Source organism: Prevotella sp. (assembly GCF_036570325.1).
Taxonomy (GTDB): Bacteria; Bacteroidota; Bacteroidia; order Bacteroidales; family Bacteroidaceae; genus Prevotella.
Genome location: NZ_DATCYK010000004.1, coordinates 1 through 57671, shown reverse-complemented (window position 1 = coordinate 57671; position 57671 = coordinate 1). Strand labels below are relative to the sequence as shown.

The window sequence follows — 57671 nt, the reverse complement described above, 5'->3', positions numbered from 1 at the left end:
CCACTTGAATATTCTTGATGGTAGAGCCATCATTAAGCGCTATGAAGTCAACCGCCTTGCTACTACGATGGGAACGCACCCATCCCTTCACGTTTATTTCTTTACCAAAGTCGGTGCAAGCGAGTGCATCGACGACTTTCGTTCTTTTCATTGCGAATCAAATATTATTCAAACATGCCGCTACGCAATATTTCTACTTCTTTCTCTGTGAGGAATCTCCAATCGCCTCGACGCAGGTTCTTCTTTGTCAAACCGGCAAACTGAACACGGTCAAGACGCACTACACGATAGCCAAGGCTCTCGAAAATACGGCGCACAATGCGGTTCTTTCCACTGTGAATCTCAATGCCTACCTGACCTTTATCGTGCTCATCGGCATACTCTATTGCGTCTGCATGGATTTCTCCATCCTCCAACTCTATGCCTTCCGCAATCTTCTGCAAGTCGGCTTGAGCCACGGGCTTATCGAGATGAACATGATAAACTTTCTTCTTCAAGAACTTGGGATGGGTAAGCTTGCTGGCCAAATCGCCATCGTTAGTCAAAAGGAGCACACCGGTGGTGTTACGGTCCAAACGACCTACGGGGTAGATACGCTCAGGACAAGCGTCCTTTACAAGGTCCATCACGGTTTTGCGCTGCTGGGGATCGTCGCTGGTTGTCACATAATCCTTGGGCTTATTGAGCAACACATAGACTTTCTTCTCAATGCTTACGGGCTGTTCATGGAACTTCACCTCGTCGGTACGCAGCACCTTTGTACCCAATTCGGTAACGACCACGCCGTTAACCGTGACAACTCCTGCTTGTATAAACTCATCGGCCTCGCGACGACTGCAAACACCGGCATTAGCCAAGAACTTATTGAGGCGCAAAGGTTGTGTGGGATCGATATGCTCTTCCTTATACTCAATACGCTTCTTCAGGCTATACTTTGCGTTGGGATCGTAGTCCGAGGTGTGCTGACGATAGCCGCCTTGGTTATAACCGCGCTGCTGGCCATAGCCACCTTGGTTGTTATAATTGTTACGAGGACGGTAACCACCCTGATCATATCCACGCTGCTGGCCATAACCGCCGCGCTGCTGCTGACCATAACCACCACGCTGTTGACCATAACCGCCACGTTGCTGGCCATAGCCACCTTGGTTGTTATAATTGTTACGGGGACGATAACCGCCTTGGTTATTATAATTGTTGCGAGGACGATAGCCACCCTGCTGACCATAACCGCCTTCCTGATTTTGCTCGTTATTGTCGTAACGAGGGCGATAGCCACCTTGCTGGGGCTGATAACCACCTTCTTGGTTCTCATCATTATAACGAGGACGATAAGGACGCTGCTGTTGGCCGTAGCCACCACGCTGTTGTCCATAACCACCTTGGTTGTTATAATTGTTACGAGGACGATAAGGACGCTGCTGGCCATTGTTACCCGACATGAGATTTGCACCAAATCCCTCGGGACGGAAGCCACCTTCCTCCTGATTGTTGTTGTTTACATTTCCACGTTCAGAGCTGTAAGCGCGCTGTGTGTGGATACGGGGACGCTGCGGACGAGCTCCCGAACGATAGTCTCTAGAATAGTTATTTCCGGAAGAAGCTGCATAACCTTCACGGCTGTTCTCATGCTCCTCAGAAAAAGACTGGCTCTTGTTTTCCAATTCCTGATCCATAGTTTTGTTTTTTAAAGCCTCACGGCAAATTGTTGTACTAAAATGATTACTAATAAATTATATAATATAAAAATTAAATTCCTGTATAATTAGCCGGCGTAATGGCCATGAGCTCCGCTTTCACAGAATCACTCACTTCCAATTGACGGATAAATTCGTGGATGGTCTCCTCGGTCATCTGCTGGTTGGTACGGGTGAGAGATTTCAATGCCTCATAAGGATGGGGATAGGCCTCACGGCGCAAAATAGTCTGAATAGCCTCGGCCACGACAGCCCAAGTATTATCTAAATCGGCTTGAATCGACTCTTCGTGCAAAATAAGTTTGCGAAGTCCTTTCAGCGTGCTTTGAATGGCAATGATGCTATGGCCAAGGGGTACACCTACATTGCGCAACACTGTACTGTCCGTAAGGTCGCGCTGCAAACGGCTGACGGGCAGCTTTTGGGCCAAGAACTGCAATATGGCATTGGCTATACCCAAGTTGCCTTCGCTATTTTCATAGTCGATTGGGTTCACCTTATGGGGCATGGCGCTGGACCCTACCTCACCTGCTTTAATCTTCTGCTTGAAGTAGTCCATTGAAATATACATCCAGAAGTCACGGTCCAAATCAATGATAATTGTATTGATGCGCCGTATGCCATCGAAAACTGCGCCCAAATAATCGTAATTACTGATTTGTGTGGTGTATTGCTCACGGCACAATCCCAATTTCTCCGCGACAAAACGATTGCCAAAATCCTTCCAATCAATATGGGGATAAGCTACGTGATGAGCGTTATAATTACCCGTCGCGCCACCAAACTTGGCTGTCATTTTAATGGATTTCAACAGTTCTAATTGCTCACGAAGACGATAAGCGAACACCATTATCTCTTTACCCAAACGCGTGGGAGAAGCCGGCTGGCCATGGGTCTTGGCCAACATTGACACATTTTTCCACTCTTCGGCATATTGCTCCAACTGCGCTATCAGCTCTTCTACCTGCGGATAGAACACGTCATCCAATGCTTCTTTGATAGAAAGAGGCACGCTCGTATTGTTAATATCTTGCGAAGTAAGCCCAAAATGGATGAACTCTTTATACGCTTCCAGTCCTCCTATTTTATCAAATTCTTCCTTGATAAAATATTCCACGGCCTTCACGTCGTGATTTGTTTGACTCTCAATATCCTTTACACGTTGTGCCGAAGCCTCGTCAAAGCGCAGATAAATGTCACGCAGTCTATCAAACAAAGCATGATCGAAAGCGGCCAATTGAGGCAAAGGCAACTCGCACAAGGTTATAAAGTATTCTATTTCAACTCGTACACGATAACGAATAAGTGCAAACTCTGAGAAATAGTTAGCCAAGGGTTCAGCTTTACTCCTATACCGGCCATCTATCGGCGATATGGCAGTCAACAAATCAAGATTCATATTTATTAAACAAGCAATTATTATTTCACAAAAGTAGTGATTAAAAATCAGATAAAGAACATGCTAAATGATAAAAAAATAAAAAACGCTACCCTTCTATGCTATACATTAAATCAACTAACGATATGCGGCTATGCCACAACCCTATTAAAAGAAAAAAGAGACTCAAAATAACATTGAATCTCTTCGTGGGCGTTGACGGATTCGAACCGCCGACCCTCTGCTTGTAAGGCAGATGCTCTAAACCAGCTGAGCTAAACGCCCTTACTTCTGTAAAGCGAGTGCAAAGATATACTATTAATAGTAAACCACCAAAGAATTAGAAGATTATTTACATTTTTTAATTAATAAAATCACATGTTGGAGTCCCACACTCTCTATCTGTCAGCTTATTTTATACCCATTACCGGAATTATTAAATTAGCAAACCAAAGAATTTAAGAAAAGAGAATGTCATCTATAATCATATCTATGGCATGACCAAACCTCTTCTTCTATTTTCCCAAACACAAAAAATCCCTGCAATCCCGAAGGACCACAGGGAAACACCCCTTAGTGGGCGTTGACGGATTCGAACCGCCGACCCTCTGCTTGTAAGGCAGATGCTCTAAACCAGCTGAGCTAAACGCCCTTACTCTTGTAAAGCGAATGCAAAAGTAAAGATTTATTTTGAATACACCAAACAATTCCTTTAAAAATTACCATCTAATTATGTCAAGACATAAAATCACACAAGCACCTTCCTCATTAGCCACATATAAGCCCGTCAAAAGCCCTTTCTTACAGCACAAAAGACGGCAAACAATCTGCCCAAACGCCTCCTTCTGCAAATAAAACATATTTTAAAAACAGCCCAGTAATCATCTATAATCTCTAAAGAGCTATCAAAAAAAACAAGCTACACAGCCCCCGGCACTCTAAAAGATACAAGAAACAATCCATATACCTACCCCATAAAACAAGGAAATATCCTCCCCCGCAAATATCTATTTCCCATTCCTATCCCCCTAAAAATCCTATAACTTTCTTCCCCGGACCGACCATAAATTAAAAAATAACAAAGAAGAAAATTTATAAAACTACGATATAAAGTATAAGGAAATCACGCAGCATGAAAGAAACTTAAATAACTTGGCCTCTTCACACAACTACGATAAATATAATAAAACGGCTTAAGAGACAACCAATATAGACTATTTGTAGAATCAAAGACCATTAACCGGCCTTCAATAATGAACACAAAAAAGCCCCAACCAATTAGGTTGGGGCTACAAGATTTAATATCTTATTCTTTATTACTTTGCGATTTCAACAGTAGCGCGACGGTTGAAAGATACAGGAGAAATCTCCTCTACGCCACCGTTAGCCTTTGTCTGAATCTTATCACGGTCTACACCCATGTTAACGAGGTGATCAGCAACACGGTTTGCACGACGCTCAGAGAGAGCTTGGTTGAATTCTGCAGAACCGGTAGCGCTATCGCAGTAACCTGTTACGAGAACATTGCAGTTATTCTCCTTAGCATACTTAGCAACAGCCTCTACGTTTACGAGATCTCTCTTAGAAGCAACCTTATCCTTACCGATGTTGAAGAATACAGATACAGGAGCTGTAACGAATTCCTTAACAGTCTGTGTTTCTGCTGGCCTTTGGTTAGCGAGCATATTCTTAAGACGATCGTTCTCTGCGTTAGCGTCGTTGAGCTGAGCGTTCAAAGCATCAATCTGAGACTGTGAGAGAGCCTTAATAGCGTCTACATCAGGAGTCTTGCTCCAAGTAGCCTTACCAAGGTTAAATGTCAAACCAACTTCTGCATAGAGGTGGTTATCCTTGCCTTCCCAGCCACGATTATCATCTGATTTTTTAAGAAGATTGCCCTGAACTCCGTCAAGGTCTTCCTCCATACGGTTCCAGCCTCCTTCTACATAGAAGTTAACATGCTTACCAAGACGCCAAGAAGACTGCAAACCAACGCTCATCAACATAGCGTATTTGTTATCGGTCATGTTACGTGCAACACCAGCACCTGCGAAAGGAATAACATTCCATACACGGTTAGGGTTGTAACCGAAAAGAAGGTTGCTCACGTTGAACATAGCCTGCTCATTCAAAGTCCAAAACTTGAACTTAGAAGGATTTGCACTGCTTACGCTCTTAGCATTCCAAGCCTGCAACTTTGTACGGAGACCGAGACCGGGAGTAAACCACTTACCAAGAGCTACTGCACCACCGAAAGATGTACGCTTGCTATTGAGCAGTCCAAAGTGTGAACCGTTATCGAATCCACGACCATGTTCTTCATCAGAAACCCATGAATTGAAATCACCACCTACCTGGATAAACCAGTTACTCCAAAAAGAATTTGTTGCAACGCTGTACTTTTCTACAGGATCAGTATCCTGTGCAAAAGAGCACATTGAAACACCGGCAAAAGCCAGCACCATTAAAAACTTTTTCATAATCTAATTGTATTTAAATAAAAACTTGATCTTTATATACTATACTCTATACTTGATAATACGCCGCAAAGTTAGCAATTATTTTCTAATATAATCCGAATTTAGCTAAAAAATTGTTTCTAAAAGCATTCCTCTTGAGCTAAAACAAGTTAAAACACTATTATTCATAAGGGAATTGCAGGTTTTTATATGCAAACTTTTACTCCATATAAGCCTAATTCAATAACTTTTCTAACTCATTATGCGAGAAGATCGTCAAAATCTTTTTACCGTTAGGAGTATAATTGACATTAGTACAAGAGAGCAATCGACTAACTAAACTTTCCATTTCATCATTTGAAAGAACTTGACCTACAGGTATGGCTGCATTTTGGGCTAAACTGATAGCCAGCGCATGATTAATCTCATCATGCACTTCTCCCACATGACCAACGGCAGTAGTTAACATATCATGAATAACAGCAGTAGGCTGTAATCCATCAAGCCCTACAGGAATCGCATTGATAGCATAGCTGTTTCCTCCCATATCGGTAAGTTCAAAGCCGAATTCGATTAATTCAGGCATAATTTGCTTTAAAGTGACTACCTCTGCTTGGGTAAATTGAATCAACGTAGGAAACAACTCACGCTGTGACTCCATCGCCCGAACAGATAATTTATGTAGATAATCTTCATACAATATACGTACATGTGCCCTATGTTGCTCAACTATCATCAATCCGGACTTTACTGCCGTAAGAATATATTGTCCCTTATATTGATAATGTAAGGAAGATTTTTCCTCTGCCCCTTCTGCAAAACCGGGTAACACTACCGAGTCATTCTCTTCAAAACCATCATACGTGCCCAAACTTGAAAGAATAATCCCTCCGGAATTCTGACTTTCATCCGGCAACACACTTTCATACAATTGTTCCCATTTTTCAGGAGCTTTCGTATGTCCACCTACATTCGTACTCTTAAACGGATTATAATCAGAATTATATTTTACTTGTGGAGCTTTACTATGAGCGGCAGGATCAAATATAGGTATATCCGGACGGCCTTCTGTATCAAAATCAATAGAAGGCACTTCGTTAAACATTCCCACCGCTTCTTTTGCGGCAGCCATCAATATTTGCCAAATAGCCTGTTCATTCTCAAATTTAATTTCGGTTTTAGTAGGATGAATATTTACATCAATATCCTCAGCCTTCACCTCTAAATATATAAAATAAGGTATCTGATCGCCAACGGGAACAAGTCGTTCATAAGCACTCATTATGGCTTTATGAAAATACGGGTGCTTCATATAACGCCCATTGACAAAGAAGAATTGCTTAACACCCTTTTTCCGAGCTGATTCCGGTTTACCAACAAAGCCGGTTATCTTACACATCGTCGTATCAATATCCAAAGGCAATAAATCTTGATTCAAACGTTTACCAAATACATCCACGATACGCTGACGCAAACTTCCCGTCTTAAGCGAGAACATTTCTATATCATTACTAAAGAAACGGAAAGCTATTTGAGGATAAACCAATGCAATTCGTTCAAAAGCTGTGACTACATTATTTAATTCGGTTGTGTTTGATTTCAGGAACTTTCTACGAACTGGAACATTAAAGAAAAGGTTCCCCGCAGAAAAGTCACAGCCTATAGGACAAGCACACGGTTGCTGCTCTATAAACTTTCCTCCAGAAATAGACAGTTGTGTACCTATCTCCTCGCCCGCTTGACGTGTTTTCAATTCCACTTGTGTCACAGCAGCAATAGAAGCTAAAGCCTCTCCTCGAAATCCCATGGTACGCAAGGCGAACAAATCATCAGCCTTACGGATTTTCGATGTTGCATGCCGTTCGAAAGAGAGACGCGCATCCGTTTCGCTCATCCCTTTCCCGTCATCAATCACTCTAATCTGTGTACGGCCTGCATCTGTCACAAGCACATCAATATGAGTAGCGCCAGCGTCGACAGAGTTTTCCATTAACTCTTTCACTACAGACGCAGGACGTTGAATGACTTCTCCCGCAGCTATCTGATTAGCAACCGTATCCGGTAGCAATTGTATGATATCACTCATAATTATTATTTTCTCATCAAATAAAAAAGGACTACCGCCAAAAACAGCAATAGCACACCCAGCAGCATTCCTTGCAACAAGGTTTTTCTCATCTGAAGATGCGAATACGACCGACGAGAATACTTATACATACCTTCTTTAAGAAGTCTGTGCGAATTATTCTCAAGAGCAGATGAATTCATCCTGCCACTAAGTTCTTCCCGAGCTTTCCGCTCTATCGCTTTCAGCCGCTCTTTCCGCTCATCTATATAAATAAATTCATGATGGAACCCACGCGGTTTAGGTTGACCGAACATACTCATGGGCGACCAATCTTCTGAAGGGGAGCCTCATGCCGTTTCACTACTTTCAATGCCTGCTCACCTGTTTTCCCACGCCAATTCATGACATCCGCAGGATCTGTAGGACGTAATTCTTCAAACCAAGCGAACTCCGGCAATTTATATTTATCAGGGGGAATCTGTGTCATCGGATACCATGTCCCATTGTTCTTTGGCGTCCATATTCGTTCCAACTTACGTTGAGGAGAAATATACATCTTCATTGTATCTGTCTCCATGTAAACAAGTGACATCAAGGTAGAATCTTTTTCTTCCTGCGGATAAAAAACAGTCTTAACATTGCCTATTGCTTGTGAAAAACGGATAGCTCCATTAACGAATGAGGCGTCCATTTCCTTTGACGACACTTGGTTATAATGTTCCTTATCAGGTAACAGCTCCACCGATAGCGCTTGATTGGTTACTTTCGCATAACGTACCGTACTGTCATTCATGTAAACATCAATACGCTCTCCCAACAATTGGCGCCCACCATTCCACACGATAGGATCCCGATACATCGTCATGCAGGAATCTTTCGTATTGATGACCATAGAATCACAAACAGCCTGCACATCCACTCGATAAGCTTTTACATGATCAAAGCAATGTACCTTACGATAGACCGAATCCGTATTAATATGAAATGTATAAATCTTTAAGGAATCAGCATGAACATAAAGCGTATCTTTCTGCGAATAGTCCTTTGCCAACGCATTCACGGTTGCCCATCCTCGTCCCGTCTGCTCATTATAGTGCATCCGACCGCAATGTAATTCATTCTTATTTTTCTTATCTACATAAACCACATTACCATATCCTCGTGCCAATCCCGTTTTCTTATCATAATACAAACTATCTCCGGTTATCTTTCGCGTCTTATCCTCAATGGTCGAGCGTCCAAAAAGTTCCGAATTATCCGTAGCCGTATTAAAATATGCGTCGGTTGTATGTATGACACTTTCTTTCTGTGTTATCGTAGAAGGACCAACCACATGCGCCTTTGATTTTTCGCGGTCATAATGCAATTCTTCTGTCACTATCACCCTATCCTCGCTGTGCATCTTCACATTATAGTAAAATATGGCCTCCCGGGTCTTGGTGTTATACTCTCCCCAATCAGCCACAAGCCTATCCTTACCATCAACCAGCCGTCCTCCTTCAAAGAAATAAGCATAATCATAGAGCCGGTCGAAATTCAAACTATCTGTATACAGCGTTTGCTTTCCACGCTTTAATACTACATTCTCACGGGCAAACATCTGCTGCGTCTGCCCGTCATAATGTGCCCGCTGACACACGAGTGACATGCCATCTTGCTGAAAGCGCACACGTCCAAAGGCTTTAACGGCATTGGACTCTTGATAGAAATAAGCGCTGTCACACCAAAGCTGACCACCTTGATGGGAGAAATGTACTTTTCCTTTCACGATTTGTGCGCCCGGGTCAGGCCCATACATATCGTATCTCAGCTCATCGGCATGAATCAAATATACCTTTGGATCTTGCTTTGCGACACGTTTCTTCTGTCCTTTTGCTCCCACAGCGGCAGGCAACATCAAAAGTCCAAAGAGGCATAGAACTACCCTTAAAGTAATTCTATGCCTACAAGATGTTCTTACAATATCTTTAAATCGTGTCATTTAACCCATCCTTGATATTCAAATTTGCAATCCTTATAGCGGTCACCCATCTTCACATAGATATGTTTGATTTTATCTACCACCCAATCATGCAATTTCTTCTCACGTGCCTTGGCAAGCACCACATTCTGCATAACCTGATAATCTTCCGTTATCTTGGCACGATGACCGTCTATCCGGTTACTCAACTTTACGATGGCGACGACCCGCTTTCCTTTAGCATTCACCATTTCAAAGGGAGCAGATATATCTCCTATCTTCATCGTGTCTACAACCAAGGCTATCTCCGATGGCAGATTTTTCATTTCAAATTTTGAAGTCATACTTTGATTCTGCACATCATTATAGGCCATCAAACCATGGTTGCTCTTTGTATCTTTATCATCCGACAAAAATGTTGCGGCTTCTTCAAAAGTAAATTTCTTATTTTGAATATCCACTTTTATGGAATCCAAACGCAACTTCGCCTCCTTTATGGCATCCTCTGAAACTTTCGGCTTCAACAAGATATGGCGAACCTTGATTTTATCACCACGCTTATCTATCAATTGGATGATATGATACCCGAATTCTGTCTCTACAATCTTAGATATTTTCTTCGGATCGGTCAGGTTAAAGGCCACATTGGCAAAAGCCGGGTCCAACATTCCACGACCTATATAGTCCATTTCACCACCGGTACGGGCAGACCCCGGATCTTCTGAATAAAGGCGGGCCAACGTAGAAAAACTTGTTTCGCCTTTCGTTACTCGGTCGGTATATTCACGCAATAAGTTTTTTACCCTATTGGTTTCATCCTGTCCTATCTGTGGTTGACGGGTTATGATCTCCACTTCCACTGTTGTGGGAACAAATGGCAGGCTGTCTTCGGGCAAAGTTTCAAAATGTTTGCGCACATCACTTGGCGTTACGGCTACATCCTCAACCAATTTATGGCGCATTTTCTCCATCTGCAGGTTGTTCTTTACATCATCATGCAACTCTTGCCGCAACTGAGTAATCGTCGTCTTACGATATTCTTCCAACTTCTCACGTGAGCCAATCACATTAATCATATAATTAATTTGCTGCTCCACGCGTGAAGTCACCTCACCTTCCGTCACCTCAATTGAGTCGAGTTCGGCCTGATGGAGATATAACTTCTGTACCGCCAATTGCTCCGGGATAAGACAATCGGGATCACGGTCCCACTTCATGCCTTCCACTTCGGCCTGCAGTCGCATATTTTCTACATCCGATTTTAAGATAGGCTGGTCACCTACCACCCAGATAACTTCATCGACCACACTGCTTTCCGGCACATTATAGTCTTTCGACTGTACAGTAGAGTCATTAGCAGACGCAACTTTCTGAGTTGTCGACTTATTGGCTTTAGCGGTCATCCCTGCCATAAAAAGCAAGAGTATAAAGCCGGCAAAAAGTTTATATCCTTTGTTCATAATTCTTAATTTTCTGTTTTTAAGATGGCTTCACGAAAGATTTCCACCTTATATATATGTCGGAGAGATTCTACCCACTCCTCTTCTAAAGACTCTTGATAGTCGGCTAATGCCAACGACTTCACCTCGTTTACAGACTTCGGGGCTTTCAGTTTCTTCCCATACACGTCCATATAGGGAAGCTCTTGATGTCTCTGTAACTCCCCCCCGGTCTTAAATATCATATTATCGACCACGGCGTCATCGCCTTGCCGATATAAACCATGACGGACAAGAATTCTTTTTTCAGTTTCTTGGGTGAAAGTAGAACGAATCAATTCATCCCATTTTTCATAATCCCAAGCCTTCAAAGCCTTTTTAGCAGCTTTCAAATCCTTTTTACTCCGTGCTTGAAGAACAGCTCCACGAAAATAAGGAATAGACCAACGGTAGCGCTTTTTATTCTTTTTAAAATAGCGTTCCAACCCCACTTCGTCAGTAGTGGCCGGCGTCCAAACCATTCTATTGCATATCTCGTAAGCCAACAATTCCTCACGATAAATCTTTTGGGCCAATCGTTCCAGCGCAATCTCTACGTCAGTTTTATTATTTGCCCCTCTATCGGAATTTGTATATGCCTTTTCTTTGCCTACTGCCGGACTCAACTCCGGCTGAAGAATTTTCTCACGGAGCCTTTTCATATCCACATAGGTCAGAATATCCTCACGCAACGAATCATAAGGCAAAAAGTCGCATCGGTCTTTCAATAAAATGATATGATAACCTTCAGGCGACTCAAACGGACGACTCATTTCTCCTTTCCGCAAAGCGAAAGCCGCATCCTCAAGTTCTTTCAAGACGGTCCCCCGCTCTATCCATGGCAGTTCACCGCCATTCCTTGCCGACGACAAATCATCTGAATAACGTCTAGCCAGCATTGCGAAGTCCGCACCTCCTTTCAAAGCCGTGTATATAGAATCTATCCGGCGACGAACATCGGCTATCTTTCCTTTATTGGCTCTCTGCTCTAACCGCAGTAATATCTGCGCGGGCTTCACGAGTCCACCTTTCGCTTCTACACGTTGGCGTAGTTGTTGGTAGTAGCGATGTGCTTCTGCCTCCAAATCCTCATCCACTATATGATGTGTTTGCATAGGAGCCACATGTTCTGCCAACCGTCCAATCGTATCTAATCGTGCCTGCAAAGCAGCCTCAACTTTCAACTGAAACTTCACAAACGGACCGATATACTGCTCTACGCTTTTTTCCGCGGCCGATGATTGGGCATACTGATTGTAGGAATATAAGAACTCTGAACGATGAATATCACGCCCATTAATACGGAAAGCCACGGGGTCATTGCTTTGACCAAAAACCATGTTCCCGCAAAGGAACATGGCTGCTATCAATAAAAAGTTCTTCCTACAAGTCATCTTTGACTACTCGGGGCGAGAATAGTTAGGAGCTTCACTCGTAATGGCGATGTCGTGCGGATGACTCTCCAGCACACCGGCATTTGTAATGCGGGTAAACTTAGCGTCATGCAGTCTCTCTATAGAGGGCGCACCACAATAACCCATACCCGAACGCAAGCCACCGGTCAACTGGTAGATAACCTCTTGTACCGTTCCCTTGTAAGGCACACGGCCCGCGATTCCCTCCGGCACGAGCTTCTTAACATCCTTCGTATCGCCTTGGAAATAACGGTCTTTCGATCCGTTCTTCTGTTCCATGGCCTCCAAAGAGCCCATGCCTCGGTAACTCTTGAACTTACGACCGTTGAAGATGATGGTATCGCCGGGGCTTTCTTCGGTTCCGGCTACCAATGAACCTATCATCACGCAACTACCACCGGCAGCCAACGCCTTCACGATGTCACCCGAATAGCGCAGTCCGCCATCGGCAATCAATGGAACGCCCGTACCCTGCAACGCAGAGTAAACATCATATACGGCGCTCAACTGTGGTACACCTACACCGGCAACCACACGTGTCGTACAGATAGAACCGGGACCGATACCCACCTTTATGCCGTCAGCACCATTGTCAACCAACATTTTTGCGGCAGCACCCGTAGCCACATTTCCCACAACTACATCAACATTGGGGAAAGCAGCCTTCACCTCGCGCAACTTTTCTATCACGCCTTTGGAATGGCCATGAGCCGTGTCTATAACGATAGCGTCGGCACCTGCGGCCACCAAAGCCTTGGCACGCTCCAGCGTATCGGCTGTTACACCTACACCGGCAGCCACTCTGAGCCGACCTTTCTCGTCTTTGCAAGCCATGGGCTTATCCTTGGCCTTCGTAATATCTTTATAAGTAATCAAACCTACCAAATGGTTCTCACTGTCAACCACCGGCAGTTTTTCGATTTTATTTTCCTGCAATATGGCAGCCGCTGCTTGCAAGTCGGTCTGCTGATGCGTTGTCACAAGATTCTCATGCGTCATCACTTCATCTATCGTCTTGTCCAAACGACGCTCGAAACGCAGGTCACGATTGGTGACGATTCCTACCAAATGATTGTCATCATCCACCACCGGAATACCACCAATATGATAGTCGTGCATCATTTCAAGCGCATCTTTCACTGTTTTGCCACGGCGAATCGTAACGGGATCATAAATCATACCGTTCTCGGCACGCTTCACGATAGCCACCTGACGGGCCTGCTCCTCTATTGTCATATTCTTATGGATAACGCCAATACCACCCTCACGTGCTATCGCGATGGCCATAGACGATTCGGTAACGGTATCCATAGCGGCCGTTACGAACGGGACATTAAGCGTAATATTACGTGAAAACTTGGTTTTTAACTCTACCGTTTTAGGTAGCACCTCCGAATAAGCGGGAATCAAAAGGACGTCGTCAAAGGTAAGACCGTCCATTACAATTTTATCTGCAACAAATGATGACATATTGTAACTTTAGAAATTTATTGCGTGCAAATATAGCAATAATTTCCCACTTAGGTCGTGGCCTTTTCTGAATTTCTTTACCATTTAATTGTATTTAACGAAGGTCCCTTAACATCGAATTAGTCATGTAGACGGTCCTACCTTCACCTACGCATGTTTTGTTCTCACGCCTACGAATTTTAAAACTCCTAACAGTTCACAACATATCCGCGTTTTCCACACCAAAACTAACAGCCCCAATGGCACTCAAAACACAGATATTAACCCAACAAGTCATTTAAACAACGTCGTTTCCTTGCCTTATTAATATACTTTCAACAGCGCATTATTAATGGAATTATCAATATTGGTTTCTCCCTTTGCTGTTTTCTTGCCATATCCTATATTATAGGTTACCGTCAGATTCACACTTCACCCATTACTCTCACTATAATCCCATCTATTCATATTATAGAAACCATAATCCATTGTGACATGCGAGACATTATAATGTCTGAAAGGATTACTTCAGGCAAGGTTTCCACTTTTATCGTATCTTGACTTTGCGCAAACAAATCAGAGCTACATTAGCAAATAAATATAACAAACAGCAAGTATTTCATGTATTCTTACATTTAATAATATATAATCATCACCTATAAAGGTTGTTATATTACAATTCGTAACACAACAAAGAGACGTCTTTTCTTCCCAAAGAAAGAATTTTATTCTAATATTTCCAAATATTTTCTCGGCTTCCCTTACATTTTTAACCTTATTATACAACTAACATATCTATTTACTTTGACCACCATCCTTGCCATCTCCCAAACACAGAAATCATACCCATGTAAATAGCATGATTCATCTTTTCAACTTATTAACACTCATAGAGGCAAGCTCATGCGCTATCTTGTATTTAATAAGCGTAAGTTGATGAGGCAAAACAATTATTTTAACAACAACTAAAAAAACAAGACAATGGAACTCAAAAATGTTTTCAAGACAATGGTATTGGCAGCTTGCTGCCTCAGTAGTATGACGTTGGCTTCATGCCACAAGGACGATGATAACGACAAGCCCATGCGCTTCAGCGCCACCACGGTCAACGTGGCGACCGGCGGCACGGCCACGGTAACCGTGAGCCATGCCACCCTCCCCTTGTCAGTTAAGCTGACTGACGATAAAATTGCCACCGCCAAAGCCGATAAAAACATGATAACCGTCACGGGCGTTAAGGAGGGAAAAACCACTATCATGGTAACCGATAAGAACAAACAAACCGGTAACATCACCGTCAACGTCATGGCTCCGCTCACTTTCGACAAGCCTGCCGTCAATGTAACAGCCGGCAAAGAGGAAGTCGTTACCATCAAATCGGGTAAGGCTCCCTACACGGTGATGAGCAAAGACATGAAGATTGCCACCGCCACCGTGAAGGACAGCAAAGTAACCATCAAAGGTGTTAAGGCCGGAACGACCATGGTGACCGTGACCGACAAGGACAAGACAATGGGCACCATCGCCGTCACAGTGAAATAAATTTCATCAGAAAGGCGGTCCGCAAGCACCGCCTATGTTGCCTCTATCGCCTCTGTCAGGTTCCCATACGATTGTGGGGACCTGACTTTTCGTATATTTTTCAAACATTTTTCTTATTTTTCACGATTTCGAGGCAAGGTTTTTGGCGGCATTGGATTTTATAAAATAAAAGCCCAATCATCATAAACTGGGCAATCACTCACAATCAAGTAAAAAATCATTCACCATTAAATACAAAACGATATGAGACAAACGAAATTATTACTTGCACTGATAGTCGTTCTTTCGTCAGCGTTATTACTGCATTCCTGTCAGACGGATGAATACGACCATTCCACCATTTTTCCCAACGCTTTGGTGACTTTAAAGACCCGACCGGCCGATGGCACTTTCTTCTTACAGCTCGACGACGCCACCGTTATCATTCCCACGAATATCAAGACTTCACCCTACGGCAAGAAGGAAGTAAGGGCCTTGACCAACATCAAGCTAACCGAGGACCAAAAAGACCTCCACACCAAGTCGGCTTTCATTAATTGGATAGACACCATCCGCACCAAAGAAATGGCACCGAACATGGGCGACAAGAACATCACCACTTACGGCAATGCCCCATTGGAGATTGTCAACGACTGGGCCACCGTAGTGGAAGACGGCTATCTGACATTGCGCTTCAGAACCTACTACGGCAACGGCAAACTTCACAAAGTGAACTTAGTGAAGACCGCCGACCCTTATGAGGTAACGCTGTTCCACGACGCCGTAGGCGATACCCGAGGCGTTATTCGCGACGGTTTTATCGCTTTCAGGCTCAATGACCTGCCCGACACCCAAGGCAAAACCGTGGATCTGACCCTCAAATGGAAGTCATTCAGCGGCGAAAAGAGCGTGAAGTTTAAATACCGCACTCGTAAATAACTCTTCCAACGATAAAGGGCGAAGGCGTCGGTCAGCACCATGAATCTGTTTAGCGGCAATAAAGAACAGCAAATTATCCGTATGTTCGGCAAGGGACATCCCCGTGCCATGGATGTGCTGTATGCCGACTATGCGGGTTATCTGTCCGGCGTCTGCGCCCGCTATGTACCCAATGAGGAAGACCTGCGTGACGTGTTGCAGGAAAGCCTGATTAAGGTTTTCACCCGAATTGCCGATTTTGAATATCGGGGCAAAGGCTCCCTGAAAGCGTGGCTCACCCGGATTGTCGTCAACGAGGCCCTGCATTTCCTCCGCAAACAGAATCCCTCCATGTTTGTTGACACCAATATGGAGCAAATAGACATCGCCGACGAGACACCCGATGTCAGCACCTTATCCGATGAGCGGATAGCCATGCTTATCGGCATGCTGCCCCCGGGCTACCGCACCGTATTCAATTTATACGTGATGGAGGGTAAAAGCCATAAGGAAATAGCCCAAATACTCAATATCAAACCCGACACCTCGGCTTCGCAATACCACAAAGCCAAGAACATGTTGGCCAAACTTATCAACAGCGAAAAGAGAAAGGAAGACGTTCGATGAAAGAAGAACAGTGGATAAAAGACATCCGACAACGATTGCACCGGCATGAGCGTCAGGCGCCCCAAGGGCTGCTCGACGACGTGAAAGCCGAACTTGCCAAGCGCCAAACGCCCGTGACACGTCCCTTGGCAGCCAATCATGGCAACATGAGACTGTGGAGCTACCGCCTTGCGGGAGTGGCCGCCGCTTTGCTATTGGGCTTCTTCCTTTGGACCAACTTCTCACAAGAAGAAAAACAAATCAGCCGCGTAAGCCATCAACAGCGACCTTTCCCCCTTTCGGAAACACCCGCCTCGGCACCCACCCGGCCGGCCATCGCCCCCGAGAACCACCCCGGGCGACGTATGACAGCATACGTTCCGGCAGCTCATGCGTCCGCAATGCCTACTCCGAACGCTGACCCCAACATCAGTGAAACCGCCCTCCAACCCGGCGCTTCCATAGCCCCTGCCACCCAACAAGACGCCACCACGCGGGAAACCGCCGAACAACAAGAGGACAATATCGCCACGCAAGACGCTCCGAAGGCCCGGCAACGCCCCACTTATCCGCCCCAAGCCAATCGCCACCGCCCCAAGCGCCCATCCGATTCGCCCGTGAGCATAGCCTCCTACTACGGTGGTTCGGCGGCCAACAGCCACTCCTCATCGGGCATGTTGCTGGCTACGGCCAACCCCATAGGCCCTTACGACAACGAACTTTCGGGCCGCAACACAAGCAAGACGCCCGTAGGCGAAGCTGATTTTGAGCAACATACCAAGCACCGGCAGCCCGTAAAGGTGGGCGTTTCCGTGAGATATAGGCTCAACCAACGGTGGGCCGTCCAGTCAGGAATAACCTACAGCTATCTCTCTTCCGAAACTACGAGCGGCACGGAGCATGCCAAGCAGCGCCTCGACCGGTCGCTCCACTACGTAGGTATTCCCGTGGCAGCCACTTATACGCTTATCGACAGTCGCCATTTTCAAATCTACGCCACGGCAGGTATGGAGGCAGCGAAGCTCGTCAAGGGCACTACCACCACGCAAACAACTGACGCCCCGCAGGCCACCCGTCAGGAAACAAAGCTCAAGGAAGGACGTCCGCAATTCTCCATCGCCGGCGCCATTGGGGCCGAATACAAGATCTCACGTGAAACGGGCTTATATATAGAACCCGGCATAAGCCACCATTTCAATAACGGCAGCGCCATAGAGAATATTTACAAGGACCGGCCTACCAACCTACAAATCAACGTTGGCTTCAGAATACATATCAACCCATAAGAACCATAGGTGAAAGAAAATCCGTCAGGGCTTTCTTTCACTTTCTTTTTACCCCTATTGTGGTATATTCATAGCTAACATCCCTAAATGTCATATTCTTGGTTCGGTTTAATATAACGTCCATCCAATTATGGTCAGGAAGCGAATGCCAAAAGTCATAATCACGCCCGCAATCGCCCTCGAAGTCTATTGTCACGATAAAAGTAGGTATTCCCTCGTCTATCTTTTCCGATGTTTCCGTGTATAGGATCACTCCTCGCACCACTTCTTCAGTCCAAGGTCCCACGCTTTCGGTTGACATGTGATGAATAGGAAAACCGTCTTTCTTCAACATGTCATAAAACAGTTGCACGGGCTTTCCCTTGAAAAAGGATTTGTTTTTCACCACTTTTTGCAAATATTCCTTCACAGTTGAACCATCTGTCATCCTACTCGTACCCTGCGCATGAATAGATAACACGCTGACATAAGTCAGGAAAAGGACAATCATAAATCTTTTCATATCAAAATAACATTAGAAAGTTATCGCTACATGTCCCACCATACACAACCTTTTCAGCCTACTATCGGCTATGCTGCCATGGCATTTTATCATTTGAATGAAGCCATGCGACTTGCCATTAACCCCATCTTACACCAAACGTTCAGGAAAAGCAGCCAGCCACAATTAGCGCTATTTCTTTTGCCAAAGATACTGTTTAGCAAATAAAAAACAAAGAAAAAAACTAACAAAATAAACCTTTACCGCAAATAACACATGGAAAGCAAAATACCCTTCGCCAAACATAAGCGCACAAGGGCATGTCCGTGGGATTTTCAAAGCAGGCTTTTGACACGATAAAAGGACAGCTTTGACTGCATAAAAAGGCCACTATGGGACGGTAAAAGGGCTGCTTTGGGAAAATAAAAGGATAAAGGTAAGCTATTTAAATCAAAAGGAATACGCCGCGGCAAGCACCGCGACGTATTCCTTTTGTTTATCTATAAAGTTCTAACTCCTTACCAACCGGGGTTCTGCTTCAGCTCGTAGCCACGGCTCTTATAGAGGGTTATCTGGTCCTGCGGTATAGGATAGAGATAATCTTTCTCCGCATAAACACGAAGCAAGTCAGCCTTCGTGATGGGCACAATGTAGCCGGCGTCGCCACTGCGGTCGAGGGTCAGGCTCTTGAGGTTATCAAGAGTGATGGCCTTCATGGTGCCGGCGGCAATGGCTTTCTTATTCACCTCGTTGTACCAAGCCACATAACGGGCCTTATCGAGCCATGCGCCCTTGTTGAGTTTGGCGTTGAGCTTCATGTCGGCATACTGCAATTTGCCCCAGCGACGCAAGTCATTGAAGCGTAATCCCTCGTAAGCCAGCTCTGTACGGCGCTCTCTGCGCACCTCCCAAAGCACGGGTGACACGTCCTGATCGCGCTCAGGATCGTTGATGGTCACACCTTTTACGGCAATCTTATCGCCACTCAAGGTTACATGAGGCATGCTTGTGCTCTTTCGATCACGAATAACATTGATGGTCTTATCGAAGTCAGCTTGCATCAAACTGTAGGCCTTGAGGTCGGCCAACTCGGCAGCGGCCTCGATGTAGTTCATCAACACCTCGTTGTACTTCATGACTGGAGCGTCCGTAATACAAGTAGAACTGCGACCACCGGCCTTGTCCTTGAGGCTCTCGTTTACATAACGATTGGCAAAATAGCCTGAAACAGCCGATACACTGGCCACACCCACCAACTGCAAACCGGTCACATCGACGTTGGCAAGCAGGCGAGGATCGCGGTCGGTAATCTCGTCAAAAAACCAAGTATCGCCCTTAAACAGCGCATTATCGGCCTGACGGATAGGCAAACCGTTGGTCGACAAGAAGGCGTCGACGAAGGAACGAGAGGGACTGCTCTCCTCTTTCTCGGTGTTTTGGAAGGCCATCAAGCTATGGGTTACCACGCCATCGACATAAGAACGATACATGATAATCTCGGGATTGCCGGCCAAATCCTCCGAAGTTGTGAGGTCTTTGTAGGTATCGCACAGCCTATATTTGCCACCATCCATGATGTTTTTGGCAAAAGTCATGGACTCTTTCAGATATTTTTTGGCCAAATCGGCTTTCTTCTCACGATACTTTTGCCATGTACCTTCAAAGAGCATGATACGTGAGGCAAAGGCATTGGCTACGTCACGGGTTATATACAATCCGGCCGTACCATCGGTAACGCGGATGTTCTTCGTGGCGAATTGCAGGTCGTCGAGCACCTTATCCATCACAGTGGCACGAGGCTCACGGGGCTTATAGAGCTTTTCATAGTCGGCAGTACCCAACGTCTCGTCATAATAAGGCACATCGCCAAACCGTGACACGAGCGTGGCATACTCCATGGCACGCAGGAATCGGGCCACGCCCAGCCAATGATTCTTGGCCTCTTCAGCCAAGGTAGAGGTAGAGACACGCTGAATCAGCAAGTTGATAGACCGCACGTCAGAGAAGCTCCATGCGGTAGCGGCGGTGGCAGTGGTAGGTGCTACCTTCGTAAAGAAAGTGGCCTTGGCCTGCGCATTGTCGTCAGTCCAATCGGCAACGTTGGTCTCCGCGAAGTTATCGGCACGGCTCCAACCCGACCGGTAGCCGGGGAAATAAGTGGTATAGAGATTCAACACCTCTGTCCTGATATTTGTTTCGTCGTTCCAAAACGAAGGAACGTCCGTCACAGTATCCAACGGCTCACGCGTCAGGAAGTCGTCGCATGATACCAAGGTCAGCGATAACATCGCCAAAGTCAATATTTTTGTTTTCATGATGAAATACGTTTAGAGTTAGAATACCAATTGAACACCGAAAGAAAGTGTCCTTGAGAAGGGGTAAGAACGGCCAAACGACCATGAGCCACTGCCGTATCCTACCTTGTAGTCGGTAGACTCGGGGTCAACGGGAATCTTCATATCGTCGAACTCGAATAGGTTTTCAGCACTGACATAAACGCGTGCGCTGGTGAAATGAATGCGACGCATAAGGTCCGCGGGCACCGTGTAACCGATGGTAATGTTCTTACAACGCAGGTAAGCCATGTTGCAGAGGAAGCGTGTTTGGCGCAAATAGTTCTGACCATTGCTGACCCATGCGCTGTTAGAAGGACGAGGATAGAACGCTCCGGTGTTATCGGGGGTCCAATAATCCATCTGATGATCGAAAGCCGAATCCATGTAACCGGAACCGCCGGCAGGGATAGCTACAGAACCAAAAGCCCAGAAGTCGTGCTTACCCACACCTTGGAAGAAGGCGCTAAAGTCGAAACCTTTGTAGTTAAGGCCGAGATTGAAGCTGTACTCATAGTCGGGTAAGGAGTTACCAATGACCTTCAAATCGCCATGGTCCTCAACGGTATTCTTACCATAGCTTATCTTGGTGTCGTCATCGTCAAGGTTCTTGTACTTCACATCACCGGGACCAAACTTGAACGCTCCCGTTTCAAAGAGTTTTTGGCTGGGAATACCGGCCTTCAAAGAGCCGTCGGCGTTGAAGTCTTCCTTTTGGAAAAGACGGTCGGTTTCGTAACCCCATATCTCACCGAGGCGTTTTCCCTCGTAATTACCGTAGATATTGCGGTCCTGCGCATTGAACTTCGTAATCTTCTCAACAACATGTGAGAGCGAGGCTCCGGCCGAAAAAGCCAATCCGTTCTCAAACTTGTGATGATAATTCAATCCAAGTTCAAAACCGTTACCGGTCATTTCACCATAGTTAATCTTAGGAACGGCGGCACCAAACGTGGCGGGCAGAGACTCGCCGGCGGTGTGCATGTCGGACGTTACACGGTGATAGTAATCAAAAGTAAAGTTGAGTTCATCGTTGAAGAAGCCTGCGTCAACACCTACATCGAATGTTGTCACACGCTCCCATGTCAATGCCGGAGAGATAACGGTAGGTGTTTGCAGGGCCATAAGCTCGGTTTTATCGACCCAACCGGAGTTAACAGAGGCCATCGTAGAAATGAAAGAGTTGGCCGTTACGTCTTGATTACCAATGGAACCCCATGAGCCACGGAGCTTCATGTAGGACAAAACAGGCTTGGCCCAGTCCATGAATTTCTCCTCGGAGATACGCCAACCGGCTGAAACAGAGGGGAAGAAAGCCCACTTTTTACCAACGGGGAAGCGTGAGGAGCCGTCGTAACGAGCATTGATTTCCAACAGATATTTCTGCATGAAGTCATAGTTGACGCGTCCGAAGAAACCTGCGGCAGCGAAATCATTATGGAATGAGTTGCCCTTATCAAACGAATACTGGTCGCCCGTGGCCAAAGCTATTTCGGGTAAGTTCTGACTGATGAGCAGACGACGCTCTGAATAGTGTGAGAAACGCTCACGGGTCTCGGCGTCGAAACCGGCCATCACCTTGAAATTATGCTTGTCCTGCAAATTAAAATTGTAGGTGGCATAGGCCTTGAAGATATTTTGCAGCGTGTAACGGCTGTTTTCCACGACACGGTTATGGGTTTGCTTGTAAATGTCGGAGTAATCACTGAGAGGCGCGGCGGCAAACATGTTGTAGGCCATCACGGTTCCACCATTGCGTTTCTGATAGTCATTGATATAACTAAAAGTATAATCAAAATTGATGGCGAGGTCCTTCAGAGGATTGAGTTCTGTACCGATATTTGCCCGCAAGTAGGTAGACGTAAGGCTCTCACGGTTGCCATTCTTGATGTCGGTAACGGCAGAGCGGAATGGTTTGCCCTTATAATCGGCATAAGGATACCAACGCGGCCAACGCATAAGATAGAACCAAGCGTCGTACTGGCCCGAGGTATAGCGATAGGGCTGGTCGTTGTTAGAACGGGTAAGCAAGATATTGGTACGTACCTTCCACCAATCCTTGATGGCAGTGGTGATGTTGCTATGCAAGGTAAAGCGGTCGTACTTATCTGTATTGAACTTCATGACACCCTTTTGGTTGAGGTAGCTCATACTGATATTGTAGGTAGTCTTCTTGTTACCGCCCGTAATGGAGAGGTTATGGTTCTGCTGTGGCGTCCATTTGCGGGTAAACTCCTTGATAGGATCAAAGGAACGATAAAAATAAGTATGGCCGTTCTTCAGCTCAAAGTCGCGTCCTTCCTGCATTTCGCCCAGCTCTTTTTGCGACATGCCGCCATACTGTTTTTCCCATGCAGCTATGTTATCAACCGCATCTTTGTCGATCGTATAACCGATATTCGACTTCTGATTGAGACCTTCACGCTGCATAATGGCCCAAATAAAATTGGCATTATCAGTGGCAGAGGCAACTTCGGGCATTTTGGTGGGTGTGTTCCAAGCGAAGTTATTGGAGTAAGAAACTTGTACTTTGTCATTATGATTGCCTTGCTTGGTAGTAATCAGGATAACACCCCAAGCCGCACGGGTACCATAAATAGAAGCCGACGCGGCGTCCTTCAGCACGGAGATGGTCTCAATATCGTCAGGATTGACAAGGTTAAGGTCGGGTACTTCTACGTTGTCGACCAAAATAAGTGGAGAAGTTCCGCCCGTGGCGCTCAATGAACCTACGGAACCACGGAGCTTGATGGTGGACTGCGTGCCGACACCACCCGTGTTGTTGGTGATGGTCAGACCGGGAGTGATACCTTGTAAAGCCTTGCCCACATCGGTAATAGGACGGTTGCCCACGGCCTTACTCACGTCTACATTGGCCACAGCACCGGTAAGATTGGCTTTTTTCTGCGTACCGTAACCCACGACAACCACCTCGTTGAGTTCTTGCATCTCGTCTTTCATGCTGACCGTCATGTTGTTCTGTGCCTTCAACACAACGGGCTTAAAGCCCACATAATTGAACCGCAACATGGCGTTGGGATCTTTTAAAGAGATTTGGAAGTTACCATCCATGTCGGTAACGACACCGTTCGTGGTGCCTTGCTCCATGACGCTGACGCCTATCAGCGGCTCGCCCTGCTCATCAAGCACACGTCCTTTGACCACTTGCTGCTGTTGTACGACAGCCACTTCGTTCACTACGGGATGGTTCACACTCCCTGCATAGGCTGTGGGAGTTGCTGCCAACAAGAACAACGAGGCCACTTTCAGGCTCCGCATTCCATAAGCAACAGCATGAAATCTCATTTGTTGATTACAGTTAGTTGGTTTTTTCATATAGATTTTAAATTGGTAAAGTAAATGATTCAACATTAATCAGTATATAAAATAAAAAGAAAAACGTTTCGTCACGATATTAATTACAAAACAAATTTAATCGTTTTAAACGTAAAAAAGTACGAAAGGGGCTCTTTGAGAAGAAAATTAAGTAGAATTAACTAAAGAAGGTTACAAAACGAAAACATCGGTCACATAATGCAAACAATAACAAAGAGCAAACAAAAAAGCCGTCCTCACTCCTTACATAAAGGAATGGGGACGGCTATCGTTTGACCTACAAACCGTGTGGCAGGGTAACACCTATCTATTTAATTGGCCATTTCAGACATGAATTTAATACGTACCAATCGGATTTCTTCTTCGGAATAATCATCACCAAGTTCCTGCAAAGCGGCCTCAATGTCATCGGTCTCGCTTTCACGGAAGTACTCATAAATGTCTTCCACATGGTCTTCGTCCATGACTTCTTCCAAGAAATAATCTATACCGAGCTTCGTTCCACTGTAAACAATGGCCTCGATTTCATCCAATAAGTCATCAAAGCCCATGCCCAAAGCCTCTGCCAAATCGTCTAAAGCGATTTGACGGTCAATGCTTTGGATAATTTTTACCTTCACGACCGACTTCTTTGGCACGGTACGAACACGTAGTTCTTCGGGACGTTCGATACAGTTTTCCTCACAATGGCGCTTGATCAATTCGCAAAACTCCTTGCCATAGCGCTTTGCCTTACCCGCTCCGACACCTTGAATGTTCTGTAACTCCTCCAAGGTAACGGGATACATCGTAGACATTTGCTCCAATGATACGTCTTGGAAAATGACATAAGTGGGCACATGGAGCTTGCGGGCCATGTCACGACGCAAATCTTTCAGCATGATATAGAGCGACTCATCGAGCACAGCTCCCGTGGCCTCGCCCGCGTCATCATCGTCATAATCCTTAAATTCCGTGTCTTGAACTATCATGAAGGATGTTGGCGACTGCATAAAACGCTTACCGGCAGCCGTAAGTTTCAACAAACCGTAGTTTTCCACATCCTTTTTAATATAACCGGCGATAATCGCTTGGCGCACGACAGGACTCCACAACTTGGGCGACTCGTCTTCTCCTTCTCCGAACTCCTCGAGCGTTTCATGGCGATGCGACACTATATCATCGGTAGCACGGCCCTTAATAAAGTCAACGACGTACTCGGTTCGGAAATTCTCTTTCAAAGCATGAATGGCTCTCAGGACGATAAGCAATGCGTTACCGGCCTCTATCCGCTCCTTGGGATGCAGGCAGTTATCGCAATTATGACAATTATCTTGTAAGTATTCCTCACCAAAATAATGGAGCAACAGCTTACGGCGACAAACCGATGATTCGGCATAAGCAGCCGTCTCCTGCAATAATTGTTTGCCTATATCCTGCTCGGCAACGGGTTTGCCCTCCATAAACTTCTCTAATTTACGAAGGTCCTTCTGTCGATAAAAAGCCACACAAATGCCTTCACCACCATCACGGCCGGAACGACCGGTCTCCTGATAGTAGCCCTCAAGACTTTTTGGAATATCATAATGAATAACAAAACGGACATCGGGCTTATCGATTCCCATGCCAAAAGCGATGGTCGCAACAATGACATCAATACGTTCCATGAGGAAATCGTCTTGCGTCTGAGAGCGCGTGGCACTATCGAGCCCTGCATGATAAGGAGCGGCGCTGATGTCGTTGGTCTTCAATACGGCCGCCAACTCCTCCACTTTCTTACGCGACAAACAATAGATAATGCCACTCTTTCCCTTGTGCTGCCTGATAAATTTCACGATTTCATCATCCGTCGCCTTATCGCTCCGCTTCTGCCGTACCTCATAATAGAGGTTAGGACGATTGAAAGAACTTTTAAACTCACGGGCTTCGGTGATTCCCAAACTCTTCTTTATGTCTGATCTTACCTTATCCGTAGCGGTGGCGGTCAATGCTATCACGGGGGCATTGCCTATCTTCGTGATGGTAGGCCTGATATTCCTATATTCCGGACGGAAATCATGTCCCCACTCCGAGATACAATGGGCCTCATCAATCGCATAAAAAGAAATCTTGACATTCTTCAAAAACTCTACGTTTTCTTCCTTATTAAGGGATTCGGGAGCAACATAAAGAAGTTTTGTCTTGCCATCAGCAACATCTTTCATGACCTGCTGAATGGCGGCTTTATTGAGTGAAGAGTTCAAATAGTGGGCCACTCCGGTCTTTTCGCTCATGCCATTAATCACATCGACTTGATTCTTCATCAAGGCTATCAAGGGTGATATGACGATGGCGGTGCCCTCCATAATCAAAGAAGGTAGTTGATAACAAAGACTTTTTCCTCCGCCGGTTGGCATTAATACAAAGGTATCATTGCCATCCAACAGATTGCGAATTATCGCTTCTTGATCGCCTTTGAACTTGTCAAAGCCGAAATAGTGTTTTAATTCAAGGGTAAGATTAACTTTGTTTGCCATACGAATAAGCAGTATATGGTCTGCTATATTGAACTATCATTATATCTCCGACCGGACAGAAAAGATACGCTTCGCTGCCCGGCCGAAGCAATCATGCAGATTCACGCTCTTGCAGATGAGATTTATCCAATTGGCTCTTGGCATAATCAAGAGTCACATTAAACTTCTTGGAACGCTTTGATGGAATTTCAAACATGGCGTCCATCATGATAGCCTCAACAATAGAACGCAATCCTCGTGCTCCCAACTTGTACTCCACAGCTTTATCTACAATAAAATCGAGTACATCCTCTTCAAACGTCAAAGCGATACCGTCCATATCAAATAGCTTAACATACTGCTTGATAATGGAGTTTTTGGGTTCTTCCAAAATACGGCGCAGCGCCTTTCGGTCCAAAGGAGTGAGGTAGGTGAGAACGGGAAGTCGACCGATAATTTCAGGTATCAAACCAAAGGATTTCAAATCTTGTGGCAACACGTACTTCATCAAGTCGCCCTTATCAATGTTCCTTACGTTCTGTACAGAGTTGAAGCCAACAACGTGAGTGTTCAAACGCTGCGCAATCTTCCGCTCTATACCATCGAAAGCACCACCACAAATGAACAAGATATTCCGTGTATCTACGTGGATATAATCCTGATCCGGATGTTTACGTCCTCCCTTAGGCGGAACATTAACCACAGTACCTTCCAACAGTTTCAGCAGCCCTTGCTGCACGCCTTCACCACTTACATCACGGGTTATGGAGGGATTATCGCTCTTACGAGCTATCTTATCGATCTCATCAATAAAGACAATACCACGCTGAGTGGCTTCCAAATCATAATCAGCCACCTGCAACAAACGGCTCAAAATGCTTTCTACGTCTTCTCCCACATAGCCGGCTTCGGTAAAGACGGTGGCGTCAACAATCGTGAATGGCACTTCCAACAGCTTTGCTATGGTACGTGCCAAAAGCGTTTTACCCGTACCCGTGCTACCCACCATGATGATATTGCTCTTTTCTATCTCCACGCCGGCAGCGTCGGTAGGCTGCTGTAAACGCTTATAATGATTGTAAACAGACACAGAAAGATAACGCTTGGCCTCATCCTGACCAATAACATACTCGTCAAGATACTTTTTTATTTCCTTAGGCTTCGGCACTTTCTTCAAATCAAAGTTAGCCGTATTGCTATGATTATGCTGCTTTGATTCTTCAGAAGTCTCTACCAAGCCTGCTGTTTCCAAAATATGATAGGCCTGCTGAACGCAATCTTCACAGATATTACCTTCAAGTCCTGAAATCAATATCTTGACTTCATCCTCATTCCTACCACAAAAACTACACGTTTTCTTTGCCATTCTGTTCCTTTATAACATTATTCTTACGAACCAGCACCTCATCTATCATTCCATAATCCTTGGCTTCTTGCGCTGTCATCCAGTAGTTACGATCTGAATCAGCCCACACTTTATCAAACGGAGTATGCGAATGATTAGCGATTATTGTATAGAGCTCTTTCTTGAATTTCTGAATTTCACGAGCTTCAATCTCTATATCTGAAGCCTGTCCTTGCACACCGCCCAACGGCTGATGTATCATAACACGGCTATGGGTAAGGGCCTGACGCTTTCCTTCCTGACCGGCAACCAAAAGAACGGCGGCCATAGAAGCGGCCATTCCCGCACAAACAGTCGAGACATCACTCGAAATAAACTGCATCGTATCATAAATAGCTAAACCGGCCGTTACGCTTCCACCGGGGCTATTGATATAAATGGAAATATCCCTTGTATTATCCACCGATTCCAAATACAGCAACTGGGCTTGCAATGTATTTGCCGTATAATCGTCAATCTGCATTCCCAAGAAGATAATACGGTCCGCCATCAAGCGTGAGAACACATCCATTTGGGTTACATTAAGCTGACGCTCTTCAAGAATATAGGGATTAAGATATTGCGCCTGCGACTTCAGGACATCATCAAGTACCATACCATTTATTCCTAAATGTTTGGTTGCATATTTTCTAAAATCGTTCATAATTTCCTTTCTTTATAAATAAAAGATAGAGGTTATCAACCCTCTTCCATCATCTTCATAAGAACAAAGATAGTAAAAAAGTCGATAACCTCTTATGCTAAGAAGTTTTTTTTTCTAAAAAAGCGTTATTTATCTTTCTTTCCGAAATGCTATTATTTAGCAGTTTCTTCCATCATCTTATTGAAATCATCAAGTGAGATTTCCTGCTCATTGAGTTTTACGACACCCTTAAGCGCCTCGATAAGTTTGCGATCAATGGCACGATCAACAAAACCGTCCACATTCTCACGCTTCTTCAATATTTCCTCCGCGTAATTATCAACATACTCATCGGGAACATTGTTCATGCCATACTGAGCAAACTGCACGCGTGCGGTTTCCTTAGCTGCTTCTTTCACGTCGGCGTCTTCCACCTTGATATTGTTAGCGGCTACGAGTTGCTCCTTGATAAGGTGCCAAGTAAGTTCTTGAATGCTCTTATCGAAATTCTTATCAACAAACTCTTGTCCCTTATCCTTATTGTTATTCAACATCACACGCTTCAACAACGCCTCGGGATAGGTAAGCTCACCCACTTTCTTCTCGCAGTAAGCACGAACATCAAGAAGGAACTTATAATCGCTGTCTACAACCAATTGCTCCTTAACACCTTCTGAAATCTTGGTACGGAATTCCTCTTCGCTCTTTACAACGCCTTCGCCATAAACCTGATCAAAGAGTTCCTGATTTACCTCATGATTCTTGTAACGAGAAATTTCTGTTACTTGGAAACTGAAATTACCCGTATGAGCAGCAACCTGATCACGCTCAATCTTGAGCAATGCAGACACTTCAGAATCATTCTCCGGGTATGCAGCACGAGGATTAAAGGTGATAATATCACCCAACTTAGCACCGTCGAAAAGTTTCTTCTGGTCTTCTACCTTTATATAGCTGGGCATAAGGCTTGCCGTATCAACGGTAATACCACCTTCAAGAGTGTTGCCTTGCTCATCGAGCTCACGCAAATCGCCTTTCAGCAAATCATTGTCCTGATAGGTTTCTGCCTTTTCATAACCACCCGTACGTGAAGCAAACATTTCAACCTGACGATCGATCAACTTATCATCAACGGTGATATTGTAGTAATCAATCTTGTTTTTACCATTCAGCTCTATCTTGAACTCAGGAGCTACAGCAATGTCAAACATGAATGTGTAAGGAGCTTCTTTCTCAAGGTCTTGGGGCTCCTGCTTCTCTGAAGGAAGAGGCTCGCCAAGCATTTGAATCTTATTGTCCTGCACATACTTGTAAATCTGCTCACCCACCAGCTTGTTAATAGCGTCCATCTTAACAGATGTACCGAACTGCTTTTTAACCAAGCCCATAGGAACCATTCCCGGACGGAAACCGGGGATGTTAGCTTTTTTACGATAGTCCTTCAATGTCTTCTCGACATTCTCTTTGTAATCAGCTTCTTCGACAGTAAGGGTCATCAAGCCGTTTACTTTGTCGGGATTTTCAAATGAAATGTTCATTTCTGATATTTACTTTATTGTTTATGATTAAATTCTAAGTTGCTGACGTGCGGACATAATCCTTCCTCACGACAATAGGCTTGCAAAAGTACTGCTTTTTAACGTAAATACCTAATTAGGAGAAAGGAATATGCTAAAAATTTGGTGTTTTTAACCACGTCAAAGCTCAATTATGACTATCTCACATTCATTCTTTGCGCTTCAAAATATATACATTTGACACCGACAAAAATGAACCATAACTCATTTAACCCATAAAAGAAAGATACCCTTTCCTCAATTAGTGGGCTTAAAAGTGCTCGGTTTTTTCTTAGCAATATCAGGCAACTGAATACTTTCTCCTCGCTTGTTATAGTCCTTTATCAAAGCGTTCGTTTCGGATATTTCTTGTTGATATTCATCGTAAAACTTACTTTTTACGCCTAATTTCAGAGCCTCCTCTCGTGAAATATCCAAATATATGACACTGTCTTTTAATGTTAAATAATCCACTAAAATAAGACCGGCAGCCCGCTTTGCCCTCACAGCTTTCGGCATGGCTTGCAATTCTTCAAGCGAAAGCTTCAACGCTTTAGCTTCTGCTTCCGCGGCAACAAATTCCTTTTCTATTTTTTTAGATTTGTTTTTCAAAGAATCGGACTTTGAAGTACAAGAAAAACACACAGATGTAAACGCTACCAGCGCAATGTAAGAAAGAAAATGTTTCATGACATATAATTTTAAGTTAACTAAAAAAACACTACAATTATACAAAAAATATTCTACAAACTATGTAAAGTTTTATTTTTTTATTCTGTTAACCTATAAAATACATACGTGTTAATGAAACTCACTTAGTCTTTCTCACGTGCCCTACGCTCTTCGTCAAGCGTTTGGAAATCTTTTTTACGCAACACAAAGCTGTTACTTAGATACTTCTCACGCACTATCTTGTTGGAAGCCAACTCCTCAGGATTGCCTTGAAATAGGATTTTTCCTTCAAACAACAAATAGGCACGGTCGGTAATCGTCAGGGTCTCCTGCACATTATGGTCGGTAATAAGAATACCAATATTACGATATTTCAGCTGCCACACGATGTGCTGAATATCCTCCACGGCGATAGGGTCAACTCCGGCAAAGGGCTCATCCAGCATGATAAACTTTGGATTAATGGCCAAACAACGGGCAATCTCCGTGCGGCGACGCTCACCACCCGACAACTGATCACCTTTATTCTTGCGCACTTTATTGAGACGAAACTCCTTTATCAGACTCTCAAGACGCACCAGCTGCTCCTCACGGGTCAACTTTGTCATTTCAAGCACAGACATAATATTATCTTCCACGCTCATTTTCCTGAACACACTGGCCTCCTGCGGCAGATAGCCAATGCCCGCACGGGCACGCTTATACACGGGATAGTCGGTTATCTCCTCATCATCCAGATAAACATGGCCTTCATTAGGTACCACAAGACCCGTGGTCATATAAAAAGAGGTGGTCTTGCCCGCTCCGTTAGGGCCCAGCAATCCTACGATTTCACCTTGCTTCACATTGATACTCACACCATTAGCCACCGTGCGCTTGCCATAGCGTTTCACAAGACCTTCCGTGCGGAGAGTGGTCAGTTTTGTTTCGTCCATATTGTCATTCATTTGCGTGCAAAAATACGAAATAACATTGTAAAAAACAAACGAAACGATTCGTCAAGCGTTATAAAAGTAAAAACCAACAGCCGATTTGCAGTTTTTCGATAGTTTTTGGTTACTTTTGCAGCAATCAAGTCAGTTTATTTCAGCGCATGTTAATAGTTAAATGGCTTACCACCTTTGGTAATTATCTCATTCTTATGGGGCGTGCTTTTTCCCGTCCGGAACGAATGAGAATGTTTTTCAAACGATATATAAAAGAAATGTCACAGTTAGGTGTCGACTCTATCGGCATAGTACTGCTTATTTCTTTCTTCATCGGCGCCGTTATCTGTATTCAGATGAAGGTCAACATTCAAAGTCCGTGGATGCCCCGATGGGTATCGGGCTATACCACCCGTGAAATCATGTTGCTCGAATTTTCCAGTTCCATCATGTGCCTTATATTGGCCGGTAAAGTCGGAAGCAACATCGCGTCAGAACTCGGCACCATGCGTGTGACCCAACAGATTGACGCCCTCGACATCATGGGCGTCAACTCCGCTTCTTACCTCATATTACCGAAGATTATGGGACTGGTCACCATTATGCCTTTCCTCGTTATCTTCAGCTCCGCCATGGGAATTGTAGGCGCTTATGCCACAGCCTATATAGGACATATCACGTCAGCCGAAGACCTAACCCTCGGCATGCACCACGCCTTTAATCAATGGTTCGTGTGGATGAGTATCATCAAAAGTCTCTTCTTTGCCTTTATCATAGCCAGCGTTTCGTCCTATTTCGGCTACACGGTAGAGGGCGGTTCGGTCGAGGTAGGCGAAGCCAGCACCGACGCCGTGGTATGTTCGAGCGTGCTCATTCTGTTTTCCGATGTCTTCCTAACCCAAATGCTATCATGATTGAAGTCAAACAACTCACCAAATCTTTCGGAGACAAAACTGTCCTCGACCATATTGACACCGTCTTTGAGACCGGCAAAACCAATCTGATTATCGGCCAGAGCGGCTCAGGAAAGACCGTGCTGATGAAAAACTTAGTCGGGCTGCTCGATCCCACCAGCGGTCAAGTACTTTACGACGGGCGCAACTTCGTGACGATGAGCAAGAAAGAGAAGGTTCACATGCGCCGTGAAATGGGTATGATTTTCCAAGGTGCGGCGCTCTTCGACTCGCTCTCCGTGCTGGAGAACGTGATGTTCCCTCTCGACATGTTTTCTACAATGAATTACAACGAGCGAGTGAAACGGGCCAAGGATTGCCTCGCCCGGGTCAACTTGATAGACGCAGGCAATAAATTCCCGGGTGAAATTTCGGGTGGCATGCAAAAGCGTGTGGCCATTGCCAGAGCCATTGTACTCAATCCGAAATACCTTTTTTGCGATGAACCTAACTCCGGACTTGACCCCAAGACATCGTTGGTCATAGACGAACTTCTGTCGGATATAACCAAAGATTTCAACATGACCACCATCATTAATACCCACGACATGAATTCCGTCATGGGCATTGGCGAGAACATTTGTTTCATCTACAAGGGCCGAAAAGAATGGCAGGGCACAAAAGATGACGTGATGGGGTCGAACAATGAAAAGCTGAACGCCTTGGTTTTTGCCAGCGATCTGTTCCGAAAAGTAAAGGCTGCCGAAATGAAAGAAATGTCTACAACGACAAGCGCCATGTGATTTCTCACATGGCGCTTGCTGTTTTATGCCTTTATTTAGCGCTTAACGCATATACCACACGCCTTTACGCCATATCATTGGCACCACTATATCTTCCTTGGTACTGTCACCATAGGCCAGCGTCAGAAACACTTGCGCCACACGCCGGGCTGTATCAGCCTTGGCCGAGGCAAAGCGTACCTCACGTATTCCCCGGTGTTCTTGTTGCTGCTGTTCCAAGAACATGCGGGCATTGGTCACCAACTGCTCCCTATAAACGGGTGGTATCGTGTCGGGCATATCCATCCCCGCCACATAAGCCTCCACATCCCCATGGAGCAGATAGTCATAATACTGACGGGCTGTCTGTCCGGCCACATCACCGGGAGCGGGCGCCGAGTTGCCACATGAGCCCAACACTACGAGAAAAAGGAAGAGAAATATATTTTTTTTCATGTGCGTCAATCGTCCTGATTGGCTGCAAAGATAATTAAAATAAACCGCATCTTCCCTTCTCGCACTACAAAAAGATATTAAACATAGCGAGGAATTTACTTGTAATAATGCGATTTTTAACGCATTAATTTTCCAAAAATCTCGCTATTTCCCAAATTTACAGACTATTATAATCCATCAAATTCACGCTAAATAAGGGTAAAACCCACGAAAAAGATGGGCGTTTCGTGGTACTATCTATAAAAGAGTGTAGGTTCTATTTTTCTTTTGTTCAAATGCAAAGTAGCACAGTTGAGTAAAGCAGTTGGTACAGTTGGTTCTGCTAAATGTGGCAATTAACTTTGTCAAAGATGGCAGATGGCCGCATCAAAGATGGCATTTGAACGTATCAAACATGGCACTTGGTCGTATCAAACATGGCAATTAGTAAAACCCTGAATAACAATTGGTTAAGAAAATAAAGAAAGATAGTTTTCGTTCTTTATGACAAATAAACTCCTGAAGATCGGAACCCATAGGGTTGCGTACCATTGTTCTCGTCTCCATACGAAAGAGAGGCTTCATAGCCAAGCCTTTCCATGGAGTGAGTTTTTAACAACGGACTCGTCAATAAGAATAGTACTTGGCACCGCCAACCATAGCTGTTGGCAGTGCTAAGGGTAAAGGGATTATGGGCAAGGTACTTCTTGCTGCCATTCTATCGAGCCGTATCCTTCTTTTACGGCTGTGTGTCCATGGCCCGTGTAATCTTTACAATTGTCCGCCATGTCGTCGAGTTTCCAATAGCCTTCCAATCCTTTGCTGTCTACATCTACAAAGCATCGGTGAAGCGGATTTCGCAATTCGGCGGGCGTGAGTGCTCTGGTCCAGAAACGTGCCTCGCTTATTGAGCCTTTAAAATGGAATCCATTTTGTACTCCGGGAGCGGCACCAATGTAGAAGTTATTGGTAAACGATATTTTTTTGCTATAGTCGGCCTCAGCAAAAAGAATACCATCGAGGTAGAGTTGCAGCTTATTATTGGAGAAAACACCTGCCACATGATACCACTCTCCGAGGTTCATGGGAAAACCGAGCTTGCCGGCATATACGCTCCATTGTTTCACTCCCAGCATTACCACGGGCACATTGCCGGCACCACCGACGCGGTCAGGTGTGCCGTCTACAAATAGCCACGCACTCTTTTCTATGGTTTCACTTTCGGGAAAGCCTAAGATACCCATCAGGTTTCCGTCGTAATATTTTGGGAATTGCCACATGTTGATGCGGGCCTCTAATGTAAACTCATCGAGGTTTTGGAACCGACTGACATCTTGATCCTTGAAGTTGACCTTAAAATAGTTCTCTCCATTGAGCTTCGGAACGTTCATCAATATGGTGCGATTGAGCACCACATAGAGCACATCGCTACCGGGCAGGGCCGGATAAGTCTTGCTTTGGCTTTGCAAACGTATAGGCACAAGGTAATTGATACCCTTCTTGAGAGACTCAATGTCTTCCACTATTAACTTCACAGGTTCGGAACGGTGCATTCCGCTCTGGATTTTCAGATGATTTTCAGATAGTTTACAGATTCCGTCAGGCAGGGCTTGGAAGTTTTCCCCATGGCTACTATTGTAATTTTCTACCAACGCGTTGTCAATGGAAAGAGTGCCTTCTATGTCTTCCGATGGAATCAAGGCACTTGAAATGGTAATACCCATGGCATCGCCCGCATGCTTTGCCGAGAACGAAGTAACGGGTGTCTTCTCTGCCGCCGTGATATAGATGGCGTCTACCGAAACGCTATCGTTGCACGATGCTACAACGGTGCAGCATAGGGCAAATATTGCTGTGCGCATGTTTTTGAATATTCTGTTCATATCTGTAGTTATGTTAAAATGGTATATTGATATAGTTGTGGGGTATTCCCGCTGTTATTGCTTCTGCTTTACCTTGCCTCCGGCAGGGTTCATAATCTGAATAGCTTGGCGTGCATAAAAATAGTTGTTTGGTGGAACGGGCTTTCCTAAGTGATTGCTTTCACCATAGGCAAATTGCAAAACGTATGAACCACATCCAGCAGTGCCTTTGTCTACAGCATAGTGGGCCATACCCCACAAACTTGGAATTTCTTCATTATTGTATCTGTAGCTTACGCCGCCATGGCCGAAAGCATTGCCCACCTGACTGGTCCACTCGCAGAAGATACGTTTTTCGTTCGGGAACCCTTTTCCATAGTCGTTCCATTGGTCTTTCAAACGGTAGTCGAGCGAGTAAGGACTACGGGCTTCGTAGGCTTGACCTACGAAATAATCGAAGCGGTCGGCATATTCGCTGTCGAGCCATTGCCCATCAACAAGCAATAACTTATGCTTTCCGTTTACTTTGTATTTCTCATCACACTTCGGACCGAGGTACTTGCTCATCACATCGATAAAGGTACGCATCATCTCAGTGGTGTAAGCATCGCCTCCGAAAGAAGGCTCATAGTCGAGGTCAAAACCGTCTAATCCCCATGTATAAATGGAGTCTACGAGGTTTTTGGCATACACTTTCATGGAATCCAAATTGTCTTTACCCTCTCCCGTGGTGCTAAAATAATTTTCAGGCCACATGGTGAGCAGCACTTTTGTTCCTCGATGTTCTTGCAGGAATTTAACGTCGCTGCGGTTTTGTTCATTGTTCACATAGCCGGTGAAAAACGATACAATATCGAGGCTATCGGGTATTCCTCTCAGGCGTGTTTGCATAGAACTGGTAGCAGGGCTATAGTTCATCCATGCAAAGAATAGTTTGTGGTCTGAGTTTTTGTAAGCAATCAGCGCTGCCTCTTCTTCGGGTGTGAGAGAAGAGAATTGCGTTTCGGGTAGGATGACAGACGACGGTTCGGTCCATTCTTCGCATCCGGTAAGTGCCATTGCTCCCACGAAGCAACATATAGCGGCTATGAAATGATATTTATTCATACTTGTTTATGTTTATATTTTGATTATTCTTCGTAAGGTTTAGCTGTTCTCTTGTCCCACCATAATTTTGTTCCGCCATTGTCGGCGCCTTTCAACATTTTCAATCCCTCGGCATATTGTTCGGGGTAATCGTGTTGTAGGTTATTGGGGTATGGCAGGCGTGCTATTTGCTTTTGCGTATCGATACTTCCACCACTGTAGTTGATTCCGTTTGGAATGACCATGGGGAAACCGGTTCTTCTGAATTCACTCCAAGCCTCTTGACCATCGGGAAAAAGTGCAATCCATTTTTGCGTGATAATCTTTTCCAACAATGTTTCTTCGTCATCGTTATCAGCTTCCCAATTGACAGAAACTTGTCCGGTCTGATCATAGCTGTTCATATCATCCAATACGTCGGTATAGGCTTTGGGTGTTTCTTCACCTTCGAGATAGGCCTCGGCATCGCCGGCTTTGGCACCGCTTGCTCCTATGGGTTGATCGAAAGCAATGCGTATGCCCTGCTCATAGAAATCACGTGCAGAAGTTCCTTCCGTTTCCCAGCCTCTCAAGGCTGCTTCGGCACAAAGGAAATATACTTCGGCCGCGGTCATGATCTGAATGGGGGTTTCGGGCGAAACATTTAATTTGGAAAATACTTTATATTCATTGCCTTCAAAGATGATACCGTTTCGTACACCGTTATAATCTCTCTCGTCCGATATTTCGGAAGGCAAGAACCACAGCTTGAGTCGCGGATCGTTATAACCCTTTAAATAGCACTCCATTGTTGCGCCAAGGCGTGTGTCGTTATAGGTGTGGCAAATCATATAGAGCGGATTGACCGTAGACGAACCGTTAACATGAATCATAGCATTGTCTTCATTGCTTTTGAAAACTCCGGCTTTAATGGCCTCTTCAGCCTTTGCTTTTGCTTTTGCTTCATCAGCGTAGACAATGCGAAGGGCAAGGCGCAATTTGAGCGAATTGGCAAATTTAATCCACTGGGCAAAGTTCCCGTTGTAGATATTGTCGTATGCGGCAAGGGGTTTTACTCCCGGATTAGCCTTGACATAGCTTTGCAGAATATCCACAGCTTCATCAAGTTCTTGGAAGAACTGATCGTATACCTCTTCCTGTGGCGTGAACGGAACGTCGGAAGCAGGAACAAAATTCTTATAGGGAATAGGCCCATACATATCCGTAATGCGGTGCATGCCGTATACTTTGAGTATCTGTCCTACAGCGAAAGTGGTTGGGCTGATATTCTTTTTGGTGTAAAGGCTGTACCATGGGTTCATATAGTTTTGGTAAGCCACGGTATATGCTGTTGTACACCAATCGGGTGTCATGCTGTAGGTGGTATTATTGTGGCCGTTGTTTTCAAACATATTGGATGCCCCTTGCTGGCCGGAATAAACATCACCGGCAAGACTGAACATCTTTTGATAGTTGTTCACGTCGACATTCTGATCTTTCACAACGCAGGGGTTGAGCTGATATTCCATCTGGGTTATCAGCGATCCCAATCCTAAATTATCATATCCCAACTCTTTTTCGGTAGCGGCATTGGGATCGGTATTGGTCTCATAAAAGTTATCGGTACATGCATTCAATGTGAAACTTATTGAAGCTGCAGCCAGTATGAGTTTGGCATTTATGCCTATAATAGATCGTTTCATGAGTGTTTATATTTTTGATGTTATAATGCGAATCTTACATTCAGGCCAAAGCTTCTAAGACTTGGCATAAGGAAGTAGTCTATCCCCTGATAATAGGTACCTACAGATGAAGTGAGCTGTGGATCGAACGGAGCTTTATTATAGATCATCCATAAATTGCGAGCGTTGACGGAGATAGTTAGATCCTTGATGGTGTTGCCAAACAGAGGCTTACCGAATTTATAGGATAACGACGCTTCGCGCAAACGGATGTTGGTTGCACTGTACACGTAATTTGATAAAACGCCTGAGCCTCCGCCCACTTGCTTGTAATAGGTTTCTGCATCCATGAGAATACCGTTGACATATACACCACCGTTGTCGCGTGCTTTGGCACTTTGCTCGGATGCACCGAATGAATCGAGTACGGCCTGTGTAGAAGAAACTACCTTGCCTCCAATACGTGCATCGACGAGGAACGACAGTGTGAACCCTTTATATTTAAAGGTGTTGTTAAAACCAATGATACAGTCGGGATTAGTATTTCCGGCATAAATTAAGTTCTCATTATTAACCAGCATTTGCTGAGTGTTGGGATTGACATACACGTATCCGTTTCCATCTTTTACAAAAGAATTCACGTAAATATCACCAACAGAACCTCCTTCGTTGATATAATTACGGAAAGAAGATAAACCACCCATATCGAAATGAGAAACATTCATAGGTTTACCTGTGAAGGGATTAGGAATGTTTTGTACCAATTCCACAATCTTATTTCTATTGCATGTAAACGTGAACATTGGTGAATACTGCACATTGCCGAACGAAAGGTCTGCATCCAATGAGGCCTCAACACCTTGGTTATTCACTTTTCCCGCGTTTACATAGAAGTAACGGTAACCACTATTATCTTGTGCGCGGAATTTGAACAGCTGGTCAAACGTATTGGCATTATAATAAGTAATGTCTAAACCGAGCTTATTGTTCAGGAAGCGAGAACTTAATCCGATTTCAAAAGACTTTGTTCTCTCAAACTTCAGGTTGTTGATAGGAAGGTCGGGATTGATACTCACACCTCCACCGGGACTGATTGGATAAGAGGGGATGGTAATGCCAGCAAGATAAAGAGGCACATTTCCTACTTTAGCATACGATAGGCGCAGCTTGGAAAAGGTGAGTATACTCTTGGGAACTTTTACAAGCTCGGTCCAAATAAACGACAAACCGGCCGAAGGGTAGAAGATACTCTTGCTATTGGTGTTGGCCAAGAGAGAAGTCCATTCATTGCGTCCGGTAAGATCGAGGAACAACATTCGTTTATAATCGAACGATGCACTGACAAACAAAGCCTGCGACTTCATAGCTTTTCCCTCTTGATATTGCGGTTCGGGAGTTAAGTTATTCAAGGTAAACTTATTTGGAACGCTTGCCAATGGGGCACCGAATTCCAGCTTATTGGAATTGGCTGTATAATTGAAGCTACTATTCTTAAAGCTTCCTCCGGCATTGATAACAACGCCTAATTGTGAGAAGTTCTTATTGAAACTTGCTATGATGTCACCATAGTCTTGCACGCTTTTATCGGCAGCTCTAAGATAAGAACCTTTGTCGGAACCGGAAGTGAGCAACAACAGTGTCGATGCATGGTTTTTAATTTCGTTTACCTTGGTATTACGGTCGGTTCTGAAACGGGCGCTTATGTTGAGCCAATTGGTGATTGTATATTTCAGCGTTCCACCCATGATGATGCGTTCATCTTGATTGATGTTGAAATTTCTGTGGGTTATCCAATAAGGATTCTGCAAACTTCTTTTCTGATCTTCATAGGGCCAGAATTGAGTAGCAAAGCCTCTGCTGGCATTGTATCGCTCGTATGATTTGTATTTTTCTATATTATCGCCTCGCGGAAATAGATAGAGCGGCACAATGGGATTGTAATACTCTCCTTGGGAAAGCATGTTTTGCGTTTTCTTATTTACATACATGAATGTGGCACCCAAGCTCAGCTTGTCGGTTATGGAATACATGCCGTTATAGGTCACGTTGTAGCGGTTGAGCTTATTGTTATGGATGATTCCATGGGCGTTGTATGCAGCCAAAGAGATATACGACTTGTTCTTATCGTTACCGAATTGCAGTCCGACACTGTTTGAAAAACTGCTACCGGTATCGAAGAAATCTGCCGGATCGAACGAAGCCGGATCTTGTAGTTTCGGTCCCCAGCTGGAGAATTCGCCGGTGCGGCTTCCGTATGAATTTTGGAGTTTAGGCAATATAAAGGGGCGGTATAGATCCGTGTAATGTGAGAATGTGATACGTGGTTTTCCATCTTTTAAACCGCCTTGCTTTGAAGTTAGCATGACTACACCATTGGCAGCCTGACCGCCATAGAGGGCTGCTGCCGAAGGGCCGGTGAGAACAGTGACCTCGGCAATGTCTTCCATGTTAATGCCGGAAATGCCGTCTCCTTCATCTACACCGCCGAAGCGACCGTTGGAAGAGGAAGCTCGCTTAGGAAATAAGTCGGGCAATGGGATACCATCCAGCACGTAAAGCGCATTATTGTTGCCTTCCGGATTTACCGATTTATCGCCACGCATAACGACCTTGGTAGATCCACCAATACCTGAAGCCCCTTGGCTCACGGTGATACCAGCGATCTTTCCCGACAAGGCATTGGCAACGCTGGCTTCTTTTACAGTAAGCAGTTGGTCGCTTTTGAGTTTTTGAACATTATAACTTAAGGCTTTGTCTTCTCTTTTGATACCCAATGCCGTTACCACCACCTCGTTCAGATTTTGACCTTCTTCAGCCATTTTAATATCTATGCTGGACCGATTGCCCGGATGAACGGTCTGGGGAGAATAACCGATATATGAAAATTCGATGGCCGGATTGGCGCTTTGGGTAGTAAAGGTGTAATGTCCGTTTATATCCGTTACAACTCCCTGCCCGGTGGTTTTATCGATAACGCTCACTCCAATGAGTGGTTCGCCTTGAGCGTCGGTCACCACTCCTGATACGGTGTGAGGTCCTTGCTGCGTTTTTTGTTCTTGTTTGGCATTCTGTTTCTCTGCTTTATAAGTCAGATAAATCACGTCTCGAGAGATCCGGTAAGTGATACCTGTACCTTTGAACAGTTTGTTAAGCAACGTGTTAATTGGAACATTTTGTGCATTCACAGCGTTTACTTGAATGCCTCGAAGCGAGTCGTTGTAAAAGAAACTGTACTTTGATTGTGACTTTATTTTCTCAATAACAGTCTCAAGCTTGGTACGATTTGTGGAGAGATTGATTTGTGCATTCACCCATTGGAAGGGGATGCAGAAGAAACACAGAGATAAGATGATCCTATTTAAAATAGGATTTCTTTCATAGCAATGTTTTTTCATATTAAATTGGTAAAGTTAAACATACAATCCGCCATGCTAAACGGACTTTTTCAAGTTAATAGTATATTAGTAGTACAATTTACTGTTTAAGACTACGTACCCTTGTGCTGCATTTTTTCTCACAGTAAATATTTTGAGTTGAAAGGGAATTTGCGCTAAAAGACTTTTATACTGTTCCGGGGCCGGTGGAGTACAAAAGTTTGTTTTGTTACATTTCAGGTTATCAGCAGTTGCCGAAAGCATAAGAAATACTTTCGGCAACTGCTGATAACCTTAGTATGCGAGCTGTAAGGTTAAGCTCGTTTGTGCAGGAAAACCTCAGCTATTTGGTATATAAGTTGATGGTATGCCGGTAATGACTGTATTTAAAAGGAATAGAGTAAGATAAATCTTGCAAAATAGAGTCAATGTCTTGTGTGCATCTGATTAAACCCGAATAGGTAGAATGGTCGTGAAGGGCAGGCGTAATCTGAATGTTCACATTGTATAGCTTTTCGAGTATGGCCATGATTTCTGTGATCCGCATGTTGTTGAAAGGTATCATGTGGTTGTGCCATACGGCTTCTACCGGCGTGTAGGTATCTATTACTTCAATACTTTGGCTTGCTTTGTCGAGCACGGCTTTTTGGTTGGGACGCAAAGTAATCATGCCTTCATTGTGATTGCCCGATACTTTGACGCGCCCTTCGATAAGTGCTACTTCGATGGTGTTGCTGTTAGGGCGGGTATTGAAGTTGAAAGTGGTGCCGAGCACTTGTGCTGTCATGGCTTCACTTTTTACGATAAAAGGGTGTAGGCTATCTTTAGCAATCACAAAATAGGCCTCGCCTTCCAATTCTACTTCTCGCTCTGCGGTGCTGAATGTGGCGGGATAGCGCAAGGTGGAATTCGTGTTGAGCCACACTTTGCTGCCATCAGGCAATACAACTTGCTTTATACCGTCTGTCAACGTTGCTATTTCCATCATTTCGACTGAGTTATGCAAGGCATTCATTCCTACGAAAGACAAGCATAGAATCAATACTGCCGCCGCGGCATAACGGATGATTTGTACGGAACGATGTCTTTTTTTGCTCTGTTCTTCTCTTTCTATTCTTCTCATCAGATTGATTTCCGCACGTTGCACACGTGCCTCGTTGGAAAAATGGACATGCTGGCCGGTGTGATAGGCTTCCATTATCTGAAATAGGTATTTGGCATTATCTTCTGATGCGTTTGCCCATTTATACAATTGTTCAAGCCTTTTTGCAGAACAACGCCCTAATATGTAGTCTTTGATAATTTTGTCGTTTATCTGATCCATGATATTGCGTCAAGATATTGTTTTATATAAATAATACAATTAAGAGGTAAAGAAAACGTACTGTAAAAATATAAATAATAAAAAGTATATCAGGTCTTTCAATCGGGTTCGCATGTATTTCAAGGCTTTGTACATGTGTACTTCTACCGTTCTTACAGATATTCCCATGATGTCGGCAATCTCTCTATTCGACATGCCGTGAATATATCCCATTCTAAAAATCTGTCTGCGCTTCTCAGGAAGTTCATCTATGGTTTTGTCAATGATTTGCTTGAGTTCAGAGTTTTCCAAATCTGTTTCCACATTATTGTTGTCGGGATGATAATACTGCATGCGTTTATTCTCTAACTCCACGTATTCTTTGGCATACCTCCCAATCACATACTTGTGTTTCAGCACATTCACGGCGTGCGTATAAACTGATCGAAATAGAAAAGCTCGTACATGTTGTACTTCCGAAATATTGTCGCGCCTGCGCCAATATTCCATAAAAGCATCTTGCACTATATCTTCTACCTCATCGTGCCCAACGATTTTTGTCGCATAAAGAGCCAATGAAGGGTACAAGGTTCTGAATAGAATTCTGAATTCCGCGAGTGTCATACTGTTGCTTAATTTGATATGTTTCTATCCCCATTATTCCATCATAATGGTATTATCGGTTTTCATATCCTTGCCGCAAGAAAGCAATGAATGTTTTGTGCAACAGCATATAAAGACAGGTTGAGTAGTGGCAATAGAATTAATCTTTTCATAACTGTTTACTGATCACGTAATGCAAATATACAGCTTTTTTATGTTCCACTGACACAACCAAAGGTTAATTTGTGATATTTAGCGTATCGCTGCCATGGTTTCTAACGTAATGATAGTTTTATTGTGAACACACTCGGGACTTTGACCGCATATTGCAGCTTTCCAAAGAAGTTGTGTATCAAAGTAAGTAGAACTATTGATACACAACTTTCACGGTTTTATCGCTTAAAACAAGTGGAAAACAAAATGGTAGAGCGCACTCACTCCATAACCGGCCACTGTGGCTGTAATGACATGTACCATGCCCGGCTTCATGAAAGAGTGGTTGAGTAAGTATTTGCCAATGACGGTTGTGCCCGACCGGTCAAAATTAACCGTGGCAATATCCGACGGATAATTGGGAATAAAGAAGTAGCCATAAACACTTGGCATGACGCCCAGCAGCACCCATCCCTCTATACCTAAGGCGTAGGCCAATGGAAGCATGGTCACCACCACGGCGCCCTGACTGTTTATAAGCACGGACACGAGGAAGAAAGCGATGGCGATAGCCCATGGATAAGCACGCACCAAATCGCCAAGCATGGCCTGCATCTCGGGCTGATAATTATCAAAATAGGTATTACTCATCCACGCGATACCATAGATGGCCACCACTGCCACCATACCGTTCTGCCACACCGGCCCGCTAATAGCAGCCTTGGACTTGGCCTTACAGAACATAATCATCAGCGCCGCGGCCGAAATCATGATAATTTGAATCACCACATTCATTGTCAGGTGCTTCTGTACTGTCTGCGTAACACCGGCCATGAGCACGCCGGCCTTGGCCAACTGCTTTGCCGTTACCGACACGCCCGACATTGATACGGGACCTGCGCCATCCACCGGCTCTATGGCTGACCACGAAGGAAGGATATTCACACCGAACATCTGCGGCAAGGAAATCGCCAATATAAGGAGCAGCGCACCCAAGAACACGTAAACCGCCCGACGACTTTCGGGGCTGATGGTCTTGTCGAGCGTAGTGGCGTTGCTGCCATAAATATAGGCCCGCTGAGCAGGATCGGCCAGCTTACGCTGAAATTGTGGGTCCTTATCGAGGTCGAGGCCCCGATGATAGCTCACCAAAGCGGCAAAGAAGATACCCAACACACAAGCCGGTATGTTCACCATGATAATCTGAATGTTGCTCACATGGAACCCATACTGCGATGAGATAGCGGCAAACGCCACCACAGCCGCGGCAATGGGTGAACACGTGATACCGATTTGTGCCGCAATACTGGCCACGGCGCAAGGACGTTCGGGGCGTATTCCCTTCTTCAGGGCTATGTCGCAAATTATGGGCATGAGCGTGTAAACCACGTGACCCGTGCCAACAAGCACCGTAAGAAAGAACGTCGTGAAAGGCGCAAGAAAGGTAATACGCTCGGGATGACGCCGCAACATGCGCTCGGCTATCTGCACCATCCAATCCATACCGCCCGAGGCTTGCAACATACCCGCACAAGTAACGGCGGCAATGATAATATAAATAACATCGGTAGGAGGCTCACCGGGCTTCAATTGGAAACAAAACACGAGAATGGCAAGGCCAATGCCCGAGATAGCTCCCAGCGCTAATGAACCATAGCGCGCGCCTACCCACAAGGCAAGCAACACGATCAGCAATTGGATAATCATTAAAGGTGTCATAGATAGTAATATAAGTTATACGTCAGCAAATATAAAAAAAAGTACCAAAGACCGATAGCTTTACGACTATTTTTTGACATTAAGGTATAAATTAATAATAAAAAGCAGAAAAACGTCAGCCTCGCAACGCCTTATTCACGCCCCAACACTCTGCCACCCCACCCCTTTAAACAGCATGTGCCGCCTCCCGACAGACGGGAAGCGGCACACGATAATTTATTTTCTTGCCCCATATAAAAAGGGCGAACAAGGCCTCATCGGCTATTTCTGACGGATAAAGATATTAATGGGGCAACCGTGCATGCTCCAGTTCTCACGAATCTTGTTCTCGAGGAAGCGACGGTAATTCTCTTTCACATACTGAGGCAGATTGGCATAGAACACGAAAGAGGGAATCTGCGTATTGGGCAACTGCGTGCAATACTTTATCTTGATGTACTTACCCTTGACGCTCTGCGGCGGGAAAGCCTCGATAAGTGGCAACATCACCTCATTGAGTTTAGAGGTACCGACATGGGCCTTGCGATTGAGATATACCTCCTTAGCCGTTTCCAACACCTTAAAAATACGCTGCTTGGTCAGGGCCGAGGCAAAAATGATGGGGAAATCAACGAACGGAGCCATACGATTGCGGATGGCAGCCTCGAACGTGTTGATAACCTTTTGGGTCTTGTCTTCTACCAAGTCCCACTTATTGACAACCACCACAAGACTCTTATTGTTCTTCTGAATAAGCTGGAAGATGTTCATGTCCTGCGCTTCTATACCTCGAGTGGTGTCAATCATGAGGATGCAGACGTCACTGTTCTCAATGGCACGAATAGAACGCATGACACTATAGAACTCCAAGTCCTCCGACACTTTGTTCTTACGACGGATACCGGCGGTATCAACGAGGTAGAAATCGAAGCCGAACTTGTCGTAACGGGTATAGATACTATCACGCGTGGTGCCGGCTATCTCGGTCACGATGTTACGGTCCTCACCGATAAAAGCATTGATAAGACTGCTCTTACCCGCGTTCGGACGACCTACCACGGCAAAGCGGGGAATATCGTCCTCTATCTCTTCCTTGTTCTCGGCAGGCAGCTTCTCCAATACCACATCGAGCAAATCGCCCGTTCCACCACCAGTGGCGGCACTGATACAGAAAGGCTCACCTAAGCCTAACTTATAGAACTCGGCGGCCGTATAGTATTCCGCGCTGTTGTCTACCTTATTGGCCACAAGGATGACGGGCAGCTTGGTACGACGCAAAATCAGCGCCACGTCCTCGTCCCAATCGGTCAATCCTGTCTCCACGTCAACGAGGAAGAGCACCAAATCGGCCTCCTCGGTGGCTACGATAACCTGCTTACGGATGGCGTCCTCAAAGATGTCATCCGACTTAACGACCCATCCTCCCGTGTCGACAACGGAAAATTCACGAGCGTTCCATTGGCATTTGCCATACTGACGGTCGCGGGTTGTGCCGGCGGTATCGCTCACGATAGCCCGGCGTGACTGTGTTAATCGATTAAAAAGTGTTGACTTGCCCACATTGGGGCGGCCAACGATCGCAACTAAATTTGCCATAATGTTGTTTAATTTCTGAAGTTATACATTCTTCGGCCCTCCCTTATGCGGAGAGTATGCCCTCGTTCTATTCAGGGCCAAATACATATTTCTTGAATGATCCTTACTCGGGATTATACCCGAAATTGGTAAGTTCACGTTGTGAGGAGCGCCAATCCTTGTCGACCTTGACGAAGATTTCGAGGAAAATGGTCTTATCGAAAAACTTCTCAAGTGCCTTGCGGGCCTCGGTGCTCACTTTTTTCAGGGCCACACCCTGATGACCTATGACAATGCCTTTCTGTGAATCGCGCTCCACATAGATAACCGCGTTGATGTGAATCTTCTTCTCATCTTCCTTGAATCGCTCCACGGCGACCTCCACGGAATAAGGTATTTCCTTGTCATAGTAGCGCAATATCTTCTCACGGATAATCTCTGACACAAAGAATTTCGCCGGTTTGTCGGTCAACTGGTCCTTGTCGAAATAAGCAGGCGACTCGGGCAACAGTTCCTTAATGCGCTTCATGAGAATGTCCGTACCAAAATTGTTCTTGGCCGATATGGGAAGTATCTCGGCATTGGGCAACAGCGCATGCCACTTCTCCACGATACTGCCGAGCTCTTTCTGATTGCTCTCGTCGATCTTATTGATGAGAAGCAGCACGGGAATGGTCATTTTCCTGACTTTTTCGAGGAAATCGAGATTTTTCTCCGCATTCTCCACCACGTCGGTCACGTAGAGCAAGACATCGGCATCGGCTAAAGCCGACTCCGAGAAGGCCAACATCATTTCCTGCATTTTGTAGTTGGGCTTCAAAACACCGGGCGTGTCGGAGAACACGATCTGCGTGTCGTCCGTGTTGACGATACCCATGATGCGATGGCGCGTGGTCTGGGCTTTAAACGTGGCGATACTGATGCGCTCACCGACGAGCTGGTTCATCAGCGTACTCTTGCCTACATTGGGATTGCCCACGATATTAACAAAACCTGCCTTGTGCATAGAAATCTTTATTAGAACAAAAAAACGCACCGTCTTATCAATCAATAAGAAAGATGCGTTTTCTTGTTATATCAATATTTTTGGTTTACTTTATCCCTGCCACGGCGGCACCGTCGTAGGCCCAGCGATAATAAGTAGCGCCGTTGACGAAACCTGCGCCAAAAGCGGTGAATATGAGGTTGTCGCCTTTCTTCAAATCTTTCTCAAAATCCCAAAGTACCAATGGCATGCAGGCTGCGCTGGTATTGCCATAGCGTTGGATGTTGACGAGGACTTTCTCCATGGGAACACCCACACGCTTGGCCACGGCTTCGATAATACGAAGGTTGGCCTGATGGGGCACAACGTAATCAACGTCGTCCACGGTAAGCCCATTACGCTTTATCACTTCAAGACAATCGTCGCCCATCGCCGTCACGGCATAGCGGAAGACCGTGCGGCCCTCCTGATAGGTGAAGTGCATGCGATGGTCCACGGAATAGTGGGAAGCGGGGAACACGGAGCCTCCGGCCTTGACATGAAGGAAAGGAAGTCCTTTGCCATCGGTGCGATGGTAAGAGTCGATCAGTCCGACATTCTCCTCCTCCGTGCCTTCCAACATGACAGCTCCTGCACCATCGCCGAAGAGCGGACAAGTAGCGCGGTCCTGATAATCGGTCAGCGACGACATCTTGTCGGCACCTATGACGATGATACGCTTGTGACGACCACTCTGAATCATGTTGCAAGCCACGTCGAAAGCGTACATGAAACCGCAGCAGGCTGCCGACAAGTCGAACGCGAAAGCATTCTTCAGTCCCAGCTTGCCCAGTACGATGGACGCCGTAGAGGGGTGAACATAGTCAGGAGTTGTGGTTGCCACAACCAACGCGTCAATGCTATCAGGATCGACACCGGTCTTTTTAAGCAATAGCTTGGCGGCCTTACGGGCCATGTAGGAAGTACCGAGGCCTTCTTCGGTCAGAATGCGGCGCTCCTTAATTCCTGTGCGGGTAACGATCCATTCATCATTGGTGTCGACCATACGTGACAACTCGTCGTTGTTAAGGACGTAGTCGGGCACATAACCGGCAACACCTGTGATGATAGCGTTAATAGTTCCCATTATTCAGCGGTTTCCTTAACAACTGCTACCTTGCCTCTGTAATAACCGCAAGTAGGACAAACGGTGTGGTAAACGTAGTAAGCACCGCAGTTAGGGCATACTGCCAATGTGGGGGCTACTGCCTTATCATGAGTTCTTCTCTTAAGTGTACGAGTCTTCGACTGTCTTCTTTTAGGATGTGCCATAATTCTTTAATGTTTAATTTTATCTTATTATTCTTTTAATTTTCGGAGGGCTTCCCAGCGCGGATCTATGGTCTCTTCTTCCTCACTACTTCGGGTAGCCAGATGTTCTTCAAGCATCTTCATCATAGCAGGGTTGCAATTTCCAGGTGCATGCACATGCTTGATAGGAATATTGAGCTCTATAAATTCATAAATGAGCCATGAAACGTCCAGCCGACCTTCGTCTTCCGGAACGACCACAAGCTCATCTTCCTCTGAGTATTCTTCTCCAAATCTGGCGACAAGCCGCTGGTCGGCCTCTATGGGCTGCAACATATCATCAAGACACTTGTCGCACGGAATGTGTACATGGCCCACGATATGGAATTCCAAGTCGAAAACGGAACCCGCGCGATGAATCATTACATCGGCCACGAGCTGTCCCCGATGAATTTCAGGGGCCTCAATCGCCTCAAAATAAGCGTCGTCAAGCTGCAGCTGCAAAGTGGTTTTACCCTCTTCCAGCGCTTTCAGATCTATCTTAAAGGGCTCTAAGCTACACATTTACAATAAATTGTATATTGTTTCGGGCTGCAAAGTTAGTAAAATCTATGCAATATACAAAATAAAAGCACTTTATTTTTTAGCGTCTATCCCATGAATAGTAAAGCGTTGGAAAGAAAACTCCGACGACATGGCTCCTTAGCCGTGGTTTTGCCAAAGCTACGCTCCGGCACGGTCGAAGGGCTGCTTTCATCGGGTCAAAAGCCTGCTTTGGGATTCCCAAAAGCCCCCTTCGGTCGCATCAAAAGGCCGCTTTTATTCGCCCGAGGGGCTACCGGCCCAAAATACCACCGGTCAACCTACTGCCACAAAGCTCAAGAATATTTAACCCGCTATTGACGTTATGTAACGCGGTTTGCTTGCAGGATTGAGGAAAAATCAGGAACTTTGCGGAATACTTGGCCGCCACCTCAATGACGGACTTGCCATGCTCACAATGGTAAAGCCTTATGGTGGAAGGCGGATATATCGCAGCCATCACACTCACGTATAACTTATAAAATATTAATAACTTATAAACATTATCACCGCCACAAGCACTATGCTATACAAGGCCATCCTAACCATAAGATTACAGATGATTGCCAATTTCCTCAAGGAGTTGGGCTTCATGATGTCGATGGTGCTGATCGTATTGGCCATGGGACTGCTCTTGCTGTTCACGAAGCTCCCGGCAGGCTATCTCACCATGGCATTGGCATGCGTGCTGTGCTGTATTCATTTCGCGAGGAAAGACAAAACGATGATAGAGACGCTGTCGAAACGCATGTATAGAAAGGTGTTGCGGGTTGACTATACATTGACAGCGGCCCCGTTTTTCATGGAAGCCGTGCTTTTAGGACATGTGAAAGACATGGCAGGATGTATGCTCACGCCCCTTGTTTTCATGTATCTGCCCTCCTTCCAATTTCATTTAAGAATACCCACTCATCCGCTGCTCCTAAAAGGAAGTTTGTTTTACGCGGGCAACATGAGGCTGTTGCTTGTACCATACATCATCTGTCTGCTCTGCGCCGCCATGGGATGGCTTTACGCCAATAGGAACCTGATGATAGTAAGCACCATGGTTTTCGTTTTTCTATTGGGCGGTCTACAGTTTATGAAAGCGCGACTGCCGCATGTACTTTTTTATAAAGACTTCCACCACATGGTTCTCCTAAACGGTCGGTTGGCGTTCATGAATGCCCTCATGCTGCTTATTCCCTTTGGCATTCTGTATTTCGCGGCGGCCCCGAACGGGCTTCGACTGCGTGAAATATGGGTTGGATGGGCAGCATGTGCCTTGTTTTGGCTACATACTTACCTGCTCCGATTTTCTACTTCCTCCCTAACGATCATACATGAATTTATTTTCATGGCCTTGTTTATCCTCTGTTGCGCAGCCATTATTTCCAATTATATGGTCGTCGGGCAGCTTATCATAGCAATATTGCTCATCTTCATCGCTCGAAAACAAACACACAGCATTTTTAAAAGAACAATATGAAAGTAACACATATAACCAAACGATACGGGAAACAGACCGTTCTCGACGACGTGAACATAGATTTTGAGCATGGTCGTATTTACGGAATCATGGGTGAGAACGGCGCGGGCAAGAGCACGTTATTCAGATGTATGACAGGACTGGAGCAGTTTGACGGGACTGTTTCCATGGATTCGCATGCCACGATTGGCTATCTGAACGACTCACCTTACTTTTATCCATTGGTAACGGCACGAGAATTTATCGATTTCAGCCTTCGTGCAAGAGGATTGGAGATTGACGAGGCTGAAATAAAGGCGCTCAACGAGCAATTCAGATTGCCCCTCCGGCAATATCCAAGTAGTTACTCCATGGGCATGAAGAAACGGCTCATGCTCCTGATTCTCATGCTACAACACAGCGATATTTACATTTTGGACGAACCGTTCAACGGGTTGGATTTATCAGGCAGCCTGCTGCTGAAGAAATGGATTTTGGAAATGAGTCAACAAGGACGGCTCATCATTCTCTCGTCTCACATCATTTCATCGCTTACCGACATCTGCAACGAGATTCTTTACATCCATCATGGAAAAATCGTCAAACGGTTCAAAGATAAGAACACGGCAGAAATTGAATCAGAGATAAGGGCCTTCATCATGTCTACATAGCCGTGGCGACAAAGTCGGGAGCGCTTGTGGCAGTCCGCGAAACATGACGCAAAGGGATAAAAAGAATGTTGAATGTGGGCTTTCTTTGAAGAGTAACATTTAAATAAAAGCAAACAATACTTTTACAATTGTGGCTCGTTCGATGCGTTCAATGTCAGGAAATTCCGTATGTTTTGTTTGAGATAAGACGGAAATGTTCCAAATGATAAGTTGTTTTTTTTAACCTATATCAGCACAACCCGTCAATAAAAAAGCCGTTGACGAAGTAAACTCTACGTTTAAAACCTTCGCCAACGGGTGAGCAATATATATTTTTAAAACTCTAATTCCAATCCCATATCTTCCAATAAAGGGAGTCGTAAGTGAGCAATATACACTTTTTAAAACTCTAACTCCAATCCTATCATCAAATCTTCGGGAGCAAACAATATACCAAAGCCATTAGAACCAATCTTAGGCTCCTCGCCCATTACGTAGTCCTTTCTATACCCCGCAAAACCAATGCGCATGCAGAGACACAGTCCTTCCGTCAGGTCCACGCAGGCGCCGGGCCTTATCCCGATTTCCCATCCATGGAGATTAGTCGTCTGTTGAGTAGCTTTATTCTTTTCCTTCGTCCAATTTAGGCCGAATCCTCCATCCAAATACAAATTAAACGGGCCCTTATGCAGGTAATAATAGCGAGCGAAAGGCGACACCTTGAAGCCATGGGCAGAAATACGCTCTTCACCTTTCGTGCTTTTCTCGTACTCATAGCCCAGCAACATTCCCAAGCCCCAATCCTCATTAAACAAGTAACCAAACTCCGGACATAAGTCAAACATGAAGTGCTTGTCTTCGCTATTGTTCCACAACGTCAGCGCTCCTCCGGCGAAGAAGCGTCCACTCTCTTCATGCGCAGTAAAGGGTTGTACGGTGACTTCCGCCCCATGGCCTTGTCCTTTCGCAGCGACGGCCAAAGCGTTCACCCCGTTCATGGTGGCAACAATATCCGTTTGACTTGGCCATTCCTTCTCCGTGGTCAGAATCTTTGTTTCATCCTTGCCCTGAACAACAGCCATAGGATATTGTCCTTTCGCTACCAACTCCAATACATCAGAGTTATTCTTAGCCGAAATTCCTTTCGCATAACTTTGCCCATACATGGCGGTAGTCAGCCCTAAAGCCGCCAACAACAGAATCAGTGTCTTTCGCATAATATAAAGTTTACCATTAATCGTCCAACGATTGATCATTTCTTTATTTGCAAAAGTAAGCCAAACACCTATTTATTACAATCCCTATTAGTAGGTATTTTAAAAACATTTGCTATTTAAAAGAATAAAGCACCGATAATATAAAACATTTAAGTAACTTTGTCTTTGATAAAACAAGATAAAATATTATCGATACTGATTGGTTGACATCCATAAACCTACAAAATATTATTATGATATAAACTTTTAAGCCAATAATATTGGAAAAAATATCTTTAACAGTAGATCGGTAAATCCAATTATATAATTAATAAATGGTGCTATCAATAATATTTTGATAGATTCAAAAACGATATTGCAGCATTCTTACTGTTGGATGTGAAAAATCGAACCTTGAGTTACAATTATTGTTTTGAAAATAGTAAATATGATTAATTCTTCTAAAATATCGAATTGGTTAAAGAGTGGAGAATATCTCTCTTTGATAGACTCTGCCCTCACAAAAATTATCAGAGATTGTGAATCTTCTGATAGTGAAGCACATACTTCTTCTATTTTTGAGAACGAAATATATTACTTAGTCAGAAGCCAATTAGGAATTGAATTACAATTTAGCAAGGAAACTCCTATTGAAGGTGTGGTACACAAATTTGAGGGACTTTCATCTCGAAAGAGTGGTCATGGTAGATTAGATGCTGTTGTAAACAATATCATCATCGAGTACAAACATAATACAAAATTAAAAACACAAAAACAGATAACCTCAGCATTCGAGCAAGTAAAGGACTATCTCATTGCTCTGAATAAAAATGAAGGTATAAAATATGATGCTATTCTAACTGATGGTATCAAAATTGCATTTTTCCAGTTTGTTGGTGATGTAGTTTGTAATACTTCATTAAGAAATATTACAGCCAATGATATTAATAGAATTATTAATGCAATTTTAAATAATCAATCTAAGAAATTTGAACCCTCTAATATTGTTAAGGATTTTTCAATATCCCCTAATTCAGAATCGGCGTCTAAAATAATAGCAAAGATTCTGTATAAAGAACTGTCTAATGACATTACAGAAAAGTCAAATATGTTATATACAGAATGGAAAGAATTAATGCACTTGTCTGTTGAAGACAACGGAAAAAGCAGAGATATTGAGAAAAGAAGAACAGACCTTACCAATATTTTCACTAGTAAGATTTCTGATACCGAAAAAGAGTATAAAGCTTTATTTGCCCTCCAAACAACATATTCAATCATCGTAAAACTAATAGCATGCAAGATTGTTGACAAACTAAATTTCAATAAAGATACACATGATTATCATGACTTGTCTTCATTGACATCTGAAAAGACTCAGATCTTTTTCCAAAAAATGGAAGATGGATATTCCTATACAAGTATGGGGATACGAAATTTCCTAGAGGGAGATTTCTTTTCTTGGTATGCAGATTCTAGACAATGGTCAGAAGATTTTTGGTCAAATATAAAAGTAATCATAACAACTTTAGACGAATACTCTTCTTTCTCACTAAATGTAAAATATAATCCTATCGATGTATTTAAAGATCTCTACATGAGCATAATACCACAGTCCATTAGACATTCAATGGGAGAATACTTTACCCCGGAATGGCTGGCCGACAGTGTTATTACAGAAGCACTACAAACAATTAGTAGTAAAAACTGGAGTGCTATTGATCCTTGCTGTGGCTCTGGAATTTTCATTATTGCTCTCATTAAAAAAGTTGTAGGGGATATAAATATCAACGATCTTTCAGACACTGAAAAAAAATACTTACTACAATCAATTCTAGATAGAGTGCATGGTATTGATATAAATCCACTATCTGTTTTGTCTGCAAGAGTCAGCTATTATATTGCAATTCATCAATTTGGCGATATAGAAGATATAGAAATACCTATTTTATTAGGCGATTCTGCTATCGTACCTAGTTCCAAAAATATAGACAACATTGATTGTTATTACTATTCTATCAACAATAATAAATATGGAACATTGAATGTTTTACTTCCAAAAAGTTTTGTAGATAGACTTGACTTTGGAAAAAAAATGAACGAATTACAAGCTCTTGTTAAGGCCGAAAGTGCAACTGTGCTATACTCAAAGATCATAGAACACTTCACTGATCAAGAAAAAGCAAGTAAAATACTTATGGGGGCTATTCGCCAATTATCAGAAGATTTAATAAAACTGCATAAAAATAAATGGGATGGCATTTGGATAAGAATAACGACAAACTTTATGATGATAGCTCGTCTCCATAAGCATGAATTAATAGTAGGAAATCCACCATGGGTAAAATGGGAGCACCTTCCTGCTACTTATACAAGAAAAATTAAGGATTTTTGCGATATTAGACATATTTTCTGTAATGACGGAATGTATGGAGGTGCCCAATTGAATATTTGCGCCTTAATTTCAAACGTTTCAGCCACAAATTGGCTAAAGGACAATGGGGTATTAGCCTTCTTAATGCCTGATAGCTTGATGTCTCAAAACTCTTATGAAGAGTTTAGAAATTTTTATATAGACTACACCAAGAGCGAGAGATTATATTTACAAAAAATAGATAGATGGTGTGCCCCATTACGACCATTTAAAGTTGGTACAAAATCTGTTACTCAAGATTTTAATACATATTATTATTCTAATCCAAAAATCGACTATAAGAATGGAGTTAAAGTTAGGGCAATTGCTAAGAAAAAAGGAATTAATGATCTTATCATTAATAAATGTCAGACTTTTGAAGAAGCAAAACAATACCTTATTTTTACAGAACAATCCGCAAAACAGCTGGCAAAAGAATCTACACAATTTACATATGTGTCGGAAGACTTTGACTATTCAACTATTATCGGTGAAACATCATATCTTTATAGAACAGGTGTAGAATCTACCCCTTTCGAAATATTTAAGATGATTGGCGTAGGTCCTTCTAAACAAGAAAATCACTATAGATTTAAGAATAAAGTACTCAAGACATCTAAGTACAAGGTAGATAATATACCACAAAAGGGTTGGGATTTTCCTGTTGAATTACTATATCCTATGGTTGAAGGTCCAGCTATAAAATCTTTTACATTTGATTGGGGTAATAATTATCATTTGTTACCCTATAATAAAGATAACACCTCGAGAGCTATTTCGTTAGATGAACTGACAAAAAAGAATCCAGAGATTGCCGTATACTTTTGTAAGTATAAAGAGTTATTAGACCAACAATCAGACAAAAGCAAAACGATGCATCAAGGTAATGAATTTTATGCACTTTCAAAAATTGGCCCATACACATTTGCTCCTTTCATTGTTGCAGCCAGGGATAATTCTAATTTTTGTTCAAGTGTGATTAAGCCTGTGACGACTCCATGGGGAAAAAGGAAACAAACTATTTGTGTAAAACATACTATTATTATCAGCCAAGATATAGATGGTAACTTTATAACCGAAGACGAATCACATTATATTAATGCAATTCTGAATAGTGGCATCGTTCATTCATATATTCACTCTACATTCAAATCTAATGGATTTAGTCTAAAGAAATCAAATCTTTGTATACCAAAATTTGACAAGTCAAACCGTTTGCATAACAGACTTGCTATTCTCTCCAAATACGCTTCTCTTCAAAGAAATGAGAAAGAACGTGAACGTGTTGTTAAATTGGCGACCTCCCTATATATTATGCTTTGCCAAGAGCAAAAAAAGACTCATGCACAGAGAGTTACTATTTATCACAAATAAATTCTATTGCTATAACTGCAAACCATTTGAATGTCATAAATGGAATCGTCTTAACCAAAAACTTATTAATATTTTGGCGGTAAATTTTATATATCATTCTCTCAGCCCCGTCTGACTAGTCTGATTGTTCCGACAAGTCCTATCTTAGTAACAACCTTCACCCACTCTTCACCTTATCCCCACCCTCAACTCAAACCATTCATCCTCCCAACCTTACACCCTCACAACTCCCCAACACACCAACACAAAAAAAGAGCCCCGACCACTCA

At 44.2% G+C, this 57671-nt stretch carries 42 protein-coding genes and 2 tRNA genes (1 of these 44 running past the window's edge); 9 read left to right on the top strand and 35 right to left on the bottom strand.

All coding sequences use genetic code 11. The annotated features are described in order from the left end of the window. The 12 genes from asnS to guaB form a co-directional block, all read right to left on the bottom strand. Nucleotides 1–151, bottom strand: the start of a protein-coding gene (asnS, locus tag VIR50_RS00255; RefSeq protein WP_331933145.1) for an asparagine--tRNA ligase. 1244 nt of this gene lie to the left of the window's left edge; only the first 151 of its 1395 coding nucleotides appear in the window; it begins with the start codon at nt 149–151; the stop codon falls past the left edge of the window. A gap of 13 nt (nt 152–164) precedes the next feature. Next, nucleotides 165–1676: a pseudouridine synthase gene (locus tag VIR50_RS00250; RefSeq protein WP_331933144.1), complete on the bottom strand. Its 1512-nt coding sequence runs from the start codon at nt 1674–1676 to the stop codon at nt 165–167. Between the two features lie 73 nt (nt 1677–1749). Beyond that, entirely contained in the window at nt 1750–3096 is a 1347-nt protein-coding gene (purB, locus tag VIR50_RS00245) for an adenylosuccinate lyase (RefSeq protein WP_331933143.1), read from the bottom strand. 189 nt (nt 3097–3285) lie between these two features. Beyond that, nucleotides 3286–3360: transfer RNA gene (locus tag VIR50_RS00240), tRNA-Val, on the bottom strand. Nucleotides 3361–3652: 292 nt separating this feature from the next. Continuing rightward, a tRNA-Val gene (locus VIR50_RS00235) sits at nt 3653–3727 on the bottom strand. Between the two features lie 664 nt (nt 3728–4391). Further along, complete coding sequence (locus tag VIR50_RS00230; RefSeq protein WP_331933142.1) at nt 4392–5555, bottom strand: OmpA family protein; 1164 nt, start codon at nt 5553–5555, stop codon at nt 4392–4394. Nucleotides 5556–5769: 214 nt separating this feature from the next. After that, nucleotides 5770–7620 carry a DNA mismatch repair endonuclease MutL gene (gene mutL, locus VIR50_RS00225; RefSeq protein WP_331933141.1) on the bottom strand — a complete coding sequence of 617 codons (1851 nt, stop codon included), beginning with the start codon at nt 7618–7620 and terminating at the stop codon, nt 5770–5772. 5 nt (nt 7621–7625) lie between these two features. Then, nucleotides 7626–7922 carry a hypothetical protein gene (locus VIR50_RS00220; RefSeq protein WP_331933140.1) on the bottom strand — a complete coding sequence of 99 codons (297 nt, stop codon included), beginning with the start codon at nt 7920–7922 and terminating at the stop codon, nt 7626–7628. Beyond that, the gene (locus tag VIR50_RS00215; RefSeq protein ID WP_331933139.1) at nt 7919–9583 is read right to left on the bottom strand and encodes an OstA-like protein; all 1665 of its coding nucleotides are present in this window, start codon (nt 9581–9583) and stop codon (nt 7919–7921) included. Before VIR50_RS00215 ends, VIR50_RS00220 begins: the two co-directional genes overlap by 4 nt. After that, on the bottom strand, nt 9580–11022 hold the full coding sequence (locus VIR50_RS00210) for a peptidylprolyl isomerase (protein WP_331933138.1): 1443 nt from the start codon (nt 11020–11022) through the stop codon (nt 9580–9582). The genes VIR50_RS00215 and VIR50_RS00210 overlap by 4 nt, the downstream gene beginning before the upstream one ends. Before the next feature lie 5 nt (nt 11023–11027). Next, nucleotides 11028–12434: a peptidylprolyl isomerase gene (locus VIR50_RS00205; protein WP_331933137.1), complete on the bottom strand. Its 1407-nt coding sequence runs from the start codon at nt 12432–12434 to the stop codon at nt 11028–11030. A 6-nt stretch (nt 12435–12440) separates the two neighbouring features. Then, nucleotides 12441–13925, bottom strand: coding sequence for an IMP dehydrogenase (guaB, locus tag VIR50_RS00200; protein WP_331933136.1), 1485 nt, complete (start codon nt 13923–13925; stop codon nt 12441–12443). Nucleotides 13926–14885: 960 nt separating this feature from the next. Here guaB and VIR50_RS00195 point away from each other — a divergent pair. The 4 genes from VIR50_RS00195 to VIR50_RS00180 all read left to right on the top strand — a co-directional run bounded on the left by VIR50_RS00195 (nt 14886) and on the right by VIR50_RS00180 (nt 18235). Then, complete coding sequence (locus VIR50_RS00195; protein WP_331933135.1) at nt 14886–15446, top strand: pilus assembly protein N-terminal domain-containing protein; 561 nt, start codon at nt 14886–14888, stop codon at nt 15444–15446. A gap of 243 nt (nt 15447–15689) precedes the next feature. After that, nucleotides 15690–16364, top strand: a complete 675-nt coding sequence (locus tag VIR50_RS00190) for a NigD1/NigD2 family lipoprotein (RefSeq protein WP_331933134.1) — start codon at nt 15690–15692, stop codon at nt 16362–16364. A 39-nt stretch (nt 16365–16403) separates the two neighbouring features. Beyond that, nucleotides 16404–16970 carry an RNA polymerase sigma factor gene (locus VIR50_RS00185; protein ID WP_331933133.1) on the top strand — a complete coding sequence of 189 codons (567 nt, stop codon included), beginning with the start codon at nt 16404–16406 and terminating at the stop codon, nt 16968–16970. Continuing rightward, complete coding sequence (locus VIR50_RS00180; RefSeq protein WP_331933132.1) at nt 16967–18235, top strand: outer membrane beta-barrel protein; 1269 nt, start codon at nt 16967–16969, stop codon at nt 18233–18235. The genes VIR50_RS00185 and VIR50_RS00180 overlap by 4 nt, the downstream gene beginning before the upstream one ends. Nucleotides 18236–18272: 37 nt before the next feature. Here VIR50_RS00180 and VIR50_RS00175 read toward each other — a convergent pair whose 3' ends face one another. The 9 genes from VIR50_RS00175 to lptB all read right to left on the bottom strand — a co-directional run bounded on the left by VIR50_RS00175 (nt 18273) and on the right by lptB (nt 32049). Next, a complete protein-coding gene (locus VIR50_RS00175) occupies nt 18273–18737 on the bottom strand; it encodes a hypothetical protein (RefSeq protein WP_331933131.1) in 465 nt (154 codons plus the stop codon). Between the two features lie 497 nt (nt 18738–19234). Beyond that, complete coding sequence (locus VIR50_RS00170) at nt 19235–21031, bottom strand: RagB/SusD family nutrient uptake outer membrane protein (protein WP_331933130.1); 1797 nt, start codon at nt 21029–21031, stop codon at nt 19235–19237. 18 nt (nt 21032–21049) lie between these two features. Beyond that, nucleotides 21050–24385 carry a SusC/RagA family TonB-linked outer membrane protein gene (locus VIR50_RS00165; protein WP_331933129.1) on the bottom strand — a complete coding sequence of 1112 codons (3336 nt, stop codon included), beginning with the start codon at nt 24383–24385 and terminating at the stop codon, nt 21050–21052. Between the two features lie 311 nt (nt 24386–24696). Continuing rightward, nucleotides 24697–26880: a DNA helicase RecQ gene (gene recQ, locus VIR50_RS00160; protein ID WP_331933128.1), complete on the bottom strand. Its 2184-nt coding sequence runs from the start codon at nt 26878–26880 to the stop codon at nt 24697–24699. 91 nt (nt 26881–26971) lie between these two features. Then, on the bottom strand, nt 26972–28225 hold the full coding sequence (clpX, locus tag VIR50_RS00155; protein ID WP_331933127.1) for an ATP-dependent Clp protease ATP-binding subunit ClpX: 1254 nt from the start codon (nt 28223–28225) through the stop codon (nt 26972–26974). After that, nucleotides 28206–28907, bottom strand: coding sequence for an ATP-dependent Clp endopeptidase proteolytic subunit ClpP (gene clpP, locus VIR50_RS00150; RefSeq protein ID WP_331933126.1), 702 nt, complete (start codon nt 28905–28907; stop codon nt 28206–28208). Before clpP ends, clpX begins: the two co-directional genes overlap by 20 nt. Before the next feature lie 152 nt (nt 28908–29059). Next, the gene (gene tig / locus VIR50_RS00145) at nt 29060–30424 is read right to left on the bottom strand and encodes a trigger factor (protein ID WP_331933125.1); all 1365 of its coding nucleotides are present in this window, start codon (nt 30422–30424) and stop codon (nt 29060–29062) included. Nucleotides 30425–30700: 276 nt separating this feature from the next. Beyond that, entirely contained in the window at nt 30701–31132 is a 432-nt protein-coding gene (locus VIR50_RS00140; protein ID WP_331933124.1) for a hypothetical protein, read from the bottom strand. 125 nt (nt 31133–31257) lie between these two features. Continuing rightward, nucleotides 31258–32049 carry an LPS export ABC transporter ATP-binding protein gene (gene lptB, locus VIR50_RS00135; protein ID WP_331933123.1) on the bottom strand — a complete coding sequence of 264 codons (792 nt, stop codon included), beginning with the start codon at nt 32047–32049 and terminating at the stop codon, nt 31258–31260. A 158-nt stretch (nt 32050–32207) separates the two neighbouring features. Here lptB and VIR50_RS00130 point away from each other — a divergent pair, with 158 nt between their 5' ends. After that, a complete protein-coding gene (locus VIR50_RS00130; RefSeq protein ID WP_331933122.1) occupies nt 32208–32954 on the top strand; it encodes an MlaE family ABC transporter permease in 747 nt (248 codons plus the stop codon). After that, entirely contained in the window at nt 32951–33736 is a 786-nt protein-coding gene (locus VIR50_RS00125; RefSeq protein ID WP_331933121.1) for an ABC transporter ATP-binding protein, read from the top strand. The genes VIR50_RS00130 and VIR50_RS00125 overlap by 4 nt, the downstream gene beginning before the upstream one ends. Before the next feature lie 42 nt (nt 33737–33778). Here VIR50_RS00125 and VIR50_RS00120 read toward each other — a convergent pair whose 3' ends face one another. The 13 genes from VIR50_RS00120 to VIR50_RS00055 all read right to left on the bottom strand — a co-directional run bounded on the left by VIR50_RS00120 (nt 33779) and on the right by VIR50_RS00055 (nt 50304). Next, on the bottom strand, nt 33779–34171 hold the full coding sequence (locus VIR50_RS00120) for a hypothetical protein (RefSeq protein WP_331933120.1): 393 nt from the start codon (nt 34169–34171) through the stop codon (nt 33779–33781). Between the two features lie 668 nt (nt 34172–34839). After that, nucleotides 34840–36012, bottom strand: a complete 1173-nt coding sequence (locus VIR50_RS00115; RefSeq protein WP_331933119.1) for a DUF1735 and LamG domain-containing protein — start codon at nt 36010–36012, stop codon at nt 34840–34842. Between the two features lie 75 nt (nt 36013–36087). Then, the gene (locus tag VIR50_RS00110) at nt 36088–37119 is read right to left on the bottom strand and encodes a glycoside hydrolase family 18 (RefSeq protein ID WP_422662199.1); all 1032 of its coding nucleotides are present in this window, start codon (nt 37117–37119) and stop codon (nt 36088–36090) included. Nucleotides 37120–37142: 23 nt separating this feature from the next. Continuing rightward, nucleotides 37143–38780 (bottom strand): SusD/RagB family nutrient-binding outer membrane lipoprotein, encoded by a 1638-nt coding sequence (locus VIR50_RS00105; protein ID WP_331933118.1) that lies wholly within the window; start codon nt 38778–38780, stop codon nt 37143–37145. A 20-nt stretch (nt 38781–38800) separates the two neighbouring features. Next, the gene (locus VIR50_RS00100) at nt 38801–42154 is read right to left on the bottom strand and encodes a SusC/RagA family TonB-linked outer membrane protein (RefSeq protein ID WP_331933117.1); all 3354 of its coding nucleotides are present in this window, start codon (nt 42152–42154) and stop codon (nt 38801–38803) included. A 322-nt stretch (nt 42155–42476) separates the two neighbouring features. Then, on the bottom strand, nt 42477–43457 hold the full coding sequence (locus tag VIR50_RS00095) for a FecR family protein (protein ID WP_331933116.1): 981 nt from the start codon (nt 43455–43457) through the stop codon (nt 42477–42479). A gap of 39 nt (nt 43458–43496) precedes the next feature. After that, the gene (locus tag VIR50_RS00090; RefSeq protein ID WP_331933115.1) at nt 43497–44060 is read right to left on the bottom strand and encodes an RNA polymerase sigma-70 factor; all 564 of its coding nucleotides are present in this window, start codon (nt 44058–44060) and stop codon (nt 43497–43499) included. 378 nt (nt 44061–44438) lie between these two features. Continuing rightward, nucleotides 44439–45911 (bottom strand): anaerobic C4-dicarboxylate transporter, encoded by a 1473-nt coding sequence (locus VIR50_RS00080; protein ID WP_331933114.1) that lies wholly within the window; start codon nt 45909–45911, stop codon nt 44439–44441. A 261-nt stretch (nt 45912–46172) separates the two neighbouring features. Then, entirely contained in the window at nt 46173–47486 is a 1314-nt protein-coding gene (gene der, locus VIR50_RS00075) for a ribosome biogenesis GTPase Der (protein ID WP_331933113.1), read from the bottom strand. A 103-nt stretch (nt 47487–47589) separates the two neighbouring features. Next, nucleotides 47590–48471 (bottom strand): GTPase Era, encoded by an 882-nt coding sequence (era, locus tag VIR50_RS00070; RefSeq protein ID WP_331933112.1) that lies wholly within the window; start codon nt 48469–48471, stop codon nt 47590–47592. 85 nt (nt 48472–48556) lie between these two features. After that, nucleotides 48557–49576, bottom strand: coding sequence for a beta-ketoacyl-ACP synthase III (locus VIR50_RS00065; protein ID WP_331933111.1), 1020 nt, complete (start codon nt 49574–49576; stop codon nt 48557–48559). After that, nucleotides 49576–49761 (bottom strand): 50S ribosomal protein L32, encoded by a 186-nt coding sequence (rpmF, locus tag VIR50_RS00060; protein ID WP_004382259.1) that lies wholly within the window; start codon nt 49759–49761, stop codon nt 49576–49578. Before rpmF ends, VIR50_RS00065 begins: the two co-directional genes overlap by 1 nt. A 27-nt stretch (nt 49762–49788) precedes the next feature. After that, nucleotides 49789–50304, bottom strand: coding sequence for a YceD family protein (locus tag VIR50_RS00055; protein ID WP_331933110.1), 516 nt, complete (start codon nt 50302–50304; stop codon nt 49789–49791). Nucleotides 50305–50845: 541 nt separating this feature from the next. Between VIR50_RS00055 and VIR50_RS00050 the strand changes: the two genes are divergently transcribed. Further along, a complete protein-coding gene (locus VIR50_RS00050; RefSeq protein WP_331933109.1) occupies nt 50846–51790 on the top strand; it encodes a hypothetical protein in 945 nt (314 codons plus the stop codon). Further along, nucleotides 51787–52440: an ABC transporter ATP-binding protein gene (locus tag VIR50_RS00045; RefSeq protein WP_331933108.1), complete on the top strand. Its 654-nt coding sequence runs from the start codon at nt 51787–51789 to the stop codon at nt 52438–52440. The genes VIR50_RS00050 and VIR50_RS00045 overlap by 4 nt, the downstream gene beginning before the upstream one ends. A gap of 380 nt (nt 52441–52820) precedes the next feature. Here VIR50_RS00045 and VIR50_RS00040 read toward each other — a convergent pair whose 3' ends face one another. Then, entirely contained in the window at nt 52821–53636 is an 816-nt protein-coding gene (locus VIR50_RS00040; RefSeq protein WP_331933107.1) for a hypothetical protein, read from the bottom strand. Between the two features lie 412 nt (nt 53637–54048). Between VIR50_RS00040 and VIR50_RS00035 the strand changes: the two genes are divergently transcribed. Next, nucleotides 54049–57402, top strand: a complete 3354-nt coding sequence (locus VIR50_RS00035; RefSeq protein WP_331933106.1) for an Eco57I restriction-modification methylase domain-containing protein — start codon at nt 54049–54051, stop codon at nt 57400–57402. Nucleotides 57403–57671: the final 269 nt, after the last annotated feature.

Bases quoted from the DNA above. Each gene is read 5' to 3' on its own strand.
- VIR50_RS00065 (WP_331933111.1), bottom strand. From the start codon at position 49,576: ATGGGAACTATTAACGCTATCATCACAGGTGTTGCCGGTTATGTGCCC.
- clpX (WP_331933127.1), bottom strand. From the start codon at position 28,225: ATGGCAAAGAAAACGTGTAGTTTTTGTGGTAGGAATGAGGATGAAGTC.
- VIR50_RS00230 (WP_331933142.1), bottom strand. From the start codon at position 5,555: ATGAAAAAGTTTTTAATGGTGCTGGCTTTTGCCGGTGTTTCAATGTGC.
- VIR50_RS00100 (WP_331933117.1), bottom strand. From the start codon at position 42,154: ATGAAAAAACATTGCTATGAAAGAAATCCTATTTTAAATAGGATCATC.
- recQ (WP_331933128.1), bottom strand. From the start codon at position 26,880: ATGGCAAACAAAGTTAATCTTACCCTTGAATTAAAACACTATTTCGGC.
- VIR50_RS00055 (WP_331933110.1), bottom strand. From the start codon at position 50,304: ATGTGTAGCTTAGAGCCCTTTAAGATAGATCTGAAAGCGCTGGAAGAG.
- VIR50_RS00165 (WP_331933129.1), bottom strand. From the start codon at position 24,385: ATGAAAAAACCAACTAACTGTAATCAACAAATGAGATTTCATGCTGTT.
- VIR50_RS00105 (WP_331933118.1), bottom strand. From the start codon at position 38,780: ATGAAACGATCTATTATAGGCATAAATGCCAAACTCATACTGGCTGCA.
- VIR50_RS00040 (WP_331933107.1), bottom strand. From the start codon at position 53,636: ATGCGAAAGACACTGATTCTGTTGTTGGCGGCTTTAGGGCTGACTACC.
- VIR50_RS00125 (WP_331933121.1), top strand. From the start codon at position 32,951: ATGATTGAAGTCAAACAACTCACCAAATCTTTCGGAGACAAAACTGTC.
- VIR50_RS00140 (WP_331933124.1), bottom strand. From the start codon at position 31,132: ATGAAACATTTTCTTTCTTACATTGCGCTGGTAGCGTTTACATCTGTG.
- rpmF (WP_004382259.1), bottom strand. From the start codon at position 49,761: ATGGCACATCCTAAAAGAAGACAGTCGAAGACTCGTACACTTAAGAGA.
- VIR50_RS00130 (WP_331933122.1), top strand. From the start codon at position 32,208: ATGTTAATAGTTAAATGGCTTACCACCTTTGGTAATTATCTCATTCTT.
- era (WP_331933112.1), bottom strand. From the start codon at position 48,471: ATGCACAAGGCAGGTTTTGTTAATATCGTGGGCAATCCCAATGTAGGC.
- VIR50_RS00095 (WP_331933116.1), bottom strand. From the start codon at position 43,457: ATGGATCAGATAAACGACAAAATTATCAAAGACTACATATTAGGGCGT.
- VIR50_RS00045 (WP_331933108.1), top strand. From the start codon at position 51,787: ATGAAAGTAACACATATAACCAAACGATACGGGAAACAGACCGTTCTC.
- VIR50_RS00080 (WP_331933114.1), bottom strand. From the start codon at position 45,911: ATGACACCTTTAATGATTATCCAATTGCTGATCGTGTTGCTTGCCTTG.
- VIR50_RS00120 (WP_331933120.1), bottom strand. From the start codon at position 34,171: ATGAAAAAAAATATATTTCTCTTCCTTTTTCTCGTAGTGTTGGGCTCA.
- VIR50_RS00110 (WP_422662199.1), bottom strand. From the start codon at position 37,119: ATGAATAAATATCATTTCATAGCCGCTATATGTTGCTTCGTGGGAGCA.
- VIR50_RS00050 (WP_331933109.1), top strand. From the start codon at position 50,846: ATGCTATACAAGGCCATCCTAACCATAAGATTACAGATGATTGCCAAT.
- lptB (WP_331933123.1), bottom strand. From the start codon at position 32,049: ATGGACGAAACAAAACTGACCACTCTCCGCACGGAAGGTCTTGTGAAA.
- clpP (WP_331933126.1), bottom strand. From the start codon at position 28,907: ATGAACGATTTTAGAAAATATGCAACCAAACATTTAGGAATAAATGGT.
- VIR50_RS00195 (WP_331933135.1), top strand. From the start codon at position 14,886: ATGGAACTCAAAAATGTTTTCAAGACAATGGTATTGGCAGCTTGCTGC.
- purB (WP_331933143.1), bottom strand. From the start codon at position 3,096: ATGAATCTTGATTTGTTGACTGCCATATCGCCGATAGATGGCCGGTAT.
- VIR50_RS00115 (WP_331933119.1), bottom strand. From the start codon at position 36,012: ATGCGCACAGCAATATTTGCCCTATGCTGCACCGTTGTAGCATCGTGC.
- tig (WP_331933125.1), bottom strand. From the start codon at position 30,424: ATGAACATTTCATTTGAAAATCCCGACAAAGTAAACGGCTTGATGACC.
- VIR50_RS00175 (WP_331933131.1), bottom strand. From the start codon at position 18,737: ATGAAAAGATTTATGATTGTCCTTTTCCTGACTTATGTCAGCGTGTTA.
- guaB (WP_331933136.1), bottom strand. From the start codon at position 13,925: ATGTCATCATTTGTTGCAGATAAAATTGTAATGGACGGTCTTACCTTT.
- VIR50_RS00215 (WP_331933139.1), bottom strand. From the start codon at position 9,583: ATGACACGATTTAAAGATATTGTAAGAACATCTTGTAGGCATAGAATT.
- VIR50_RS00090 (WP_331933115.1), bottom strand. From the start codon at position 44,060: ATGACACTCGCGGAATTCAGAATTCTATTCAGAACCTTGTACCCTTCA.
- VIR50_RS00220 (WP_331933140.1), bottom strand. From the start codon at position 7,922: ATGAGTATGTTCGGTCAACCTAAACCGCGTGGGTTCCATCATGAATTT.
- mutL (WP_331933141.1), bottom strand. From the start codon at position 7,620: ATGAGTGATATCATACAATTGCTACCGGATACGGTTGCTAATCAGATA.
- VIR50_RS00190 (WP_331933134.1), top strand. From the start codon at position 15,690: ATGAGACAAACGAAATTATTACTTGCACTGATAGTCGTTCTTTCGTCA.
- VIR50_RS00210 (WP_331933138.1), bottom strand. From the start codon at position 11,022: ATGAACAAAGGATATAAACTTTTTGCCGGCTTTATACTCTTGCTTTTT.
- VIR50_RS00170 (WP_331933130.1), bottom strand. From the start codon at position 21,031: ATGAAAACAAAAATATTGACTTTGGCGATGTTATCGCTGACCTTGGTA.
- VIR50_RS00185 (WP_331933133.1), top strand. From the start codon at position 16,404: ATGAATCTGTTTAGCGGCAATAAAGAACAGCAAATTATCCGTATGTTC.
- VIR50_RS00180 (WP_331933132.1), top strand. From the start codon at position 16,967: ATGAAAGAAGAACAGTGGATAAAAGACATCCGACAACGATTGCACCGG.
- der (WP_331933113.1), bottom strand. From the start codon at position 47,486: ATGGCAAATTTAGTTGCGATCGTTGGCCGCCCCAATGTGGGCAAGTCA.
- VIR50_RS00250 (WP_331933144.1), bottom strand. From the start codon at position 1,676: ATGGATCAGGAATTGGAAAACAAGAGCCAGTCTTTTTCTGAGGAGCAT.
- VIR50_RS00205 (WP_331933137.1), bottom strand. From the start codon at position 12,434: ATGACTTGTAGGAAGAACTTTTTATTGATAGCAGCCATGTTCCTTTGC.